General features: G+C 37.4%; 55 protein-coding genes and 1 riboswitch (1 of these 56 running past the window's edge). Of the genes, 44 read left to right on the forward strand and 11 right to left on the reverse strand.

Translation table 11 applies throughout. The features are described 5' to 3' along the window. Positions 1–172: 172 nt before the first annotated feature. From I0Q91_RS08685 to I0Q91_RS08720, 8 genes are all read left to right on the forward strand, one after another. Positions 173–589 carry a MaoC family dehydratase gene (locus I0Q91_RS08685; protein WP_270454093.1) on the forward strand — a complete coding sequence of 139 codons (417 nt, stop codon included), beginning with the start codon at positions 173–175 and terminating at the stop codon, positions 587–589. Between the two features lie 21 nt (positions 590–610). Further along, on the forward strand, positions 611–1,747 hold the full coding sequence (locus I0Q91_RS08690) for an acyl-CoA dehydrogenase (protein WP_270454094.1): 1,137 nt from the start codon (positions 611–613) through the stop codon (positions 1,745–1,747). Positions 1,748–1,766: 19 nt separating this feature from the next. Then, complete coding sequence (locus I0Q91_RS08695) at positions 1,767–2,552, forward strand: electron transfer flavoprotein subunit beta/FixA family protein (RefSeq protein ID WP_270454095.1); 786 nt, start codon at positions 1,767–1,769, stop codon at positions 2,550–2,552. Between the two features lie 12 nt (positions 2,553–2,564). Continuing rightward, entirely contained in the window at positions 2,565–3,746 is a 1,182-nt protein-coding gene (locus I0Q91_RS08700; RefSeq protein WP_270454096.1) for an electron transfer flavoprotein subunit alpha, read from the forward strand. A 195-nt stretch (positions 3,747–3,941) separates the two neighbouring features. Continuing rightward, complete coding sequence (locus tag I0Q91_RS08705; protein ID WP_270454097.1) at positions 3,942–4,532, forward strand: class I SAM-dependent methyltransferase; 591 nt, start codon at positions 3,942–3,944, stop codon at positions 4,530–4,532. Positions 4,533–4,660: 128 nt separating this feature from the next. Next, the gene (locus I0Q91_RS08710; RefSeq protein ID WP_270454099.1) at positions 4,661–4,804 is read left to right on the forward strand and encodes an AbrB/MazE/SpoVT family DNA-binding domain-containing protein; all 144 of its coding nucleotides are present in this window, start codon (positions 4,661–4,663) and stop codon (positions 4,802–4,804) included. Between the two features lie 19 nt (positions 4,805–4,823). Beyond that, positions 4,824–6,242, forward strand: coding sequence for an amidohydrolase family protein (locus tag I0Q91_RS08715; protein ID WP_270454100.1), 1,419 nt, complete (start codon positions 4,824–4,826; stop codon positions 6,240–6,242). After that, entirely contained in the window at positions 6,239–7,723 is a 1,485-nt protein-coding gene (locus I0Q91_RS08720) for a S8 family peptidase (protein WP_270454102.1), read from the forward strand. The genes I0Q91_RS08715 and I0Q91_RS08720 overlap by 4 nt, the downstream gene beginning before the upstream one ends. Before the next feature lie 56 nt (positions 7,724–7,779). Here I0Q91_RS08720 and I0Q91_RS08725 read toward each other — a convergent pair whose 3' ends face one another. Next, positions 7,780–8,274 carry a hypothetical protein gene (locus I0Q91_RS08725; protein WP_270454103.1) on the reverse strand — a complete coding sequence of 165 codons (495 nt, stop codon included), beginning with the start codon at positions 8,272–8,274 and terminating at the stop codon, positions 7,780–7,782. Positions 8,275–8,367: 93 nt separating this feature from the next. On the opposite strand from I0Q91_RS08725, the gene I0Q91_RS08730 reads away from it, so the two are divergent. Together I0Q91_RS08730 and I0Q91_RS08735 are read left to right on the forward strand one after the other, a co-directional pair. Continuing rightward, positions 8,368–10,362, forward strand: coding sequence for a peptidoglycan D,D-transpeptidase FtsI family protein (locus I0Q91_RS08730; RefSeq protein ID WP_270454105.1), 1,995 nt, complete (start codon positions 8,368–8,370; stop codon positions 10,360–10,362). A 24-nt stretch (positions 10,363–10,386) separates the two neighbouring features. Further along, the gene (locus tag I0Q91_RS08735) at positions 10,387–10,935 is read left to right on the forward strand and encodes a DJ-1 family glyoxalase III (RefSeq protein WP_270454106.1); all 549 of its coding nucleotides are present in this window, start codon (positions 10,387–10,389) and stop codon (positions 10,933–10,935) included. Between the two features lie 91 nt (positions 10,936–11,026). Here I0Q91_RS08735 and glgP read toward each other — a convergent pair whose 3' ends face one another. Next, a complete protein-coding gene (glgP, locus tag I0Q91_RS08740; RefSeq protein ID WP_270454107.1) occupies positions 11,027–12,661 on the reverse strand; it encodes an alpha-glucan family phosphorylase in 1,635 nt (544 codons plus the stop codon). Positions 12,662–12,836: 175 nt separating this feature from the next. On the opposite strand from glgP, the gene pulA reads away from it, so the two are divergent. Then, complete coding sequence (gene pulA / locus I0Q91_RS08745) at positions 12,837–14,720, forward strand: type I pullulanase (RefSeq protein WP_270454108.1); 1,884 nt, start codon at positions 12,837–12,839, stop codon at positions 14,718–14,720. 41 nt (positions 14,721–14,761) lie between these two features. Here pulA and glgD read toward each other — a convergent pair whose 3' ends face one another. From glgD to glgB, 3 genes are read right to left on the reverse strand one after another with little or no spacing between them, the layout of a single operon-like run. Further along, entirely contained in the window at positions 14,762–15,877 is a 1,116-nt protein-coding gene (gene glgD, locus I0Q91_RS08750; protein ID WP_270454109.1) for a glucose-1-phosphate adenylyltransferase subunit GlgD, read from the reverse strand. A gap of 31 nt (positions 15,878–15,908) precedes the next feature. Next, positions 15,909–17,087, reverse strand: coding sequence for a glucose-1-phosphate adenylyltransferase (locus I0Q91_RS08755; protein WP_270454111.1), 1,179 nt, complete (start codon positions 17,085–17,087; stop codon positions 15,909–15,911). Positions 17,088–17,105: 18 nt separating this feature from the next. Continuing rightward, complete coding sequence (gene glgB, locus I0Q91_RS08760; protein ID WP_270454112.1) at positions 17,106–19,019, reverse strand: 1,4-alpha-glucan branching protein GlgB; 1,914 nt, start codon at positions 19,017–19,019, stop codon at positions 17,106–17,108. Positions 19,020–19,219: 200 nt separating this feature from the next. Between glgB and glgA the strand changes: the two genes are divergently transcribed. The 9 genes from glgA (at position 19,220) to I0Q91_RS08805 (ending at position 28,261) form a co-directional block, all read left to right on the forward strand. Next, positions 19,220–20,977 carry a glycogen synthase GlgA gene (gene glgA / locus I0Q91_RS08765; protein ID WP_270454113.1) on the forward strand — a complete coding sequence of 586 codons (1,758 nt, stop codon included), beginning with the start codon at positions 19,220–19,222 and terminating at the stop codon, positions 20,975–20,977. A gap of 29 nt (positions 20,978–21,006) precedes the next feature. Further along, positions 21,007–21,459: an Asp23/Gls24 family envelope stress response protein gene (locus tag I0Q91_RS08770; protein WP_270454114.1), complete on the forward strand. Its 453-nt coding sequence runs from the start codon at positions 21,007–21,009 to the stop codon at positions 21,457–21,459. Beyond that, entirely contained in the window at positions 21,460–22,230 is a 771-nt protein-coding gene (locus I0Q91_RS08775) for an alpha/beta hydrolase (protein WP_270454115.1), read from the forward strand. Beyond that, positions 22,227–23,048 carry a PfkB family carbohydrate kinase gene (locus I0Q91_RS08780; protein ID WP_270454117.1) on the forward strand — a complete coding sequence of 274 codons (822 nt, stop codon included), beginning with the start codon at positions 22,227–22,229 and terminating at the stop codon, positions 23,046–23,048. The genes I0Q91_RS08775 and I0Q91_RS08780 overlap by 4 nt, the downstream gene beginning before the upstream one ends. An 85-nt stretch (positions 23,049–23,133) precedes the next feature. Next, the gene (locus tag I0Q91_RS08785; RefSeq protein ID WP_270454118.1) at positions 23,134–23,655 is read left to right on the forward strand and encodes an ECF transporter S component; all 522 of its coding nucleotides are present in this window, start codon (positions 23,134–23,136) and stop codon (positions 23,653–23,655) included. Positions 23,656–23,724: 69 nt separating this feature from the next. Then, positions 23,725–25,155, forward strand: a complete 1,431-nt coding sequence (lpdA, locus tag I0Q91_RS08790) for a dihydrolipoyl dehydrogenase (RefSeq protein WP_270454119.1) — start codon at positions 23,725–23,727, stop codon at positions 25,153–25,155. Positions 25,156–25,170: 15 nt separating this feature from the next. Then, positions 25,171–25,237: riboswitch (Fluoride riboswitch) on the forward strand. Between the two features lie 126 nt (positions 25,238–25,363). Further along, positions 25,364–26,992, forward strand: a complete 1,629-nt coding sequence (locus I0Q91_RS08795) for a cation:proton antiporter (protein ID WP_270454120.1) — start codon at positions 25,364–25,366, stop codon at positions 26,990–26,992. 87 nt (positions 26,993–27,079) lie between these two features. Continuing rightward, positions 27,080–27,463 (forward strand): encapsulin-associated ferritin-like protein, encoded by a 384-nt coding sequence (locus I0Q91_RS08800; protein ID WP_270454121.1) that lies wholly within the window; start codon positions 27,080–27,082, stop codon positions 27,461–27,463. Then, entirely contained in the window at positions 27,464–28,261 is a 798-nt protein-coding gene (locus tag I0Q91_RS08805) for a family 1 encapsulin nanocompartment shell protein (RefSeq protein ID WP_270454122.1), read from the forward strand. Between the two features lie 99 nt (positions 28,262–28,360). On the opposite strand, the gene I0Q91_RS08810 is transcribed toward I0Q91_RS08805, so the two are convergent. After that, entirely contained in the window at positions 28,361–30,145 is a 1,785-nt protein-coding gene (locus I0Q91_RS08810; RefSeq protein ID WP_270454123.1) for an ABC transporter ATP-binding protein, read from the reverse strand. Positions 30,146–30,340: 195 nt separating this feature from the next. Then, positions 30,341–30,475: a hypothetical protein gene (locus I0Q91_RS08815; protein WP_270454124.1), complete on the reverse strand. Its 135-nt coding sequence runs from the start codon at positions 30,473–30,475 to the stop codon at positions 30,341–30,343. A 367-nt stretch (positions 30,476–30,842) separates the two neighbouring features. Here I0Q91_RS08815 and I0Q91_RS08820 point away from each other — a divergent pair, with 367 nt between their 5' ends. The 20 genes from I0Q91_RS08820 (at position 30,843) to I0Q91_RS08915 (ending at position 50,003) form a co-directional block, all read left to right on the forward strand. Next, a complete protein-coding gene (locus tag I0Q91_RS08820; RefSeq protein WP_270454125.1) occupies positions 30,843–32,171 on the forward strand; it encodes an RtcB family protein in 1,329 nt (442 codons plus the stop codon). Between the two features lie 15 nt (positions 32,172–32,186). Beyond that, on the forward strand, positions 32,187–32,828 hold the full coding sequence (locus I0Q91_RS08825) for a protein-L-isoaspartate(D-aspartate) O-methyltransferase (protein ID WP_270454126.1): 642 nt from the start codon (positions 32,187–32,189) through the stop codon (positions 32,826–32,828). Between the two features lie 103 nt (positions 32,829–32,931). Next, a complete protein-coding gene (locus tag I0Q91_RS08830) occupies positions 32,932–35,076 on the forward strand; it encodes a heavy metal translocating P-type ATPase (RefSeq protein WP_270454127.1) in 2,145 nt (714 codons plus the stop codon). A gap of 34 nt (positions 35,077–35,110) precedes the next feature. Continuing rightward, the gene (locus I0Q91_RS08835) at positions 35,111–35,506 is read left to right on the forward strand and encodes an ArsR/SmtB family transcription factor (protein ID WP_270454128.1); all 396 of its coding nucleotides are present in this window, start codon (positions 35,111–35,113) and stop codon (positions 35,504–35,506) included. Positions 35,507–36,175: 669 nt separating this feature from the next. After that, entirely contained in the window at positions 36,176–36,484 is a 309-nt protein-coding gene (locus I0Q91_RS08840) for a (2Fe-2S)-binding protein (RefSeq protein ID WP_270454129.1), read from the forward strand. Beyond that, positions 36,477–37,607 carry an FAD-dependent oxidoreductase gene (locus I0Q91_RS08845; RefSeq protein ID WP_270454130.1) on the forward strand — a complete coding sequence of 377 codons (1,131 nt, stop codon included), beginning with the start codon at positions 36,477–36,479 and terminating at the stop codon, positions 37,605–37,607. Before I0Q91_RS08840 ends, I0Q91_RS08845 begins: the two co-directional genes overlap by 8 nt. Further along, positions 37,561–38,064 (forward strand): 4Fe-4S dicluster domain-containing protein, encoded by a 504-nt coding sequence (locus tag I0Q91_RS08850; RefSeq protein ID WP_270454131.1) that lies wholly within the window; start codon positions 37,561–37,563, stop codon positions 38,062–38,064. The genes I0Q91_RS08845 and I0Q91_RS08850 overlap by 47 nt, the downstream gene beginning before the upstream one ends. Beyond that, positions 38,057–38,335: a (2Fe-2S)-binding protein gene (locus tag I0Q91_RS08855; protein ID WP_270454132.1), complete on the forward strand. Its 279-nt coding sequence runs from the start codon at positions 38,057–38,059 to the stop codon at positions 38,333–38,335. The genes I0Q91_RS08850 and I0Q91_RS08855 overlap by 8 nt, the downstream gene beginning before the upstream one ends. Then, positions 38,325–39,470 (forward strand): NAD(P)/FAD-dependent oxidoreductase, encoded by a 1,146-nt coding sequence (locus tag I0Q91_RS08860; protein ID WP_270454133.1) that lies wholly within the window; start codon positions 38,325–38,327, stop codon positions 39,468–39,470. Before I0Q91_RS08855 ends, I0Q91_RS08860 begins: the two co-directional genes overlap by 11 nt. Positions 39,471–39,533: 63 nt before the next feature. Next, positions 39,534–41,165 (forward strand): L-glutamate gamma-semialdehyde dehydrogenase, encoded by a 1,632-nt coding sequence (gene pruA / locus I0Q91_RS08865; protein WP_270454134.1) that lies wholly within the window; start codon positions 39,534–39,536, stop codon positions 41,163–41,165. 65 nt (positions 41,166–41,230) lie between these two features. Then, positions 41,231–42,409 carry a helix-turn-helix domain-containing protein gene (locus tag I0Q91_RS08870; RefSeq protein ID WP_270454135.1) on the forward strand — a complete coding sequence of 393 codons (1,179 nt, stop codon included), beginning with the start codon at positions 41,231–41,233 and terminating at the stop codon, positions 42,407–42,409. A gap of 143 nt (positions 42,410–42,552) precedes the next feature. Continuing rightward, positions 42,553–42,756, forward strand: a complete 204-nt coding sequence (locus I0Q91_RS08875; protein WP_270454136.1) for a 4Fe-4S dicluster domain-containing protein — start codon at positions 42,553–42,555, stop codon at positions 42,754–42,756. Further along, positions 42,749–43,888 (forward strand): 2-oxoacid:acceptor oxidoreductase subunit alpha, encoded by a 1,140-nt coding sequence (locus I0Q91_RS08880; protein WP_270454137.1) that lies wholly within the window; start codon positions 42,749–42,751, stop codon positions 43,886–43,888. The genes I0Q91_RS08875 and I0Q91_RS08880 overlap by 8 nt, the downstream gene beginning before the upstream one ends. Then, positions 43,889–44,716, forward strand: coding sequence for a 2-oxoacid:ferredoxin oxidoreductase subunit beta (locus I0Q91_RS08885; RefSeq protein ID WP_270454138.1), 828 nt, complete (start codon positions 43,889–43,891; stop codon positions 44,714–44,716). Next, positions 44,709–45,260, forward strand: a complete 552-nt coding sequence (locus tag I0Q91_RS08890; protein WP_270454139.1) for a 2-oxoacid:acceptor oxidoreductase family protein — start codon at positions 44,709–44,711, stop codon at positions 45,258–45,260. The genes I0Q91_RS08885 and I0Q91_RS08890 overlap by 8 nt, the downstream gene beginning before the upstream one ends. A 35-nt stretch (positions 45,261–45,295) precedes the next feature. Then, entirely contained in the window at positions 45,296–46,954 is a 1,659-nt protein-coding gene (locus tag I0Q91_RS08895; RefSeq protein WP_270454141.1) for an acyl-CoA mutase large subunit family protein, read from the forward strand. 31 nt (positions 46,955–46,985) lie between these two features. Next, positions 46,986–47,384, forward strand: coding sequence for a cobalamin B12-binding domain-containing protein (locus I0Q91_RS08900; protein ID WP_270454142.1), 399 nt, complete (start codon positions 46,986–46,988; stop codon positions 47,382–47,384). Beyond that, on the forward strand, positions 47,384–48,334 hold the full coding sequence (gene meaB, locus I0Q91_RS08905; RefSeq protein WP_270454143.1) for a methylmalonyl Co-A mutase-associated GTPase MeaB: 951 nt from the start codon (positions 47,384–47,386) through the stop codon (positions 48,332–48,334). Before I0Q91_RS08900 ends, meaB begins: the two co-directional genes overlap by 1 nt. Beyond that, positions 48,334–48,738: a methylmalonyl-CoA epimerase gene (gene mce, locus I0Q91_RS08910; RefSeq protein WP_345790974.1), complete on the forward strand. Its 405-nt coding sequence runs from the start codon at positions 48,334–48,336 to the stop codon at positions 48,736–48,738. Before meaB ends, mce begins: the two co-directional genes overlap by 1 nt. Before the next feature lie 14 nt (positions 48,739–48,752). Beyond that, positions 48,753–50,003, forward strand: a complete 1,251-nt coding sequence (locus I0Q91_RS08915) for a Glu/Leu/Phe/Val family dehydrogenase (RefSeq protein WP_270454145.1) — start codon at positions 48,753–48,755, stop codon at positions 50,001–50,003. 64 nt (positions 50,004–50,067) lie between these two features. Here I0Q91_RS08915 and I0Q91_RS08920 read toward each other — a convergent pair whose 3' ends face one another. Next, positions 50,068–52,308, reverse strand: coding sequence for a vitamin B12-dependent ribonucleotide reductase (locus I0Q91_RS08920; protein ID WP_270454146.1), 2,241 nt, complete (start codon positions 52,306–52,308; stop codon positions 50,068–50,070). 221 nt (positions 52,309–52,529) lie between these two features. On the opposite strand from I0Q91_RS08920, the gene I0Q91_RS08925 reads away from it, so the two are divergent. Both I0Q91_RS08925 and I0Q91_RS08930 read left to right on the forward strand, forming a co-directional pair. Then, complete coding sequence (locus tag I0Q91_RS08925; protein WP_270454147.1) at positions 52,530–53,009, forward strand: ferritin family protein; 480 nt, start codon at positions 52,530–52,532, stop codon at positions 53,007–53,009. A gap of 6 nt (positions 53,010–53,015) precedes the next feature. Then, positions 53,016–53,267, forward strand: a complete 252-nt coding sequence (locus tag I0Q91_RS08930; protein WP_270454149.1) for a GIY-YIG nuclease family protein — start codon at positions 53,016–53,018, stop codon at positions 53,265–53,267. Positions 53,268–53,299: 32 nt separating this feature from the next. Here I0Q91_RS08930 and murB read toward each other — a convergent pair whose 3' ends face one another. The 3 genes from murB to I0Q91_RS08945 are packed head-to-tail and all read right to left on the reverse strand — an operon-like array spanning position 53,300 to position 56,594. Further along, a complete protein-coding gene (gene murB / locus I0Q91_RS08935) occupies positions 53,300–54,235 on the reverse strand; it encodes a UDP-N-acetylmuramate dehydrogenase (protein ID WP_270454150.1) in 936 nt (311 codons plus the stop codon). A gap of 3 nt (positions 54,236–54,238) precedes the next feature. Further along, positions 54,239–55,444: a tRNA uracil 4-sulfurtransferase ThiI gene (thiI, locus tag I0Q91_RS08940; protein ID WP_270454151.1), complete on the reverse strand. Its 1,206-nt coding sequence runs from the start codon at positions 55,442–55,444 to the stop codon at positions 54,239–54,241. Positions 55,445–55,460: 16 nt separating this feature from the next. After that, on the reverse strand, positions 55,461–56,594 hold the full coding sequence (locus tag I0Q91_RS08945; RefSeq protein WP_270454152.1) for a cysteine desulfurase family protein: 1,134 nt from the start codon (positions 56,592–56,594) through the stop codon (positions 55,461–55,463). A gap of 157 nt (positions 56,595–56,751) precedes the next feature. On the opposite strand from I0Q91_RS08945, the gene I0Q91_RS08950 reads away from it, so the two are divergent. Next, positions 56,752–57,519, forward strand: coding sequence for a TatD family hydrolase (locus I0Q91_RS08950; protein ID WP_270454153.1), 768 nt, complete (start codon positions 56,752–56,754; stop codon positions 57,517–57,519). A 20-nt stretch (positions 57,520–57,539) separates the two neighbouring features. Next, on the forward strand, positions 57,540–57,671 hold the 5' portion of the coding sequence (locus tag I0Q91_RS08955; RefSeq protein ID WP_270454154.1) for a DUF2905 domain-containing protein. Its footprint extends 99 nt past the window's final position; the window shows 132 of its 231 coding nt (coding positions 1–132); the start codon lies at positions 57,540–57,542; the stop codon falls past the right edge of the window.

A 57,671-nucleotide genomic window follows, 5' to 3' on the forward strand; every position in this document is an offset into this window, starting at 1 on the left:
TTAATATTACTAATTTATATAAACTGTTGAAATATATACCTGGATTGTGATATGATAAACATGGTAATTAAAGTTTTCACAAAAAAATTTAAGTTTAAGGTAATGGCGTTTTAATTTTTCCTATCAAAGTGAAGAAATTCACTTATTTTAATCTATTTAAGGGGTGAGGTTTGTGGAGAAAAAAAGTTATGATAGTTTTCAAATAGGTGAGACTGCTTCTTTTTCTAAAACTATTACAGAGTCTGATGTATCAAATTATGCAGGGATTACCGGAGATTTTAATCCGGTACATATTGATCAGGAATATGCTAAAGATTCATTTTTTAAAGATAGGATCGTTCATGGAATGCTTTCGGCAGGTTTAATTTCTGCTGTTCTAGGAACCAAATTGCCTGGTCCAGGAGCTATTTATCTTTCTCAGGATTTAAAATTTAAAAAGCCAGTTAAAATTAATGATACTCTTACAGCCAGAGTAGAGGTTATTGATAAAAAACCAGGAAAAAATATTCTTGAATTAAATACAAGCTGTTTTAATCAAAATGATATTGAAGTATTGACTGGTAATGCAGAAGTAATGATAAATACTTAAAAATTAATGGAGGAATCAAATATGGATTTTAATTTAACAGATACGCAGAAAATGATTCAAAAAGTGGTTAAAGATTTTGCAGAAAAAGAGGTTAAGCCAATAGCGGCAGAAATTGATAAGACTGGAGAATTCCCGACTGATAATTTAAAGAAAATGATCAAGTCTGATATGTTAGGCATTCCTTTTCCTGAGAAATTAGGAGGTGCAGGTGGGGATACTTTAAGTTATATTATAGCCGTTGAAGAACTATCAAAGGCCTGTGCAGTTCATGGGATAATATTATCAGCACATACATCATTAGGCTGTCAGCCTATTTATCAATATGGTAATGATAAACAGAAAGAAAAGTACTTAAAACCGATGTTAAAGGGAGAAAAATTAGGAGCATTTGCATTAACAGAAGCTGATGCTGGCTCAGATGCATCTAATATTCAGACTGTAGCTGAAAAAAAAGGCGATAAATATATCTTAAATGGTAACAAAATATTTATTACCAATGCAGGGGTTGCTGATACTTTTATAATCTTTGCAATGACAGATAAATCAAAAGGGACTAGAGGGATATCTGCCTTTATAGTCGAAAAAGATTATCCAGGCTTTACTTTAGGAAAAAAAGAAGAAAAAATGGGTATCAATGCTTCAGATACCAGGGAACTAATTTTTCAGGACTGTGAAGTCCCTGCAGAAAATCTATTAGGAAAAGAAGGCCAGGGCTTTGTAATTGCAATGAAGACACTGGATGGCGGTAGAATTGGTGTTGCTGCCCAGGCATTAGGCATAGCTGAAAGGGCTCTAGAAGAATCAGTAAAATATCTTGGAGAGCGTGAACAGTTTGGCAGACCAATAGGTAAATTTCAGGGTCTTCAGTGGATAGTTGCTGAAATGGCAACAAAAATAGAGGCTGCTAAAAATCTTGTCTACAAAGCTGCTAAAACTAAAGATGAAGGCAAGAAATTCTCTAAAGAAGCTGCTATGGCTAAATATTTTGCTTCAGAGACAGCTACCGATGTTGCCAATAAGGCCATACAGTTACATGGTGGTTATGGCTATATGAAAGAATATCCAATTGAAAGATTATTAAGAGATGCTAAAATTACTGAAATATATGAGGGAACAACTGAGGTTCAAAAAATGGTAATTGCAAATTCAGTTTTATAACAGGGAGGCATTAATTAAAATGAAGATAGTCGTTTGTATTAAACAGGTACCAGATACTGATGAGGTAAAAATAGATGAAGAAAAGGGTACCCTTATTAGAAAAGGTGTACCCAGCATTATAAATCCAGAAGATAGAAATGCTCTAGAGGAAGCTGTCAAAATAAAAGAGGAAAATGGAGCTGAGGTTATAGCTATTACCATGGGGCCACCACAGGCCAGAGAGGCTTTAAGGGAGGCCTATGCAATCGGGGCTGACCAGGTTATCCTATTATCAGATATAGTATTTGCCGGCTCTGATACCTGGGCAACAGCTTATACTTTATCCCAGGCTATCAAAGAGCTTGGAGATGTTGATTTAATATTATGTGGCCGTCAGGCAATTGATGGAGATACAGCCCAGGTAGGCCCGCAGATAGCTGAAAACTTAGATTTACCCCAGTTAACATATGTTAAATCACTGGAAATCAATAATACTAAAATATCTGTCAGTAGAGCTATAGAAGATGGCTCAATGGAATTAGAGACAGAGCTGCCGGCTTTAGTAACAATTTTAAATACAATAAATCAGCCAAGATATCCAAGTATTAAAAGGATTATTGAAATATATAATCAGGATAAAATAATAAATTGGACCAAAGATGATATTGAACTTGATGAAAATAAATTAGGACTTGATGCTTCTCCGACCCAGGTTGCCAATACCTTTGTGCCAACCCATGAAAAAAAGGGAGAAATATATGATTCAAAAACCCAGAGTGCTGTAAAATTATTAGTAAATAACCTGAAACAAGAGAAAGTAATATAGGAGGAATTTTGGATGCTTAAAATAATTGATAAAAATTGTGTTGGCTGTGAAGCCTGTATAGATAAATGTCCCTATGATGCCTTATATATGAGGGAAAATATTGCAATTGTTGATAAAGAAAAATGCACATTATGTGGTGTATGTGTTGATCACTGTAACTTTGAAGCAATCGAGTTAATTACTAATTCTCAAAAAGATAATTCATACTTAAATCAATATGAAGGTATATGGGTTTTAGCTGAACAGAGAGAGGGAGAGTTATTAAATGTATCGATTGAGTTAATAGGTGAAGCCAGGAAATTGGCTAAAAAGAAAGATGCCAATGTAACAGCTGTTTTAGTTGGAAATAATTTATCAGAGCAGGCTAAGACATTAATTAATAGAGGTGCTGATAAAGTATTCCTATTAGAAAATAAAGAACTTGAAAACTATAGAACTGAGCCATATACCCAGGTGATATCTGATTTAATTAAAGAAGAAAAACCTGAGATAGTCTTATTAGGGGCTACCAATAATGGTAGAGATCTTGGCCCGAGACTGGCAGCCAGGCTTGATACTGGATTAACAGCAGACTGTACAGAACTTGATATAGACTCTGAAGAAGAGATCCTCTTGCAGACCAGGCCAGCTTTTGGTGGCAATTTAATGGCTACAATTGTCTGTCCAGAACATCGGCCACAGATGGCTACTGTTAGGCCAGGAGTTATGATGGAGTTAGAAGAAGACAGCAATCGGACTGGAGAAATAATCAAAATTGAACCTGAGATTGAAGAAAAGAATATAATAACTAAGATTAAAGATATAATTAAAGAGCCTAAAGCTTCAATTAATTTAGAAAGTGCAAATATTATTGTTGCCGGCGGTAGAGGTGTTGGCTGTCCTGAAAACTTTAGTTTAATAGAAGAGCTTGCTCAAACTGTGGACGGCGAAGTCGGGGCATCACGGGCTGTAGTTGATGAAGGCTGGATACAAAAAGAACATCAGGTAGGCCAGACTGGCAAAACAGTAAAACCAACCTTATATATTGCCTGTGGTATCTCAGGGGCAATCCAGCATAAAGCTGGAATGCAGAACTCAGATTATATAATAGCGATTAATAAAGATCCAGAAGCCCCAATTTTTGATATATGTGATTATGGTATTGTTGGTGATTTAAAAGAAATCATCCCGGAATTAATAGATGAAATAGCTTAAATATAATATAAATTATACCCTGGATGAATATTTAATATCCAGGGTAAATTTAGTTTAATAGACTTTCTAATAGAATTAATGAGTAAATTATGTGGGCAAACTGAAAAAATTTTAATCTTTCATTTGTTTATAGTATAATAAAAACAATAAAATGTAATTATTCAGAAAATTTATAGAAAGTTAGAGGTGATAATAATGGCTCATATCTTTAATCCTGAAAATAAAGATAAACTTATATCAGATGAAAGAAGGAGGCTCTTTAAACCTGAAAGACTGCTTACTGCTGCTGGATTAAAAGAGGGGATGTCAGTTTTTGATGTTGGCTGTGGGAATGGTTTTTTTGCACTACCTGCTGCTAAAATTGTTGGAGATAATGGCAGAGTTTTTGGCTTTGATATTTATCAGGAAATGCTGGACTCATTAAATTCAAGGGCAGAGGAGTCTGATATTAATAATATTAAAACTTTAAAAGTTTCAGAAGAAGGGGCAAATCTTTCTGAAATAAATATGCTTAAAAATAAAGAAATTGATTTTATAATTATGGCTAATATACTCCATGAAGTTCCTGACATCAATAATTTTTTAAAAGATTATCTTAAATTTTTAAAAACTGGCGGGCGCCTGCTAGTTATAGAATGGAGAAAAAAAGAGACAGAAGAAGGCCCTGGTTTAGAGCATAGACTGAGCCCTAAAGAGGTAATTAATCTTATGAAAGAGCAGGGTTTAAAACCTATCTACAGCAGAGTTATTAATAACAATTATTACCTAAAGATATCAGAGAAATAATTAATAAAAAAATATTAACATTTTTTACAAAAATACTTGACAATGATTTTGACTTAGAATATAATGTAACAAGGATAAAAGTTTTTTATAAAAATATAAGTAAGTTTATCCTGGAAAGTAGGTGAAACATGGCTGAAATATATATTTCAGGAGACGGAGAAATCACTTTTGATAAAGAGGTAATGGATGCAATTGGTGTCAAACCAGGTGATGATGTTTTGATTCAAGAGACTGAAGAAGGTATAATTATTTCTAAGGCTAAGAAAAATTAATATCAGGGGGTTGGCTGAAATGATGATTGATTTAATCATTGATGGAGCAACCGTTCTGACAATGGAAAATGGCGTCGGTTATTATAACGACGCTTCTATTGGTATAAATAATGGTAAAATAACTTTCATTGCAGAACAAAATGATAGTATTACAGATAAATATAAAGCGAAAGAATATATTTCAGGTAAAGATAAATTAATTATGCCAGGATTTATTGATGCTCATATGCATACAGAAATATCTATATTTAGAGGGCTGGCTCAGGACTTAAATAACTGGATGGAATTAGGACTATGGCCCTTTAGCCAACACCTGGATCAGGAAGCCTCTGAGGCGGCTATTAGACTGAATATACTGGAAGCAATTAAGAATGGCACAACTACTATTGGAGATTTTGGCTCAGAAATAGATATTACTGCAAGTACCTGTCAGGAATTCGGTGTAAGAGGTGTTCTGGCTAAAACGATAAATGAGCTTGATAAAAAGAATCCAGCTGAACCTGGACAGTTATATAATTTTGATCACAAAAAAGGTGAAAAAGAATTAGATTCTGCATTGAAAATTATAGATAAATATAAAAATGATGATTTACTAGACTTTAATTTAGGGCCTCAGGCACTGGATATGGTTTCAATGGATTTATTAAAGGAGATCTATAAACAGGCAAGAAACCTTGATATTCAAATCCATATGCATGTAGCTCAGGGTGACAGAGAAGACTGGCAGATTGAAAAGAGATATGGAGATAGAACTATCCCAATTTTAAATAAAAACAAACTTTTAGGACCTGAATTAAGAGCAGTTCACTTAACTGAAGCGACACCAGAAGAAACGAAACTGCTGGCAGAATCAGGTGCAGCATTGACAATTTGCTCCGGGAGTATAGGAATAATTGATGGCCTTGTCCCACCTTTACAGGAATTTTTAGAAGTTTCTGATCGCATTTCTTTAGGGAGTGATCAGGCTCCAGGCAATAATTGCAATAATATGTTCAATGAAATAAAACTGACTTCGTTATTCAATAAAATTAAATCATCTGATCCCAGGGTTTTAAATGCCGGCCAGGTTTTACAGTTTGCAACAAGTAAAGCAGCAGAAGCTTTAAATATCTCAGATAAAGTTGGTTCAATAGCTCCTGGGAAAGAAGCGGACTTAATTTTTATTGATTTAAAATCACCTGCTCTAACACCAGTTATAAATTCGCCATTAAGAAACCTGGTTCCTAATTTAGTCTATTCAGCCTCAGGCCAGGAGGTAGAATCAGTCATGATTTCAGGTGAGTTTGTAGTTAAAGATCATAAATTTTTGCCTGCCAATGAAGAGCAGATTATCAATAAAGCAAATCAAGAGGCTAAAAGATTAATGGCAAAAGTTGATAGAGACTGGCTTAAAGAGAAATCACCACTTTATAAACTTCAGGAAAAAGGTTACTTATGAAAAAAATCCTAATATTGTTATTAGCTTTAGCATTAATTTTTGGATCTTTAGCATTATATTATGAGCTGCAGCGAGGAGAAGAGAAGCCAGTAATTGTTTATATAATAGATGCAAGTTTTAACCCAATGTTTGGACCGACCAATAGAATTCAAAGACCTGACGATTACAGATTAAGGCCAGGTCACGGACAGCTGGTTAGAGAAATAATTGAGAGCAGCGCTGGAACCAGCAATTTAATAATTCGGGAAAGAGAAATTCAGCCTATCAGCCAGGCAGAAAGACGTCAGCAATTTGAAGAATTTCTCCAGGAAATTTATTTTGAGCAGATAGTAAATCAGAATAAGCGAGTATTAATTAATATAAGTCTGGCATTTATGGATGGCAACCAGGTTGAAGAAGAACTTTTTCAAAACTTAAAAGATATGGGAATTACAACGATTGCAGCTGCAGGCAATAGTGGCGATGATTATTTGTATTATCCGGCATCCTATGAGGGGACTTTTTCAATAACCAGCGGCAGCAGACGAGGATTGGCTGATTATGCCACCTATAATAATAGAGTCGATTTAGCTGCTTCTGGTGATGTAGTCCGTTATCTTCCAGGAAGAATGAGTTCATTTCAGACAATAACCTATAGGCAAGCAGGAACCTCCTTTGCAGCCCCCAGGGTAACTGGTCTCTTAGCTGGTATATTATCAAGAAGTTCTAAAGATTATTCCGGCGAGGAATTAATTGAAATAGCTAAAGATAATGCCAGAATAATTAATGATTCTATTAGTTTAATTTCTCCAAACCGCTTATTATATAATACAGATAATAAGTTTTTTTGGAGACAATTATATTTAAGGGGAGTGCTAATATTATTTGCTATTTCAATATTCCCGAGCTGGTATTTAATTAAGTATAAGAGGTTATTAATTAGATACAGGAATATAAATAGTCCTGAAAAATACTTTGTATATTTTAATAAGCTGAATATAAAAGAAGCAAAGAAAGTAAAAGAAACAATAAAAGAAAGTTTTGAAGATAAATTTGATTTTAATCAGTTTTTAGATTTTCTGAGATACTGGTTATTAAAAAAGAAAGAAGACCCTGAAAAATTAGCAGATAAACTCCTTAAACATGCTCCTGATTATACTGATAATCTAACAAATGACTGTACTTTCTTTAAGTTTACAAATGAAATCGAAAGTACTGCCAGCAGAAATAAGATCGACCAATTTTCAAGATTCTGGCTTGAAATTTTAAAGCAGAAAGAAGAATGGAATCGAGTTAAAAGGTTTACTATTGACAATCTTGAAACTGCTAGAGATCCCTGGTTAATATATTATTTTTTAGTAACTTTAATAGATTTAAGAGAACAGTCTTATCTTTCAGCTGATGAAGTTGAAAATATCAATAATAAATTAGAGCGTATTAAAAAGAAAGATGACCCATTGATTAAAGAATCATTAATATTATGGTATAATAAAATAGAATAAAATAATAAAATCCCCGCCGACAAGCGGGGATAGTATATTTTTATAATTATTTTTTATTAGAAAGAGTAGCCAAATCCAAGCTTGAACCTATTTGTATCAGAAGTAATACCATTAACAGAAGCTCTAATATCAATATTTTGCTGGAGGTCATAGATAACCCCGGCCTGATACATTAGTGCTAAATCACTATCTGGTGCTACCAGTCCTAATTCTCCTGCTATTCTTAAATTATCAGCAGCTGGAATAGAGGTATTCAAACCTAGAAAGACTGAGTTGTCAACAACATAGCCACCTGTTACTGCAAATTCAGGGCTTAACTGGTATTTTAAGCCAAGACGGGAATAGGGATCTCCTATTTCACCAAATATCCCTGCAGTATTGGTAATGCCAAAGTCTCCACCAATGGAAAAGCCAGTGTCTCCTCCTGGAACAAGACTAACTGTGAAATAGCCCTGGCCTTCATTGACAGTCGGTTCGACTAAGGCTTGAGTTGAGGTTGTAAAAGTTAAAAGAAATGCAAGAACTAAGACTAAAGTTAAATATTTTTTCATTTTTATAGATACCTCCTTTTGGGTTTCGTTATATTATTCTATAAAAAAATCTTTTTTCCTTTATTTTTAATAAATTTTCTAGGAGGCTCTAATATGAGGTTAGCGATTATAATAATTATTGTGGCAGGCTTAATGTTAGGTGCAGGATATTTTTTAGCTGAATTTATTTACCCTTTGCCAGCAGATGTTGCAGAAGAGTATTTAAATACCTTTGTAACTGAAGATTTTGAAAACATGGTTAAATTTCATCATTCAGGATTTGAAAGACCATCAGCTGAGCGATTAACTGACTCTTTTAATGATTTCAGTAATAATTTCAGTTTATTTGAGATTGAATTAGTGGAATTTGATTCTTTAGAAGAGTCTCTCTTTGAAGCTGAGTACCAGGTTGAGATTAATTATATCAGTGAATTTTTTGAAGATATAAATATTGACTTTGTAATGGAGTTATCTAGAGATGGTATCCTGGATTGGAAAGTTCACTGGAATGACTATCTTCCATTACCTGAATATGGCCTGGAAGCTTCTTATGATAGAAGACGGCTTTATCCTGAAAGAGGGAGTATTTATGATAGAAATGGAGAATTATTAGCTGGCGGTGGATCAGTAATAAATATTGGAATTCAGCCAGGTCGAGTTGAAGATCCAGAGTTATTGCACGAAACACTTTATGAAGAACTTGTTCTTTCAGAAGAATATTTAACAGGAGAATACCAGGCAGAGGGTGTACAGGATCACTGGTTTGTCCCTGTAGCTACTGTATCTGAATCAGAATTTGCTGAATTAGACCCAATTCTTCGCCCAATTCCAGGTATTTTTTTTAGGAGACAGGATAGTAGAGTTTATCCATATGATACGACAGTTGGCCATATTACAGGTTATTTAGGCGAAGTAACAGCAGAGATGATTGATTATTATCCTGAAAGGGATTATCAGGCTGGAGAAAGAGTAGGAAGAAGTGGTCTGGAGATTGGTCAGGAAGAAATTCTTAGAGGAAAGCCAGGTTATGAATTTTATATAGAAACAGAAGGTGACCGGGAATTATTCAGGCAATTAACAGCAGTTGATGGAGAGGATATCAATATCTCGCTGGATATTTCATTACAGAATGAAGCTGTAGATATACTGGCAGGGGAGAGGGCTTCATTAGTTTTATTAGATGCAAATTCCGGGGAAATAATTGTTCTTGCCTCTACACCAGGTTTTGATCCTAATGAGTTTGTACAGGGGATTAGTGGCTCCAGATGGTCACAATTAACGACTGATCCAGATAGGCCATTATTTAATCGGGCAACTCAGGGCCGTTACCCTCCAGGTTCTACCTTTAAAATATTAACTGCTGCTGCAGCTTTAAATGAAGGAATTTACGAGCTGGATAGCGAATTTAATGATCAAGGAGAACTGACAGTTGAAGGTAATATTATTAGAAATTTTGAGAGAGAAGTTTTTAATCAACATACTTTAGAGGATGCAGTTGTCCGTTCAATCAATACTACAATGGCTAAAGTTGGACTGGAATTAGGTGCTGAAGAGCTGGAAAATTATTTTAATAGTTTTAGCCTGTCATCAGCTCCAGACCTTGGCTTACCTTTACAGGCAGGTCAAATCGGAAATCCAGGCAGAAGTCAGGTCGGTTTGGCCTGGTCAGCAATTGGACAGGATCAGGTATTGATCTCACCACTCCATATGGCAAAACTATTTATTCCCTTTGCTAATAATGGGTATGCTCCAGAAGTTACATTAATGATAGATGACTATGGTTATGAGATGGATCAGGTGATATCTGAAGAGACAGCTGAGAGTTTACAGGGAGCATTAAGAAAAGTTGTAACTGATGGCACAGGCCGCCAGGTGGATCTTGATGGCATTAATATTTACGGGAAGACCGGCACAGCTGAAATAACAGGAAGAGACCCTCATGCCTGGTTTGCCGGTTTTATTGAAGACTTTCAGGATAGAGATTTAGCATTTGCATTATTAGTTGAAGAAGGTGGGGTGGGGGGACGTGTTGCCGCTCCGCTGGTTAGGGAATTTTTTGAAAGAGTTATTGAAACTGGCTTAATAGAAGAATTGGATGAACTGGATTAAAATTCTAATAAGGAGAGTGAAAAAATGGCAAAGATAATCGTTCCATTAGCCCGAGGATTTGAAGAGGTTGAAGCGGTGACTGTAATTGATCTTTTGAGAAGAGCAGATATTGAAGTTGTTGTTGCAGGTTTAACAGAGACAGATGTAATGGGAGCCCATGGCCTAATAATTCAAGCAGATCAGCGGTTTAAAAATATCAACTGGCGGGTATTTGATGGGATTGTCTTGCCAGGTGGAATGCCAGGTGCTGAAAATTTGAGGCAGGATAAAAATATTATCTCTTTAGTTCAGGAATTTGATGCCAGAGATAAACTTGTTGCTGCAATCTGTGCAGCTCCAATTGTACTCAAGGGTGCAGGAATTTTAGACGGTAAGAAATTAACTTCTTATCCTGAATTTGCAGATGAATTTGTTAGATATGATTACCTTGAAGACCCGGTTGTAATTGATGATAATATAATAACCTCAAGAGGGCCTGGAACAGCCATGAATTTTGCTCTGTCAATTATTGAATACTTAAAAGGAGAAGAAGAAAGAGTTAAACATGAAGAAAACCTATTATATAAACTCTAAATATAATTAAGATCTAAACTTGAATAATATATTAAAGATAAACGGCCTCTATCCCCGAAATTCGAGAATAGAGGCCGTTTGATTTCTATTTTTAGATTTGATATAAGAGTTCATAATAATCAGTGAGCATTCTTTCAGCAGAAAAACGATCATGGGTCATCTTTATACTATATTGCATCATCATTAACCATCTTTCTCTATCTTCATAATAGGTTGGAATAATTTGATCTAAGAGAACATGATATAGCCCAAAGAGATCATGTTCATCCTGGCCATTACCAACATAGGCATCTCCAAATTGCCAGCCATTAATACCATGCTGACAGCTTTCATTCCACCAGCCATCTAAAGTACTGAAATTAAGAACACCATTCATGGCGGCTTTCATTCCAGAAGTACCTGAAGCTTCCATAGGACGACGAGGATTATTTAGCCAGACATCGGCGCCTCTGGTCATCATTCGACCAGTTTTAATATTATAATCTTCAAGATAAGTTACACTCTGTGGGTATTCCTTTGAGATTTCAACTATTTTTGTAATGATATCTTTCCCCTTATTGTCTTCAGGATGGGCCTTGCCAGAAAATACTAACTGTAATCTTTGATCTTCTAGGAGATGTTTGATTCTGTCAATGTCCCAGAAGATCATATCAGGTCTCTTGTAGGTTGCTGCTCTTCTGGCAAAACCAATCAATAATCTATCTTCTCTGAATTTTTGACCATTTTCCTCTTCAATAAAATCAATTAAAGCTTTTTTATTTTCTTTATGCAGTTTAGAGATTTCTTCTTTATCAAAAAGGCTGTCAAACATCCTTTCATCAACCCAGGAAGGCAAATGCACACCATTAGTTATTGAGATAATAGGGGCTCTATCTTCTACATGCTGCCACATTTCTCTGGCTGTTACTCCATGAAGTTTAGCAACACCATTTGCCCTTGAAGATAATCTTAATCCAGCCACAGTCATGTTAAAAGGATTGCCTCCAATCTCTTCCATTTCTTCTTTCTCCAGACCATTGAAGGCCCCAACTTTTTCTAAATTTTCAATTGGATGTGATTCATTGCCCTCTTTAACAGGAGTATGGGTTGTAAATACTATTTCTGATCTAACTTCTTCCCAGGCCTGATTAAATTCATAACCTTTTTTGATTTTTTCCTGGATTAATTCAGTTCCAGCAAGGGCAGCATGGCCTTCATTAAAATGATAAATATCGACATCGATATCTAATTTTCTTAAAGCTCTTACACCACCAATTCCTAGAACAATTTCCTGGGCAATTCTCTCTTCAGATGAACCTACATATAATCTTTCAGTAATCCATTTATACTTTCCATTTTCTTCAAGATTGGTATCAAGTAAGTAGATTGTGTTATTCCCAAATTTATCAACTTTCCAGACTTTACATTTAACATCAGTTTCTTCAACCTCTACAGTAACTGTAATTCCAGTATCCTCAACATGTTTATAATTTTGTCCCTCAGGAGGGAAGTTGTCATAAGGTCTTCCATAGTCATCAATTAATTGTTTGGTATAGCCTTTATTCCACATAATACCTATTCCAATAACAGGTAGATTTAAGTCTTTAGCAGCTTTCATAGTATCACCAGCTAAAACTCCTAAACCTCCAGAATAAATTCTAAAATCTTCATTTAGACCATATTCCATACAGAAATAAGCTACTCTGGCCGGGTCTTTTTTAATACCTTTAGTGATTTTTTCATTCATATTTCATTATTGCCTCCTCATATACTTAAAATCAAAAAATATTATCATATGATATGCTTATTATTATACATCAATAGCTTAAAATAGTAAAATTAAATTTTTTAAATCACTAATTTATGTTATAATTATAAGTGGATAGTTTATTATTAATGTTGTCCTGGGGAGGCCTGGTCATTTGAAGTCTTTTAAAGGTTATAATACATATGATCAATTTAGTTATGGTATAAAAGTAGGTTTAAATGGCACTGATATAAAGCTCTGGATTAAAGATGCCGATGAAGTTATTGTTAACTTATCATATAATGATAATGATCAAGTATTTGCTCAACTGGAATTAGAGGAAAAAGAAAAAAATATCTGGTATAAAAGCATTCCAGAGAGTTTGCATGGCGTTTATTATTGGTTAGAGATTGAGCGTGATGGGGAAAGGGTTGAGACTGTTGATCCCTGGGTAAAAGCAGTAGGAGTAAATAGTGAGAGAGGAATTATTGTTGATTTAGAGAAGACTAATCCTCCTGATTGGAATAAAGATAAAAGGATTAGTATAAATTCTCCGGTGGATGCAGTGATTTATGAATTGCATGTAAAGGATTTCAGTATCCATCCTGAATCTGGAATTAAAAACAAAGGTAAATATCTTGGATTTACTGAAACTGGTACAGTTAATAGTGAAGGACTGAAAACTGGTTTGGATCATCTAAAAGAATTAGGGATTACCCATGTTCAATTAATGCCAGTATTTGATTTTGCCACAGTAGATGATCAGGATATTGAAGATTATAATTGGGGTTATGATCCATTATATTATAATGTTCCTGAAGGTTCTTATGCAACTAATCCATCTAATTTTTCTAGAATTAAAGAATTAAAAAAACTAATTCAGGCTCTTCATAGAAATAATATTGGTGTTATAATGGATGTGGTTTATAATCATACATATTATACTGAGAAATCTGCATTTAATAAAATAGCTCCAGAATATTTTTATCGCTGGTATAATGAGGATGAGCTGGCTAATGGTTCAGGTGTAGGCAACGAGATTGCCACAGAAAAGGATAAAGTCCAGGAATTCATCGTGGAATCAGTCTTATACTGGGCCAGAGAATATCATATAGATGGTTTTCGGTTTGATTTAATGGCTTTAATTGATGAAGAGACAATGTTAAAAATACGAAAAGGATTATATGAAATTGATCCGGATATATTAGTATATGGCGAACCCTGGTATGCATTGCCTCCACAGTTATCAGAAAAAGAGATTATATTAAAGGGTGATCAAAAAGGCAAAGGTATTGGAGTTTTTAATGATAGTTTTAGAAATGCAATCAAAGGTGAGAATGATTTGAGAACTCAAGGATTTATTGGTGGTCATAATAATTTAGAGAGGGCAATCGAGCGAGGTATTGTTGGTGAAATAAACTATAATAAAGAAATTAAAGGTTTTGCTCTTGTACCGGAGGAGACAATTAATTATGTGAGCTGCCATGATAATCATACACTCTGGGACAAAATTCAGGGTGTTTTTCCAGCCGTAGATGAGAAAGAGAGAATTGTTTTAGATAGGTTTGCCCAGGCAATAATAATGACTTCTCAAGGGGTTCCTTTTTTATTAGGAGGAGAAGAATTTTTAAGAACTAAATATGGAAATAGTAACTCCTATAATGCTGGCAATAAAATAAATGCTTTAAAATGGGGTAGAAAAAGCAAATACAATGATACTTTTAAATATTATCAGGGTTTAATAACTTTAAGAAGAGAACATCCAGCCTTCAGGCTAAAATCTGAAGAGGAAATTCGTAAATACTTAAAGTTTTTAGAGACACCACCTGGGATAATAGCATTCAAATTAGGTCCTTATGCTGGTGGAGATAGTTGGAAGGAGATAATAGTTATCTATAATAGCTGGTGGGACTGGGCAAATGTAAACCTTGTGAATAAGAAAAATTGGAATATTATTGTTGATGACAGGCATTCTGGCACTGAAACCTTCAATACTTTTAAGGCGGATGAAGTAGATGTCCCCCCCCATTCAGTAATGGTTCTTTATTCCAATGATTAAAGCAATTAAAAATGTCCCAGGACTACCTGGGACATTTTCGATTATATAATTGAGTTTTTATCGATAATTAATGGGAATGAAGGGTCACCCTTTAATTTTTTGCCAGGGGTTATTGTAACATTTTTATCTAAAATAACATTTTCAAGTTCAGCCCCTTGGCCAACCTGGCTCTTTTGCATTACAATTGAATTTTTGACAGATGCGTTTTCACCAATCTTAACTCCTCTAAATAACACAGATTTTTCTACTTCTCCATTGATTAAGCAACCATTTGCTGCAATAATATTATGAACCCTTGCTTTACTGGTATACTTTGTAGCAGCCTCATCTTTTGGCTTTGTGAATACCGGGCCATTTGTACTAAAGAAATCATTGAATATTTTAGGCTGGAGGAGTTCCATATTTCTACGATAATATTCACTTAAAGAGCTAATTATAGCTATATAATTATGAATTTCATAACCCTGTACATTATAATTTTGAAGATTAGCTGAGACTCCATTTTTTTCAAAATCCCACTGGCCTGTAGATACACACTGATCAATTATCTCAAGAAGAATATCTTTTCTCATAATATATCTTTTTAAAGAAACCTGGGTATTTTTTCTAGTATCAGGGTTAATTTTCATATCAGTTATCCGATTATCGTCATTAATATTAATAGTTGTGTAGTGAGAATCTTTATATAGTGTTTCTAAATCCTTATATACAACTGTAATATCAGCCCTGGAATCAATATGTTGCTTTACAATCGGAACATAGTCTATATTACATACGATTGATGGATATGAGACTATAACATATTCCTGGCTGGAACGGTGTATATAATCTAAATTTGCCTGGAAGTTTTCTATATCCCCTTTATAGACATGGCCAGTTTTGTTAATGTGAGCTGGTGGTAATAAAAAGAGACCGTCATTTTTTGTATCCAAACCCCAGGCTTTACCAGGTCCTATATGATCAAGCAGTGATCTGAATCTGGACTCTAATAAAATCCCGACATTATCAATACCTGAATTGACAAGGTTAGATAATGGAAAGTCAATTAATCTATATCTACTGGCAATAGGTACTGAAGCCAGTGAACGATGGCCAGTTAATTCTTTTAAAGAAATCCCTTGAGGGTTATTATTTAGTATTGCCATAACATTATTCATTATAATATTACCTCCTTTTGTATTTTATTGATTATCCGACTATGCTTCCATGTTCGATTTTGGCACCGTTTGTAATTATTTCACCCTCTCCTATTACAGTTACATCATATTTTAAGACATCTCCTATACCGATTCTTGCACTATCTTTGATTAATGAATCCTGACCGATTATTGCTTTATTTATATAGGCACCATCTTCAATTTTTACATTAGGCATTATTACAGAGTCTTTAATTACAGCATTTCTTCCTATTTCTACTCCATAGAAAATTACTGAATTTTCTACCTCGCCCTGGATTTTTGTACCTTTATTTATCATTGAATTTCTAACTTTTGCTTCACTGCTTAAATATTGTGGCGGCCTATTTGGATTAACACTGTAGATTACCCAGTCTCTGTCATATAGGTTAAGCCCCATATTATCGGTTTTTAATAAATCCATATGAGCCTGCCAGTAACTCTTTATAGTTCCAACATCTTTCCAGTAGCCAGAGAATGTATAGGCATTTAAATGTAATTGATCATCCAGCATGGCTGGTATTATATCATTACCAAAATCACCTGAAGAGTCAGGGTTTTCAGCATCTTCCTGGAGATAATCTCGAAGCATTGGCCAGTTAAAGATATATATACCCATTGAAGCTAGATTACTTCTGGCATCATCAGGTTTCTCCTGGAAATCTACTATTCTCTTTTTATCATCAGTAATCATGACACCGAATCTGTTTGTGTCTTCCCAGGGAACTTCCATTACAGCAATGCTGGCATCAGCATTAGTTGCTTTATGATCCTCTAACATAACTGAATAATCCATCTTGTAGATATGGTCACCGGAAAGAACAAGAACATAATCTGGATCATAGAGATCAATATATTTTATGTTTTCAAAAATTGCATGGGCTGTGCCTTTATACCAGCTCCCGCCTCCTTCTCGAATATATGGGGGTAATACAGTAACTCCACCATCTCGACGGTCTAGATCCCATGAGCTTCCATTACCTATATAAGAATTTAATACAAGTGGTTCATACTGGGTTAGAACTCCAACTGTATCAATATTAGAATTTGAACAGTTACTGAGGGGGAAGTCGATCAAACGATATTCAGCACCAAAAGGAACAGCAGGCTTGGCTATTTCTTTTGTTAAAACTCCAAGTCTGGTACCCTTTCCTCCAGCCAATAACATTGCAACCATTTCTTTTTTAGACATAATATCCCTCCTGATTTATTATGGTCTAGATATTTTTCGTTTATCTTTTGCTGGCTTTAAATATATCCCTGCCAGTGGAGGCAGAGTTAATTCTATTGAATAGGGAAATCCATGGTATTCACGGGCATCAGTCTGATATTTAGTCTTTCCTGAATATTCCGAGCCCCCATAGATATCTTCATCACTATTAAGAATAACTTCATAAACCCCTTCCTTTGGAACTCCTATTCTATAATTATCTCTAGGAACAGGAGTGAAATTTAAAGCGATTATTACTGGTTGGTCATTAGTATTATAGCGGATTAAACTTAATACACTCTGACTATTATCATTTGGCTCAATCCATGCAAACCCCTTTGGACTATAATCAAGTTCCCAGAGGGGAGACTCATTTAGATAAGTTTGATTTAAATCTCTAACAAAGTTCTGGATTTCCTGATGTTTTGTATAATCCAGAAGAAACCAGTCTAATTCCTGTTTATAGTTCCATTCTATAAATTGTCCGAACTCTCCACCCATGAATAATAACTTTTTGCCTGGGTGGGCCATCATATAGGCATAAAGCAGTCTTAAATTAGCAAATTTCTGCCAGTAATCTCCAGGCATTTTATCAAGTAGAGATCTTTTGCCATGAACAACTTCATCATGGGATAAAGGCAGTACAAAGTTCTCAGAATAGGTATACATTAATGAAAAAGTTAATTTATTATGCTCCCATTTTCTAAATACAGGATCAGACTTCATGTATTCAAGGGTATCATTCATCCAGCCCATATTCCATTTCATATTAAACCCGAGTCCACCAATATAGCCTGGAGAAGTGACCTGGGGCCAGGAAGTAGATTCTTCAGCTATCATCATGACACCTGGATATTGGGAAAATACTACTTCATTCATCTTTCTTAAAAATTTAATTGCATCAATATTTTCTCGGCCACCATATTCATTGGGGACCCAGTTTGAATTTTCTTTGCCATAATCGAGATATAGCATGTTACTTACAGCATCAGCTCTTATACCATCAATATGGTATTCTTCAAACCAGAAGATGGCATTGGAAATTAAAAAGCTCCATACCTCCGGTTGTCCGAAATCAAAGTTTAGAGTGTCCCATTGTGGATTTTCAGCTCTTAACTTAATATTGCTTTCATATAATTCAGTTCCATCAAATAATCTAAGACCATGATCATCTTTACAGAAATGGCTAGGAACCCAGTCAATAATAACTCCAATTCTGGCTTGATGGCATTTGTCAACAAAATATTTGAAGTCTTCAGGGCTGCCATATCTACTTGTTAGAGCAAAATATCCTGTTGTCTGATATCCCCAGGACCCATCAAAGGGATGTTCTGCGATTGGCAGGAGTTCAACATGGGTATAATTCATTTCCTGTAGATAAGGAATTAAGAGATCTGCAATCTCTTTATAATTATAAACTTCATTTTTAGAATTTCTTTTCCAGGAACCTAAATGGACTTCATAGATTGAAACAGGTTCTTTAAGAATATCTGTGTTTTCTCTCGTTTTTAACCATTTACTATCATTCCACTGGTATTTGTCCATATCAGTAACGATTGAGGCGGTTTTAGGTTTTTTTTCTGCTTTAAATGCATAGGGGTCTGCTTTAACCCGTTCCTGTCCGTTATAGCCAGTAATCCAGTATTTATATTTATCTCCTGGTCTGGCTTCAGGTATAAAACCAACCCACAAACCACTATCTTCAATCTTTTTTAACTGGTTCTTATTTTTTTGCCAGTCATTAAAGTCACCAACAACTGAAATTTTTTCTGCATTAGGTGCCCAGACAGTAAATTTAGTTCCAGATTCGCCGTTATACTCTCCAGGATGTGCTCCCATAAAATCATATGCCTGATAATGTTTACCACTGTGGAATAGATATTGATCATAATTTGTAGGCTTAATACTTTTCATTTAAAAAACCCCCTGCCAAAAAAATACTTTTCTCACTTAATTAATTCTCGATAAAAGTAATAATACCTGCTTTTATAAGTTAAAGTTTATAAGAAATTATAAGTAATCTGGAATAATAAAAAGTTTGACAGAGTTATTTTATTTTATTAAAATATAACTATCCTGGCAATACTATAAGTTTATAAGTGGGAGTGATAAAAATGGCTAAGAAAAAAGTTTTATTTGTGACATCTGAGGCGGCTCCATTTGTTAAAACTGGAGGTTTAGGTGATGTTGCCGGTTCCCTTCCAGAAGCGATGAGAGAAAAAGGTCATGATGTTAGAGTTGTATTACCTGAATATAGCCAGTTAAATTCGACTTACAAAAGTCAACTTGAGCATGTAACACATTTTAGAACAAATATAACCTGGAGAAATGAGTATGTAGGAGTAAATAAATTAGAACATAACGGTGTTCCTTTTTATTTCATTGATAATAAAAAATATTTTGACCGGAGTAATCTCTATGATAACCCGGATCGCCATTTACAGTTTATTTTATTTATGCGGGGAGCTCTTGAGATGCTTTCTGAGATAGATTTTAAACCAGATATAATTCATTGTAATGACTGGCAGACTGGTCTTATTCCACTTTTATTAAAGGATAATTATAAAAGATATAATTTTTATAGAGATATGAAAACTGTTTTTACTATTCATAATTTAAGGTATCAGGGGATTTTTGGACCTGAAATAGTTTCTGACTCTTTAGGAGTAGACCCTGCTCACTTTTATGACGGAAATATTCGCCATGATGGTCTTGTTAATTTTATGAAAGCAGGAATAATGTATGGCGATAAAATAACAACTGTAAGTAATACCTATGCCAGTGAAATAAAGACACCATATTTTGGCGAGGGTTTAGATTATGCCTTGAGGATGAGAGGCGATGATCTTGAGGGAATAGTAAATGGTATCAGCTTTGATGAGAATGATCCTGCTAGCGATAAAGAAATATTTGCGAATTTTGATGCAAGTAATTTTCAGGGTAAAGCAAAAAACAGGAGAGCTTTACAATCCTTTTTAGGATTGGAGATTAATCCAGATAAAAGGATTTTAAGTATAATTACTAGACTGGTTGAACAAAAAGGTATAGATTTAATTAAGCATGTCTCTGAAGAAATAGTAAATACAGGTTTGCAATTTGTGGTTTTAGGAACTGGCAACCCTGAGTATGAAGACTTCTTTAGAGATCTATCTAACCGTTATCCTGATCAGGTTGCAGCTGAAATCAAATATGATTTCACCCTGGCCAAAAGAATTTATGCCAGTTCTGATTTCTTTTTAATGCCCTCTCAATTTGAGCCCTGTGGTCTGGGACAACTATTTGCGATGAGATATGGAACTGTTCCAATTGTAAGAGAAACTGGAGGTTTAAAGGATACAGTTGAACCATATCAAGACGGAGAAGGTTCCGGGTTTACATTTAAAGAATATAATGCCCATAAGATGCTAAATGCTATTGAAGCTGCTGCAGATCTGGCGTCTAAGCCGAAGGAATTGGAAACTCTTCAAAAAAATATAATGAAAAGAGATTTTAGCTGGGATAAGTCAGCAGAAAAATATTTAGACTTATATGATGATATAATTGTTGATGAAAAACCGGAGATTTCAATTGTAGATAAAAAAGAAACTAAAGAAATCAAAAAAGCTAAAGAAATCAAAAAAGCTAAAGAAATTAAAGAAGAAAAGAAAGCTAAAACAACAAGCAGAGATGATTCTGATTTAGAAAAAGTAAATATTAATCTAGCAGATAGCACAGAACTGGAAAAGGTTAAAGGTATTGGCCCTGCCTATGCCAGAAGAATTATAGCTTACCGAGATGAAAATGGTGATTTTTCTGAATTAGATGAGTTGTTAAATGTTGATGGTATTGGTCCAGCCAGACTTGAATCTATTAAACCAGGTATAGATCTTTAATTTAAAAATGATGAGGAGGAGATTTAATAATGGTAGAAACCAATAAGTCAGAACTAGGCGGTATGAATATAGCCAGTGAGGTTTTAGGTATTGTTGCCGGGATTGCAGCCACCGAGGTTGATGGTGTTGCAGCAATGAGTGGCGGCTTAGTTCGTGGAATTGCTGAAATGCTAGGAAGAAAAAACCTGTCCAAAGGCGTAAAATTAGAAGAAACAGATGAAGGTGTTATTGTTGAATTAAACTTAATTGTAGAATTTGAAGTTAATATTCCCAAGGTGACAGAAGAGGTTCAGAGAAATGTTAAAAAATCACTGGAAAAAATGACTGGGGTAGATGTTAAAGCTGTAAATATTAATGTATTGGGAATAGATATTCCTGAATTTGTCTCTGAAGATGAGTCTGTAATGGAAGAAGATGAAGAGGATATAGGGGATATAAATGATACTGAAGAAAAAGCAGATTCGGAAGAAGATAAAGATTAAATGAAAGTAAAAAGTATAATCAAAAAAATATTCAGGCCTATAATTATTATTCCTCTTCTGATTTTTTTACTGGTGATCGGAGGTGCTGTTTTAAGCTGGGCACTTCAGAGTTATAATGCTGAAGATATTGCTTTAGATTTCTTAGAGAGTACCGAGTCTGTGAATATTATAGAAGAAGGCAATTATTTGTTATTTGAACCAGAAGATTTTACTGATAATAAACCTGGATTGATTTTATATCCAGGTGCTCAGGTAGAGCATAAAGCCTATAGTCGTCTGGCTTATAAGTTTGCAGAGGATGGTTACTCGACAATAATAGTTAATATGCCTTTAGAACTAGCTATTTTAGGCTGGAGAAGAGCTGATGGAGCTAGAGAATTAATTCCAGAGCAAAATAGCTGGTATCTAATCGGCCATTCATTAGGAGGAGCAATGGCTTCAAGATTTATAAGTAGAGAAGAACCAGACTGGGTAAATGGCTTGATTTTATTGTCTGCATACCCGGCCAGCTCTGATTCCCTTGGGGATCATGATATTGATGTATTATCTATATATGGAGATAAAGACGAAATAGTTGATCTTGAGTTATTACAGGAGAGAAGAAATATATTGCCAGATTCAGCTATTTTTACTGAAATAATAGGTGCAAATCATTCAGGATTTGCTGATTATGGTGAACAGGATGGTGATGGTGAGGCCATGATAACTACAGAAGAGCAGATTAATCAGACAGTAAAATATATCAGTGAATTTATAGAAGAAAGAAGATGAGAAAAATTAAGGTGCTTGTTATAGGCGATATTGTCATTGACCATTATCCTGACAGTAGAAATAGTTATATAGGTGGCAGTGCTGCCAATGTTGCTCTAGCCTTTAAGAGAAATAGCCTGAAATCAGATGTGGATCTCATCGGAATAATTGGCGATGATTTTGCAGGTGAGCAATTATATACTAAATTAAGGGCTAAAGGTATTAATCTGGATAAAATAATGAAATTATCAGGTAAAACGGCCAGGGCTAACTGGAGGAGGAAAGACTCTGGGACTGAGTTAATTAGTATAGATAAAGGAGTTGACCAGGGGATTCCTTTAGATTATTTAACAGGTATTAATATAGGAAAGTATGATTTAGTTCATGCAACTCCATATAGCCTGGGGTTGAAGGAAATAAAATATTTAAAAGCCAATTCAAAAAGCTTTTCATTTGATGCCTCTTTTATCTTTGGGACAGATGATATAGTTGAATTAATGCCTGAAACTGACTGGTTTTTTATCTCCGGGGGGCTTGCCAGGGAGCATCAGTGGATTAGTAAATTGGTTTTTTTACCAGCAGAAGGATTGATTTTATTAAATGGAGAAGAGGGAGTCAAATTTTTTAACTCTAATCTTGAGATGGATGAAATTTCAACTAAGAATAGAGATGAAATCTATGATGATCTAGGAGCTGGAGATATTTTTATTGGTAAGCTACTATCTGATTATTATAGGAATAGCAGGGATAAAAATATGAAAAATTTATTGGGAAAAGCTATAAAAGCAGCAGGCAAGGCCTGCCAGAATGAAGGAGCCAGTAATTTAAGCCTTGTCTGAGCTTGAAATATATTATATAATATATATGCAAAAAAATTAAATCACCTGGATCCAGAAATGGACCGGGATGATAGGAGGAAATGAATTGCAATTATCAACAAAGGAAATAGTGGTAGCAGGAATGTTAGGAGCAATTTCGATTGTCTTAGGAGTTACTCGGCTTGGTTTTATTCCAGTACCGACCCCGGCAGGTAATGCAACAATCATGCATATACCGGCAATTCTAGGGGCTGTTCTGGAAGGACCGGTAGTTGGTGCGCTGATTGGTTTAATATTTGGTATTTTTAGTTTTTTACAGCCAGGTGCGCCGATGTTTACTGATCCTTTAATAGCTATAGTTCCAAGGATCTTTATTGGTATTTTTGCTTATTTTGCTTACAGGTCTCTGGTAAAGAGAAATGAAAGTCTGGCATTAATAACAGCCGGTATTGTTGGAACTCTGGTAAATACAATATTTGTTTTAGGACTGGCCGTGATCCGTGATTTTTTACCATTATCTGCAGCTATTGGAGCTGCCTGGTTACATGGATTGCCAGAAGTTGTGCTGGCAGCTGTATTAGTCAGTCTTGTAGGCAAAGGTGTATTAAAATATCGCCGAAGCAATTAAATTTTAGCCCGGGCTAACCGGGCTTTTGATTTATTTTATCTATCATTTTATTATTCAGGAGGAGATTAGATGAGTAAGAAAGATAATAATTTAAATTATGATCTTGTTGTAATTGGAGGAGGCCCTGGTGGATATGTGGCAGCTATTAGAGCATCCAGACAGGGAGCCAGAGTGGCACTGGTTGAGAAGGAATCTATTGGTGGTGTCTGCTTAAACTGGGGTTGTATTCCAACTAAAGCGATGATCCGTTCAGCTGAGATTTATCATGAAGTGCAGGATGCCCGCAAATTTGGGATTAATATAGAGGGAGAGGCTACAATTGATCTGCCTTCAGTGATAAAGAGGAAAGATAGAATTGTTAGACGGCTGGTTAAAGGGATTGAAGTTCTTTTGAAAAATGAAGATGTTGATACATATAATGGTATCGGTTTATTAAGTAAGCCAGACCAGGTTCAGGTAGAATTAGATGATGGTAAAGAACAGATCTTAAATGCTGAGAATATTATTATTGCAACAGGCTCAAAGACTGCCGACCTGCCTATTCCAGGTATGGATCTTCCAGGTGTTATTACAAGTCGAGATGCCCTTGATCTAGAAGAAATGCCAGATAAGCTGGTTGTGATTGGAGGCGGAGTTATTGGTATGGAATTTGCCTTTCTCTATGCCAATATGGGTGTTGAAGTCACAGTAATTGAATTTGAGGATTCAATAGTACCAGATGCTGATAATGATATCACTGATGAATTGACTAAACTGGCCAGAAATAAGAAAATTAATATACATACTTCAAGTCAGGCCAAAAAGATTGCAGAGACAGAGGGCCGGAATAATAATATGCTGGTTGCTTTTGAAAAAGAGGGAGAAGAGAAATATATAATTACAGATAAGGTCCTGGTTGCTGTTGGACGTCTGCCAAATCTACCAGGAATTGATACAGAATCTTTAGGACTGGAATTAAATGAGAGAAGAGGTGGCATCAAGGTTGATGATCATATGAGAACATCTGTTGATGGAATTTATGCTATCGGCGATGTTACTGATAAGGTGATGCTGGCCCATGTTGCCTCCCATCAGGGGATTGTGGCTGCTGATAATATTACAGGAACTGAGCATAAAATGGATTATAAAGCTGTTCCAAGTGCAATCTTTACAGATCCTGAAGTAGCTACAGTTGGTATGAGTGAAAAGGATGCTAAAGAAGCCGGGATTAATTATGTTGTTGGCCGCTTTCCATTCAGCGCCAACGGCAAGGTTATGGCTATGGGAGAACGCCGTGGTTTTGTTAAGATCATTAAAGAAGAGGAGACCGGTCAGGTGATTGGAGCAGGTATTATTGGGTTACATGCCACCGACCTGATTGCATCTTTAACTCTGGCTGTTAACAGGAATCTGACTGCCCATGAGATAGCAGAGACGATCCATGCCCATCCAACAACTGCTGAAGTTATTCATGAGGCTGCTTTAGATACTGAAGGTGGCGCGATTCATTACAGTAAGTAATTTAAAAAGATATATAATTATATAGGTGATGGAGCTCACCATTAACCGCTAAGGTCTTTTAGCTGATGGCTCCTGGCAGGATATTTTATTTTTAATAGGATATCCCTGTCAGGGGCTATTTTTATTTATATAGTGTTAACATAAATGGAGATTTATATTTATAGCTTGATTTTGAAATAATAATGTAAATTAAGAAAGGGGAATGTTTATGATTTTAGGGATATTTATGATATTGATAACAGGCTATCTGGCAGGGAGGCTGGCTGCTAAATTAAAGCTACCGCCTCTGATTGGTATGTTATTTGCGGGAATCTTAATCGGTCCATTTGGTCTGGATATATTGCCAGAAGTAATCTTAAATATATCAGATGAGATAAGATTACTGGTATTATTAATAATTCTATTTAAAGCTGGTTTAGGACTTGACCGGAGAAAGCTGGAGCAGGAAGGCTCTGTGGCTTTAAGACTCGGGTTTTTGCCTGCAACTTTAGAGACTATTGTTGTTGCAGTTGCTGCCAGGTATTTCTTAGGCTGGGACTGGATTACGGCAGGTCTTTTAGGCTGGATAATCTGTGCAGCATCTCCGGCAGTTATTGTGCCGATGATGTTAAAGCTTAAGGCAAAGGGTTTTGGAGCAGAAAAGGGAATTCCTGATCTGGTTCTGGCTGGAGGAACTTTAAGTGATGTTATTGCTGTGACAATGTTTGGGATTTTTCTGACGATTTCAGTGGAAGGAGGACTGGCCAATGGCCTCTTGATGGAGTTAAGTCAGATTCCGATTCAGATCATTTTAGGACTGTTGATCGGTTATCTTGCTGGCCGGCTGGTTAAGGCTTTATTTGATAGGACAGAACTGGCCAGTACAGATATGGGGGAGATTATTATTTCCCTGGCAGTTGCCTTATTATTATTGATCGGTGAAGATTTCCTCCCCTATTCAGAATTTCTGGCAATTATGACCTATGGCTTTATATTATTAGAAATTGATACAGTTCTGGCCAGAAGAATAAGATCTGAGGTTGATAAGCTCTGGAATGCCGGTGAGATCTTCTTATTTGTTTTAATTGGTTCAGCAGTTAATTTAGAAATCATGTTTGAATCAGGCTTAGTTGGTCTGGCTATTATATTCCTGGGATTAATAGTTGGAAGAACAGCTGGTATTTATCTGTCTGCCTGGGGTTCCAGATTGAATTTTAAGGAGAGAAACTTTATGATGGTTGGCCAGATGGCCAAGGCGACTGTTCAGGCTGCAATTGGTGGGATCCCTTTAGCTGCCGGGCTGCCAGAGGGAGAGTATATTCTGGCTATCTCTGTTCTGGCAATACTTGTGACTGCACCTTTAGGGGCATTCGGGATTGACTTTTTTGCTCCCAGATTACTTAAAAAAGGTGAGATAGACCCGACCAAAATCAGTGTCCATGAGGATTACCGTTTTTTAGTTGCAATTGATCAGACCAGGCTAGCCAGGGAGGCATTAAAGGAGGCGGCAAGGCTGGCCCGACAGGTAGATGGTGAATTAATAATATTAAATATTGAGCAGCCTGATAAACCGAATATTTCTCAAAAGGAACTAGAAGAAGAGTTACAGGCGGCAAAGGATATCGAGCATGAAATTATCTTTAAAGTATCCGCTGACCCGGCCAGGACAATTATCGATATAGCAGAAAAGTATAATATTGATTATATTTATTTAGGCAAATATGGTGACACCGGCGAGAGGCATAAAGTTGCTGGGGTTGATAATGTTGTTGGCGGTGTAGCCAGGTTGGTTGGAAGTATGGCTGAAATACCGGTTATTTTAGTTGAAAAATCAGAGACTGATGCTGGTAATAGTTAAGTAATCACTTGACATATTTCTATTAAAGCAATAAAATATTAGTTAGTAGTGTAAAGAAAAATTACACAAATATAAGGAGGGAAATTCATGAGCGGAGAGTACCATGAGAGATATGAAGATTTGCCACAGGAAGCAATTGAATATCATCGGATTATTAAGAGTGTGATTGAAGAAATGGAGGCTGTTGACTGGTATAATCAGAGAGCAGCAGTGACTAAAGATGAAGATGTTCGGAAGATTGTTTCTCATAATAGGGATGAGGAGATTGAACATGCCTGTATGGGTTTAGAATGGTTACGGAGAAATAGTGAGACCTGGGATGAATACTTACGGGAATTTCTATTTAGAGATGGAGATATAACCGAGCATGGCCATGAGCATGATGAGGAAGATGATCACGATGATCATGATGATCATGATTCAGGTTCAGATGGCTCACTAGGTATTGGCAGTTTAAAGGAGGGAAAATAAATGGTTGATATTCTAAATCGTTCACTTGCTCCGATTCCAGTAGAAGCCTGGGAATTTCTTGATGAAGAGGCTAAAGAAGTATTAGAGTTAAGACTGACAGCCAGGAAAGTTGTTGAATTTGAAGGGCCTTTAGGTCTTGATGTCTCATCAATTAATACTGGACGGATGAAGAAAATTTCTGGTGATGGTGCTGAATTCAGGAGCAGAGAAGCTTTGAATTTAGTGGAAGTTGAACTGCCTGTTAAGATTGATAGAGCAGAGATAGATGCATTTGCCAGGGGAGCAGAAGATGCTGATTCAGATCCTGTTAGAGATGCTGCTAAGAAATTAGCTGAGATTGAAAATAAGGCTATCTTCTTTGGTATGCCTGAGGCAGGAATTGAAGGAATTATTCCTCTATCAAAAGAGGAACATGATCCGATTAAGATTGAAGAGGATCGCTCATCTTTCTTCTCGGCAATCTTTACTGCCAGAGAAAAACTATTAGAAGAGGGAATTGAAGGCCCTTATAATATTCTAATGGGTACCAAACATTATAATTTAATGAATAAATTAGAATCAGCCTGTTATCCACTCTTTAAGAAGATAGAGGATCTAGTCGGTTCAGAGATTATTTATGTTCCTGAATTAGAGGATAATAGTGTAATGCTGGCAGCTGGCGATGATTTTGAACTATTTGTTGGCCAGGATGTCTCTTTAGGCTTTAAAAATTATGATGCTGATTCACTGGACCTATTTCTCTTTGAAACATTTACCTTTAGAGTTAATGGGCCTGAAGCAGCTATTACCTTTGAATAAGACATTAATTAAATAATATATACAAAATCCCAGGCAATTCTGCCTGGGATTTTGCTATTGAGTAATAATTTTAGAATTAATGGTTTTGCATGTTTTAATTTAGCTTGCAGCCGGGCTATCGAATTGCATCTTATAGAAACGGGCATATTCGCCGTCAAGATCCATTAGTTCGTTATGGTTGCCCTGTTCTTTAACCTGGCCATCTTCGATAAAGATGATCTTATCGGCATTGACAATAGTTGATAGCCTGTGGGCTATTACAAATGTTGTTCTGCTTGATGTCAGGCGTTCAACGGCATCCTGGATCAGTTTTTCTGTCTCCAGGTCGACAGCTGATGTGGCTTCATCTAAAATTAAGATACCTGGATCTTTTAAGAATGCCCTGGCCAGAGCTACCCGCTGGCGCTGTCCACCGGAAAGCATTAAACCACGCTGGCCAACCTGCTGGTCATAGCCATGTTTGAACTCAGTTATGAACTCATGGGCATTGGCTGCTTTAGCAGCTTCAATTATTTCTTCTTCAGATGCCCCGGGCTTACCATATGAAATATTCTGTCTGACAGAATCAGAGAAGAGATAATCATCCTGCATGACCATTGCGATTGAGTTTCTCAGTTCTCTGACAGAATAATCTTTGACATCTTTGCCATCGATTAAGACCCCGCCATCTTCTACTTCATAGAGCCTTGGAATTAAGCGGACTATGCTGGTCTTGCCTGCACCACTGGGACCGACAAGAGCAATAGTCTCCTTTGGCTCGGATTTTAGGCTGATATTATTTAAAACAACCTCATCATCATTATATGAAAAGTGGACGTCTTTAAATTCAACACGACCTTTAATTGGTTCTTTACCTGGTTTGCCGCCGATGGTTTTGGTGATATCAGGCGAAAGATCGCTGTGGTCGAAATATCTTTCTGTATTGGCAAAAAAGTCACTTAAACCCTCTGACATTGTAACAAGTCTTAACAATGGCTCTCTAAACTGCTGGAGATAACCATAAAAGGCAACAATTGTACCGACTGTCATGGCTCCAGTTGCTGATAGATAACCACCGTAACTTAAGACTGCCAGGACTCCCATGGCATTAAATAGTCTTGAGCCCGGGAATAAAATGCTGATATAACGGATAGCTGTTAATCTATAATCTGTATGTTGCTGGGTCTTCATTCTGAACCTTTCAAGCTCACTATCTTCGCTGGCAAAGGCTTTTATAACTTTAATGCCTGCCAGGTTATCTTCCAGACGATCATTTAGATCTGCCTTGGCCTCTCTGGTCTTTCTGAAGGCCTTATGCATCTTATCGATTAATTTTTTGGCAAATATAAATAGAAAAGGTACAAAGGTTAAGGTTACAAGGGTTAATCTTACATCCAGGGTCAGCATAATAATAACTGTACCACCAAGGAGTACGACTGAGCCAATCATGGCTTCAGGGCCATGGTGGATAAATTCCTGGAGTTTATTTAAGTCATCTACGATTCTTGACATCAATTCCCCGGTTTTTTTATTATCATGGAATTTCATTGATAATCGTTGATACTGCTGATAGAGGTCGTCTCGCATATCCCGGACTATCTCCTGGGCGATGCGATGGCCATGAAAAATAGTAATATTTTTGACAATGGCATCAACTAAAAAGACTGCCAGGGCTATACCGACCAGGCCAAAGATTCTATTGACATTGCCTGCCGGGATTGCATCATCAATTATTTCTCTCATAATAAGAGGGGGTATTAAAACGAGGACAGCACCAACTATATGGAGGAACTGAACTCCAAAAAACTCCTTCTTATAACGAGATAAATAATGGGCATAAAACTTTTTTAGTAATTGACTGTAGGTGTAACTATATTCTCTTTCTTTATCATCTTTATTTGACATTTATCTCCCCCCTAATACTGTCAGATAATTATATCATGGTTATATTTTGATAACAAACTTATTTAATAACTTTTAAACAACAAGAAACCCCTTTAACGGTTTTTAGGCCGGTAAAGGGGCTTAATTATCAGAATTACTCTGCTCAGCTACTCGCACTTCTGATTCCTCCTGTATTTATTATTTTTTCTTATTATTCTAATTATAGAAGCCTTCAACTGAGTATTGATTTTCCTTTAATCTGGAGTCATACTCGTCAAATCGGTTTACTCCACTCCTTGTTAGAGCTGCATCACTCATTGAGGCCATATTATCGATTGTTTCTTTGATCATTTTTTACCCTCCTCATATTTAGAGGCCGAAAATTGTCTGACTTTCTCGACGAATCTCTGCATCTCTTTCTTCTTTGATATATTTCTTGACATTTCTATCTTCTATTCTTAGGAATTCCTGGAGACCTGTAAGTTTCATAATTACCCCTCCTTTTCTTGTTTTCTAGGACAAGTATAACATGGTTAAAATTAGTGTCAACAGCTAATACAAAAGTTGTAATAGCAAGACTTTAAAGATTCATTTTTATTTTCTGACAATAATCGTTGTAAGCTCAAGGAGCTTGATATTTCAAGCTATTTCTCCAATTAGACATTTATTATATTAATGATATAATGAAGTAAAGAGACATCAATGGAGGTGAATATTAATGACTTTTTATAAGTTTCCAGTTGAAGAAAATATGAATTGTCCGGTCTATTTATTTGCCTCAAAGGAAATTTATGCTGAGATAGAGAAGACAGCCTTAAATCAGCTATTAAATGCTTCAACATTGCCAGGAGTTGAAGTTGTTGTTGGTATGCCAGACTTGCATCAGGGTTATGGACTTCCGATCGGTGGTGTAATGGCTGCAGCCAGGAATGGACCTATTTCTCCTGGAGCTGTTGGATTTGATATAAACTGCGGGGTCAGATTATTAAAGACTGGTTTAAAGGCCTCTGATCTCAAGGATAAAAATATAATTTTGAGAAGATTACAGCAGGCGATACCGGCAGGAGTTGGTGAGGGTTCTAATCTAAATTTTAGTGAGCGAGAATTTAAAGAGATTCTGGCTAATGGAGTCAGCAAATTAATAGAAGCAGGTTATGTATCCAGAAAAGCAGCTGCAAATTGCGAAGATAATGGGAATTTTAAAGAGGCTGATCCTGATACTGTTTCCAGTCAGGCTATCAGCCGGGGAATTGAGCAGTTAAATACCCTGGGTTCTGGCAATCACTTTGTTGAACTGCAGGAGGTTGCCAGTGTTTCAGATAGTGATGAATTAGAAGAGGGAGATTTAATGGTGATGGTCCATACAGGTTCCAGAGGCTTTGGCCATCAGGTGGCTACAGATTATATAGATCTGGCTAAAAAGACTAGGGATAAGTATGGTTTGAGTTTTCCAACCAATAATTTAGCCTTTTTTCCCTGGGATAGTAAAGAAGGAAGAAATTATTTGGGAGCTATGGGTGCTGCAGCTAATTTTGCCTATGCCAACAGAACCTTTTTGACAGAGAGTATTAAAAGGGTATTTACTGAGCTTTATCCTGATAGTTATATCGAACTTTTTTATGATCATACCCATAATATTGCCAGGGAAGAAAAGCATGTTGTTAATGGTAAGGAGATGGATCTATTAGTCCATAGAAAGGGAGCAACCAGGCTTGCTTCAGGTGGCAAGGCATTAATACCAGGCTCAATGGGTACTGGCAGTTATGTTGTAAAATCAGCTGATTCTGAAAACACCAGGCTTTCTTTGAATTCAACAGCCCATGGCGCTGGTCGGAAGATGAGCAGAACCCAGGCTAAGAAATCTATCAGTAGACAGGATCATATGCGGAGTTTAGGAGATGTTGAGGTTGTATCTGCTGGCAAGAATATTCTTGATGAATCACCTCTTGCCTATAAAGATATCACAGAAGTGATTAGTTCTTTACAGATTAGTGACCTGGCCTATCCAGTTGCCCAGTTAAAGCCTCTATTATGTATAAAAGGCTAAATGAGGGGGATTCCTATGACTGATGATTTTTATGAAGCTAGAATTAATATGATAGATAGGCAGATTAAGAATAGAAAAATTGATGATAGTGAGATTTTAGAAGCTTTTAAAGCGGTACCCCGGCATGAGTTTGTACCTGAAGAATATCAGAATCTGGCCTATGCAGATAGACCATTACCGATTGGTAATAATCAAACTATCAGTCAACCATATATTATAGCTGCTATGTTAGTTAGACTAGACTTAGATGATGATGCTAAGGTCCTTGAAGTTGGGAGTGGCTGTGGCTATGTGCTGGCTATTTTAAGCCAGATTGTTGCTCAGGTCTATGGGATTGAGCGACAGTCTGCTTTAGTTGAGAGAAGCCAGAGGAGAGTAAATCAATTGGGTTATGATAATGTTGAGATTAAATATGGAGATGGTAAATTAGGCTGGGCTGAAAAGAGTCCTTTTGATGCTATTATTGTTAGTGCAGCTACCAGTGATGTTCCAGAAAAGTTGCTGGATCAATTAAGGCTAGATGGCAGGATGATTTTGCCTCTAGGAAATAGTTTTTCACAGCAGCTGGTTTTATATCATAAAAAAGCAGATGATAAATTTGATAGGGAAAAGTTAGAGCCGGTAAGGTTTGTGCCGCTGGTTGACGGTAAGTCCTGATAGTTTTGTTCTGATAGGGCTTGACAATAATTCTCCTGGAGTATATACTAAACTTGAACAGTTGCTCAAGTATTATAACAAGTATATTGCCGGGGGAATATTTATGATATTAAATTACAGGATAAATGGATATTATTGTTCAAGCTGTATGGATAAGGTTATTGATTCTATCAATAGTCTTCCAGGGGTTATTCAAGCTGAGCTTAATTTTAGTCTGGATAGAATTAAGATAGAATTAAAAAATGATAAAATCGATAATGTTGAATCCTTTGATAACCAGGTTAAGGATTTAGTTGATAGATATGAACCCTCTGCTACTGTTGAGAAGGTCGATGATAGTAAGAGTTCTAAAAATCTGAATAAGTTTAACGAAAATGAAAAATGGTACAGGGATAAAAAGATCCATCGATTATTGCTCGGTGTAACTTTTGGCCTTTTTGGATTTCTTGCTACCAGGAATAATATAGATATTTATAATATTAATATTGGTTTTTATTTGATCGGTTACTGGCTGGCAGGTGGCTCTGTCGTTAAGCAGGCTGCCAGGAATCTGGTTTCTGGCAAGGTTTTTGATGAGAACTTCTTAATGTCGATTGCTACTATCGGGGCGATGTTGATTGGAGAATGGCCTGAGGCTATTGCAGTTATGGCTTTTTATAAGGTTGGGGCTTATCTTCAAAATAGAGCAGTCTCGTCATCTAAAAGCTCTATTAGAGAATTACTGGAGTTAAAGACTGATGCTGTCAAGGTTAAAACTGATAATGGAGAGATCATTAAAAAATCTGCAGAGGAGATAGAGCCTGGCGATCGACTGGTGATCGGAGCTGGCGATAAGATTCCTGTAGATGGCAGGATAATTGAAGGCCAGTCAGCTTTAAATACATCGGCTTTAACCGGGGAGTCTGAGCTGAGAAATGTTGGTCCTGGTGATGCTGTGCAATCCGGGATGGTTAATAGCAGTGGTTCTTTAATTGTCGAGGCTGAGAAATTATATAAGGATTCGGCAGTGGCCAGGATTATCAAGCTGGTTGAAGAGGCCACTGGCAGGAAGTCGAAGACTGAAAAGTTTATCACTAAATTTGCCAGGTATTATACACCTGTTGTTGTTCTGCTGGCCTTGCTGGTTGCCATTGTGCCTCCGCTTTTAGGGGTTGGAACCTTTAGCACCTGGGTTTACAGGGCTTTGATCTTCCTTGTGATTTCATGTCCCTGTGCGCTGGTTATTTCAATTCCATTGAGCTTCTTTGCCGGAATAGGTGTTTCTGCCCGTCAGGGAATTTTAGTTCAGGGCAGTAATTTCCTTGAGGCTCTGGCAGATATTAAATCTGTGATTTATGATAAGACAGGTACTCTGACTGAGGGAAAATTTAAGCTTGCTAATGTTGAATTATATAATGATTTTTCGGAGAAAGAGGTTTTAAGGGCTGCAATTTCAGCTGAACAGTATTCCAATCATGCCCTGGCTGAAGCCCTCCAGAATGAGAAGGAGCGCTTGGATAGGCTTTATGATGTCCAGGAGACTACTGAATTTCCTGGCAAGGGGCTTGAGGCTGTAATCGATGATCAACTTATCTGGATTGGCAGTAGAGGCTGGCTTGAAGAGGAGAAAGGTTTGAGTTTTTCAGAGAATGATAATGGTGGTGCCGAGGTTTTACTGGCTATTGATGAAAAACCGGCGGCTTTATTTAATTTTAAGGATCGGCTAAAGCCTGGTATTAAAGAAATTGTTAGAAATTTAAAGGCTAAAGGTCTTGAACAGGCTATTTTAAGTGGTGATAGACAGCAGGAGGTTGCTGAAGTTGCCGGGCAGCTAGGGATATCCTATTATTCTGAATTATTACCAGAGGATAAGTTATCGATTTTAGAGGATATTAAATCCGGCCAGTCTAAAAAGGAGAAGCTGGCCTATCTTGGAGATGGGATTAATGATGCCCCTGCCCTGGCCAGATCTGATATAGGAATTGCCATGGGTGCTTTAGGAACTGATGTTGCTATTGATTCAGCAGATGTTGTGATTATGGACGATAGCTTAAGTAAGTTGCTTTCTGCTATCGATATTGCAGATAGAACCAGGCGGCTTGTCTGGCAGAATATTATTATGGCTCTAGGGGTTAAGGTCGTATTTATGGTGCTGGGCTCGCTGGGACTGGCCGGTCTCTGGGCGGCAGTCTTTGCAGATGTTGGTGTGGCACTGCTGGCAGTTTTTAATTCATTGAGGATTTTATGGGATTATCGCCTGGCTGAGTAATTGGCCTTATTATAATGATTGGAGGATATTAATTATGGCTTCAGATTTAAAGGAAAAATCAGAGAGTTGTCTGACATGTGAGGTTTTTAATCCCCATGAGATGATTATTGAGCTGTTAAAGAAAAAGGAGCTGGATGAGGATGTCTACCAGCGGCTTTCAGATATTTTTAAGGCCCTTTCTGACCCGACCAGGCTAAAAATAATTAATGCCTTAAGGGTTAAGGAGCTCTGTGTATGTGATATTCAGGAGGCTGTTGGTCTTAGCACCTCGGCAGTATCCCATCAGCTCAGAATTTTGCGGAACCTTGATCTGGTTAAATACAGGAAGGAAGGTCGCCAGGCTATTTATTCCCTGGCTGATGAGCATGTGCTGGCCCTTTTCAGTCAGGGGCTTGAGCATGTACTTGAATCGATTCCTGAGAAAAAATAAATTTATTTTCTTCAATGCACCAGGCGGTTATAGACATTTATAACTGCTTATGATACTATTAAAGTTTGAATATTAAATTCAGCTTTGAATTAGAATTTATGGGGATAGAATATTTTTGTTAATCTGGTGAAGGTTTTGGATAGAATATGGTGCCGGGATGGGTCTGAGCCGGAGCAATTCCGGAGGATTCCCGGAGCAATCCCGGAGGAGTCCCGGAGCAGACCTGGAGCACTCCTGGAGAATAACTGGAATACTTCTATGAAAAAGCTGAGAAGTTCTATACCGTATCTATACCGTAAATGAACCGAATCTATATCGAATCTATACCGAATCTAAACCGAATCTAAACCGAAGCCAGACCGAAGAACGAGCGTATTTAGACCGAATTTAAGTTATATGAGATCTGGATTAATTTAATAGAATTTATGGTCCTGATTGGTATTAAAATGCCAGTCAGGATTTTTTTATTCTGCAGATAGTAATTCTGCTAACTGATTTATAGTTCTAATATACCAGGTTCAGGCCAGGTTTAGGGTAAATAGTTGATTTTATCTAAAAAAAAGGGGAGAGGTATAAATATTCAAAGCATTTTTGGAGGAGATAGAGTAAAAAACTAGAATAGTATTATCAGGGCATATTATTTTCAATTAGTTGCTGAGGAGGTAGTTTATGAGAATAAAAGATCATCCTGTCCTGGAGTTTGACCGGGGTCAAGAGATTAAGTTTACTTTTAATGGAGAAGAAATTAGGGCGTATGAAGGTGAGACGATTGCTGCAGCTCTTCATGCTGCAGGGGTTAAGGAGTTATCTAAAAGTCTCCGCCATGATCGACCGAGAGGTTTATTCTGTGCCATCGGTAATTGTTCTTCCTGCTTTATGGAGGTTGATGGCAGGGCTAATGTTAAGACCTGTGTAACTGAGGTTGAAGAGGGTATGGAAGTTAATACCCAGCAGGGAAAGGGGGAACTCAGTGGATAGGATTGAACTGGCTGTTGTTGGAGGAGGTCCCGCTGGTCTGGCAGCTGCTAATAAAGCAGCAGAATTAGGTTTAGAGAAAATAGTTTTATTTGAGAGAGATAATTTTTTAGGGGGTCAATTAGTTAAACAGACCCATCAATTTTTTGGTTCAAAGGACCAATATGCAGGTACCAGAGGAGTAGATATTGCAGATGAACTGACAGAAAAGGTTCACAGTGAGGCTGGAATTGAGGTTAAGACTGGAGCTGTTGTTCAGGCTTATTATGAAGATGGTGTTATTGGCTATTTAGAAAATGAGAGGTTCCAGAAGGTAAAGCCTGAAAAGACGATAATTGCGACTGGAGCTGCTGAGAAGATGCTTTCATTTCCTAATAATGATCTGCCTGGTATTTATGGGGCAGGGGCAGTTCAGACTCTGATGAATCAGTATGGAATCTTGCCTGGCCAGGAGATTTTAATGATCGGGGCAGGAAATATTGGCCTGATTGTTACCTATCAGTTATTGCAGGCCGGTGTTAAGGTTAAGGCTGTTGTTGAGGCTACAGATAGGATTGGTGGCTATGCTGTCCATGCTACTAAGATCAGGCGGGCAGGGATTCCTATTTTGACAAAACATACGATTAAAGAGGCCAGAGGAGATTCAAAGGTTGAGGAGGCTGTTATCTGCCAGCTTGATGAAAACTGGAACATAATAGACGGAACAGAGGAGATTTTAGAAGTTGATACTATCTGCCTGGCTGTGGGACTTACGCCAAAGGTTGATCTGGCCCTGCAGGCTGGCTGTCAGATGGCCTATGTGCCTGAATTAGGCGGTGATGTTCCTGTCAGAGATGAAGACCTGGAGCTAACCGAGAGGAATATTTATATTGCCGGTGATGCCGGAGGAATTGAAGAGGCGACTGCTGCTATTTTAGAGGGCGAGCTGGCTGCTGTTAATGCTGTTAAGGCAATTGCTGGCAAGAGCTCTAAATTAGATGCTGCCTATGCAGATGTTAGCGAAAAGCTGGCTGATTTGCGGAGAGGACCGGTTGGAGAAGAGATCAGGTCTGGCTTAAAGAAAGCAAGAGGTGATGAAAATGCTGGAAGAGACAGGTATTCCCGACAGAGAAGATATTCAAAATAATCTGCCTGACGAGGAACGCTTAAAAGAGGGGCCGGTGGCTATCTTTGAATGCTATCAGGAGATTCCCTGTGATCCCTGTTATTATAGCTGCCCGTTAGGGGCGATTAAAGAGTTTGAAGATATTAATAATCTGCCAGAGCTTGATTCAGATAAATGTACTGGCTGTGCCCAGTGCGTGGCTAACTGCCCTGGCCTGGCTATCTTTGTTATTGATTATACCTATAGTGAAGATGAGGGTGTTATCAGGCTGCCCTATGAGTTCTCGCCGCTACCAGCTGTTGATGAGCAGGTGATTGCTCTGGATCATTCTGGAGAAGAGGTTGGAACTGGCAGGATTGTCAGGGTTGTGAATAATGAGAATCAGGATAAGACAGCTATTGTCTGGCTGGCAGTTGATAAGGATAAACTCTTAACTGTCAGGCATTTTAAGAGGATGGAGGAGTCTGCTGATGGATGAGAATAATATTATTATCTGCCGTTGTGAAGATCTTTCCCTGGCTGAACTCAGGGATGTAATTGAGGATGGCTATGAGACAATTGATGAGATCAAGCGGGTTATTAGACTTGGCATGGGGCCCTGCCGGGGAGGAACCTGTCTTCAGCTGATTGATCGGGTTCTGGCTGAATATCAGGGGACTGGTAGAGATGCAATCCAGCAGCCGACTAACAGGCCTCCTGTTGAGGGTATGAAGCTTAAGGAGATTGCAGGTGGTCTTGATGAAATCTAAAGCTGATGCTGTTATAATCGGTGGTGGAGTGATTGGGCTAGCAATAGCTTATAATCTTGCAAAAAAGGGCATGGACGATATTGTTGTTTTAGAACGGGAATATTTAGGCAGTGGAGCCACCGGCCGTTGTGGTGCCGGGATTCGCCAGCAATGGGGAACAGAGATGAACTGCCGGCTGGCCAGAAAGAGTATGGATATTTTTGAGAATATGAATGAACTTTTAGAGACCAAGATGGATATTGAGCTAAAACAGCAGGGTTATCTGCTGCTGGCTTTTTCTGATAAGGAGATGGAACAGTTTAGAAAGAACCTGGAATTGCAGGCAAGGGAGAATATTCCTTCCAGGGAGGTTACACCTGAAGAGGCTAAGGAGATTGTTCCTCATTTAAATATTGATGATGTTGCTGGCGGTACTTTCTGTCCGACTGATGGCCATGCCAATCCCTTTTTAGTTGTGAAGGCCTATGAAGATGCGGCCAGGAGGCTGGGAGTTGAGATAAATACTTTTACTGAAGCGATAGATATTACTAAAGAGGCTGGCAGAATTACAGGGGTCCAGACAGACAAGGGCTTTATTGCCACAGATAAGGTTGTTAATGCTGCCGGCGGGTATTCCTGTCAGATAGGTGAGATGGTGGGTCTTGATCTGCCTGTGAAGCCTGAACGCCATGAGATCCTTGTTACTGAGAGGGTTGAGCCCTTTCAGGGGCCGATGGTGATGTCTTTCTCTTATAATATTTACTGTCAGCAGACACCTGGAGGACCATTTTTAATGGGCTTTGGCGACCCTGATGAGCCGGCCAGTTTTAATCGTAAAAGCAGCTGGCATTTTTTAGAGGAGATGGCTAGAAAGACATATAAGCTTCTGCCACCATTAGGTGAGCTGAGGGTTGTCAGGCAGTGGGCAGGTTTATATAATATTACCCCTGACAGACAGCCAATAATAACTGAGTCTAAGGAGGTTCCAGGTTTCTATATGGCGATTGGATTTTCTGGCCATGGTTTTATGATAGCTCCAATGACAGGGATCTTAATGGCTGAGATGATCCTCGGTGAAGATTTGAGTCTGGATATTAATTTAGATCTTGAAAGGTTTGAGAAAGGTGATTTAATCTTAGAACCGTCTGTAGTTTAATTGCTGATTTATTTAGTTTTAAGGAGTTAGTTTATTTATTATTTTTTAAAAGGGGTGGAAATTATGAGCAATAGAATTCTTGGTTTAGAGAGGCCAGATAATGAGCCGATATATAATTATGAACCAGGTAGCAAGAGGAGAAAAGAGGTTAAGCGGCAGCTAAAGAAGATGAAGGAAGAGTTTTTAGAGATCCCTGTTGTAATTGGCGGGAAAGAGATAAAGACTGATAATACAGCTGAGATTAAATGTCCCCATGATCATAGCACTGTTTTAGGGCAGTATCATAAAGCAGATGAGGAGCTTGTTCAGCAGGCGATTGAAAATTCCATGGAAGCTAAGGCTGAATGGGCCAGTATGGACTGGGAGGATAGAGTTGCTATCTTTGATCGGGCGGCAGCTTTACTGGCTGGACCCTGGAGGGCAAAGATTAATGCAGCCACTATGTTAGCCCAGAGCAAGAATATTTTCCAGGCTGAGATTGATGCTGCCTGTGAGTTGATCGACTTTTTCCGGTTTAATAATTATTACTTAAGCCAGATCTATCAGGACCAGCCAGCTTCATCTGAGACTGAGATTAACAAGATGGAATACAGGCCTCTAGAGGGCTTTGTCTTTGCTGTTCCTCCATTTAACTTTACATCGATCGGCGGCAATCTTCCGTCGGCACCTGCAGTCTGTGGGAATACTGTTCTCTGGAAGCCGGCGTCTACTGCGGTTTATTCTAATTACCTGATTTTCAAGCTTTTAGAAGAGGCAGGGCTGCCAGCTGGTGTTATTAACTTTATTCCTGGTTCAGGTAGAGAGATCGGGCCAGAAGTTATTGCTGATTCCCGCCTGGCAGGCATTCACTTTACTGGCTCTACAGCTACTTTCCAGTATATGTGGGAAGAGGTTGGCAGAAATATTAAGAATTATGATAGCTATCCAAGAATTGTTGGCGAGACTGGAGGCAAGGACTTTGTCTTTGCCCATAAATCTGCTGATCCTGAAGCCTTAATCACAGCTTTAGTTAGAGGTGCCTTTGAGTATCAGGGCCAGAAATGTTCTGCAGCTTCAAGGGCTTATATTCCTCATGAACTCTGGGATGAGATCTCTGAAGACTTGATTCAGCAGGTTGAAGATTTAAAAGTTGGACCGGTGGAAGATTTCACTAACTTTATTAATGCAGTGATTGATCATAAAGCCTTTAAAGATATTACTGAATATATCGATCATGCCAGGGAATCGGCTGATGCCAAGATTCTGGCCGGTGGCGAGTATGATGATTCTAATGGGTTTTATATTGATCCGACGATTGTCCTGGCTGAAGAGCCTGATTATAAGACGATGGTAGAAGAGATATTTGGTCCTGTTTTAACAATTTATCTTTATGATTCTGAAGAATATGAAGAGACTTTAAAATTATGTGATAATACCTCTCCATATGGCCTGACTGGGGCTATCTTCAGTAAAGATAGAGAGGCTACTGTTAAGGCCAGAGAGACTCTGGTTCAGGCTGCCGGTAATTTCTATATCAATGATAAGCCGACTGGTGCAGTTGTTGGCAGGCAGCCATTTGGCGGAGCCAGGGCTTCTGGTACCAATGATAAAGCTGGAAGTAAATTGAACTTATATCGCTGGATTTCTCCAAGGACGATTAAAGAGAATTTAGTGCCACCAAAGGATTATAGCTATCCATTTATGGAAGATAAATAGGAATAATTGACTGGCCGGCCGGTGTGGCCGGCCAGATTTATACGTAAGGGGGGAGAGTCAGGATAATGGTTAATAATTTTGAAGGTAGAGAGTTAAATATTATTGAGGAGATTATCTTTTCTGAAAACCAGAGGCTCTCGTCTTTTAATTTTGATGATCCTGCCTATATTAAAGATTTAAAACTTGATGAGAGTCAGGCACTTGTTATTGAACTAAGGGACCCAGGTTCACTTGATTCTTTATCTGCAATTGGCCGGGAGGAATATTTGCGGCGCTGGCAGAGTGAGCTGAAGAAAAAATTAAATCAATTAATCCCAAATTATATCATGATTGCAGTTGATATTTTTAAGCTGGCGATATTTTTTGACCATAGAGCTGTAACTGAAAGTGATTTAATTAAAGGGATAGAGGCAATTGATGTAGCTGATAATTTTAGTGAGATAGATCTTATAGCTGGACTTGGCCAGAATTATAAGTCTGTTGAGGGGCTTTCAATCTCATATCAGGAGGCTGTTCAGGCTATAGATTATGCCAGGTTCTTTGCATTTAAGGTGGTCAGTTATCGCTCGATAATAACTGAAAAGATTGCCAGGTCTTTATATAATAATGAGAATGAGAGACTGATTTTGTCTTTAATTAGATCAGATAATTATCAGCAGGCCAAAAATGAGTTTTTTGCCTTAAAGGATAATTTATACCAGGAATGCTGGCCGGCAGAGATAAAGCTCAGAATTTATAATTTAATGAGCAGGATTAAATTGGAGATTTTAAAAGGGATTAATCTGGAAGAAAGGGATAAAGAAGAGCCAATTGAGTTAAGTTCACTCTTGAGGGTTTTAAATGGGAAGGAAGTTGACGAAATTATTGATGAATTCTGGCACTGGATCTTCCAGACTTTTAAGGAGCAGCTGGCATATCCATCCCTCAGGGAAGAGATTCAATCAGCCCTTGATTATATTAGAAAGAACTATCACAGGGAGATAAGTCTTGAGGAGATTGCCAGGCAGGTAGGGTTATCTAAATATTATTTTAGCCACTTATTTAGCAATGAGATTGGAGAAAATTTTTCAACTTACTTAAGTCAATACAGACTAAATAGGGCAAGTCAGTTATTACTGGAAAACAGAAGGGAAAATATATCTGAGATTGCCTATCAGGTCGGGTTTAATGACCCGAATTATTTTGCCAGGGCATTTAAAGAAAGGTTTAATATTTCTCCATCAAAATATAGAAGTAGCAATTAAATACTGCCAATCACAACATAATTAAGTTAATAACAAGATAGTCCTGAAGGTTATTTGTAATAATTGTGGAAATAGTCTAATAATAAAATAGAGATTTTTTGGTTACTAATTATAACATAAGCTTAAAAAAGGAGCTGATTTCGGTGGCCCGAAAGGGAAAGGTTAAAATTGCCAGGCCAGATTGGTGCAAAACCTGTGGAATCTGTATTGAAGTCTGTCCAGTGGAGGTTTTGGAATTAGGGAATACTAGAATTCAGATAGCTCATTTAGAGAACTGTATAGGTTGCGAAAACTGTGAATTAAGTTGTCCTGATTTTGTCTTAAAGGTGGTGGAAGATAATGAGTAAATCTATAACTTTATTGCTCCAGGGAGATGAAGCTGTTGTTGAAGGTGGAATGGCAGCAGGTGCTGATTTTTTTGCCGGATATCCGATTACTCCTGCCTCTGAAATTGCAGAGGGCTTTGCAGAGCAATTGCCTGAAAAAGGCGGTAAGTTTATTCAAATGGAAGATGAGATAGCTGGAATGGGTTGTATTGTTGGGGCTTCACTGGCTGGAGCCAAGGCAATAACAGCGACCAGTGGACCAGGATTTTCGTTGAAACAGGAGAATCTAGGATTTGCGATTATGGTTGAAGCTCCCTGTGTTGTTGTTAATGTTCAGAGGGTTGGTCCCTCAACCGGTCTGCCGACCTCGCCTTCACAGGGTGATATTATGCAGGCTAAATGGGGAACCCATGGAGACCATCCGATTATTGCATTATCGCCATCTTCGGTTTCGGAGACCTTTGATCTGACTGTGACCGCTTTTAATTTAGCTGAAAAATATAGAATACCTGTTATTTTGCTTTTAGATGAGATAGTTGGCCATATGCGGGAAAAGATTACTATTCCTCCTGCTGATGAACTTGAGATTGTCAATAGAAAGAAGCCTAAGCCAGAGGATAATGATAATTTTTATCCCTATGAAGAAACTGAGGATTTAATACCTCCGATGCCTGATTATGGGACAGGTTTTAAGTATCATTCAACCGGTCTTTTTCATGATAAAACAGGATTTCCAAGGGGTAAGACTGAAGATGCCAGGAAATTGATGGATAGATTGATGGGTAAAATCAATAATAATTTAGATGATATTATTCATCTTGAAGAGGATTTAAATGGCGATGAAGATGTTGTTGTTCTAGCCTATGGTTCAACTGTCCGTTCGGCAATCAGTGCAGTTAACCAGGTTAGAGAGGATGGAGTAAAAGCAGGCTGGGTTAAATTGAAGACTATCTGGCCATTTGCTGATGATTATGTTCGAGAACTGGCAGAAAAGGTGGATAGAATTATTGTGCCTGAATTAAATATGGGACAATTGATTGGAGAAGTTAAAAGAGTGGCAGCTGGCAAAGCTGAGGTTACCGGTATTAACCGCTATGACGGTACACTGATTACACCGGCCGATGTAGTTGCTGAAATAAAGGGGGCTCTCTAAATGGATGTAAATATAGATAAATATTTAAGACAGGATAAGTTGCCCCATATCTGGTGTCCAGGTTGCGGGCATGGCACAGTTTTAGGTAGTTTTGTCAGGGCTTTTGACCAGTCAGGTCTGGACCAGGATAAGACTGTTGTTATTTCAGGTATTGGCTGTTCTGGTAGAGCTTCCGGATATTTGAATTTTGATACTCTACATGTTACCCATGGCCGGGCTTTAACCTTTGCTACTGGTGTTAAAATGGCCAATCCAGAGCTAAATGTTATTGTTATGACCGGTGATGGCGATGGGGCTGCTATTGGTGGTAATCATTTAATTCATAGTTCAAGGAGAAACATTGATATTACAGTGGTTCTCTTTAATAATAATATTTATGGAATGACTGGAGGACAGTTTTCTCCAATGACACCGACTGGCGATACAGCTACCACTTCGCCATATGGAAATATAGATCAGAACTTTGACCTTTGCGAGCTGGCAAAGAGTTCAGGAGCAACCTTTGTCGGTAGAGGAGCATCCTATCAGCCAAGAAAGATGATCAAATTGATGAAAGAGGGTTTATTGCATAAAGGCTTTGCCTTTGTTGAAACCCTGACCCAGTGTCCTGTTAATTATGGTAAGAGAAATAAGATTGGCGGGGCCAGAGATATGTTGAAATGGCAGGATGAAAATCTTGTACCTGCAAAGAAGTATGAAAAGATGGATCCAGCAGAGAGAGAAGGTTTAATATCTACTGGAATTCTTCATCAGGTTGTTAAAGAGGAATATACAGATAAATATAAAAATGTTATTAATACAGTAATGGCAGGTGAATCTAATGAGTAGATATGAGGTTAGATTAAGTGGTGCCGGTGGCCAGGGTATGATCCTGGCTGGGATAATTCTTGCCGAGTCGACTCTGGATAATGATGAATTAAATGTTGTCCAGACCCAATCCTATGGACCTGAATCCCGGGGAGGTGCCAGTCGAGCGGAAGTTGTCTTTAGCAAAGAGGCAATCGATTATCCTAAAGTTATTCAGGCTGATTTGCTGGTAGCATTAACAACTGAAGCTTTAGATAAATATGGGGATGATATTAAGAAAACTGCAGTTGTAATTGCTGATTCTGATTATATAGATTTAGATTATAATCCTGGTGATGGTGTTGAATATTACTCAATTCCAATTATTAATACTGCTATTGAGGAAATAGGATTAAAATTGACAGCTAATATGGTTGCTCTAGGAGCAGCAAGTCATTTTATTCCTGACCTTTCAGAAGAGGAGATCTTAAAGACGATAGCTTCCAGGGTTCCTGCCGGGACTGAGGAGAAAAATAAAGAAGCATTTAAGGCAGGCAAGAAACTTGTCTCAGAGATGAAATCTTAAAATTGATGGTTTGTTGATTACGAGGAGGTAGAAAAATGGCTGATTTAGAAAAAGGATATCAAGAATGGAAAGAAAATAAATTAGATAAGACTGTAAATAATTATGGAGAAAGAAAGGATCAGTTTTCAACAGGCTCAAATAGGCCTGTGAAGGCATTGTATTCGCCTTTAGATGTAGAAGATATAGATTACCTTGAAGAGATAAATTTTCCTGGTCAGTTTCCTTATACCAGGGGGGTTTATCCTACTATGTATCGGAGTCGGCTCTGGACTATGCGTCAGTATGCTGGTTTTGGTACAGCTAAAGAAACAAATGAGAGGTTTAGATATTTATTAGATCATGGCCAGACTGGATTAAGTGTTGCCTTTGATCTGCCGACTCAGATCGGTTATGATTCTGATCATGAAATGTCAAAGGGAGAGGTTGGTAGAGTTGGGGTTGCCATTGATACTTTAGCTGATATGGAAACTCTCTTTGATCAAATTCCCCTTGATAAAGTCAGTACCTCAATGACTATTAATGCCCCGGCTTCAGTACTTCTGGCCATGTATATTGCAGTTGCTGAAAAACAGGGGGTTGAAAAGGAGAAACTATCTGGTACTATTCAGAATGATATTTTAAAAGAATATATTGCTAGAGGAACATATATTTTTCCTCCTGAGCCTTCATTAAGATTGATAACAGATATCTTTGATTACTGTTCTAAAGAACTTCCAAGCTGGAATACAATTAGTATCAGTGGCTATCATATTCGTGAAGCCGGTTCTGATGCTGTTCAGGAGCTGGCATTTACTATTGCGGATGGTATTGAATATGTAGAATCTGCATTAAGTATTGGCATGGATGTTGATAGCTTTGCCCCGAGGTTATCCTTCTTCTTTAATGGCCAGATGGACTTTTTAGAAGAGGTTGCTAAATTTAGGGCAGCCAGAAGGTTATGGGCAGAGATAATGAAGGATAGGTTTGGAGCTGAAAAGGCTAAATCCTGTATGCTCCGGTTCCATACTCAGACTGCCGGTGCAGCTTTAACTGCTCAGCAGCCACAGAATAATATTGTCAGGGTGGCTATTCAGGCTCTGGCGGCTGTATTAGGTGGAACTCAATCTCTCCATACTAATTCATTTGATGAAGCTTTAGGTTTACCGACTGAAGAGGCAGCTAAAATAGCTTTAAGAACACAGCAGATAATTGCTGAAGAGAGCGGTGTTGCAGATACTATTGATCCTTTGGCTGGTTCCTATTATATTGAAAGTATGACTGATAAATTGGTCGAGGAAGCCAGAGAATATTTAGATGAGATTGAAGAACTTGGTGGAATGGCTGAAGCTATTAAGGCAGGCTATGTCCAGCGAGAGATTCAGGAATCTGCCTATCAGGAACAGAAAGCCGTTGAAAGTGGCGAAAAAGCTGTGATAGGTGTCAATAAGCATAAAGAGGATTCTGAAGAGATTGGCGATATCTTAAAAGTTGATCCAAATCTTGAAAAAGATCAATGTCAGCAGTTAAGTGAAATCAGGGCTGACAGGGATTCTGATATAACTGAAAAGCATTTAGAGGATATCAGGAATGCAGCAATTAATGATAAAAATTTGATGTATCCAATTTTAGATGCTGTGAGAGATTATGTTAGTATTGGAGAGATCTGTGGTGTTTTAAGAGAAGAATTTGGTGAGTATGAGGCAAAGATTTTTTAATAGCTTTGATAAGTAATCAGGAGGGATATAGATGAGTGAGAATATAAAGGTTCTGATTGCAAAACCAGGCCTTGATGGTCATGATCGCGGTGCAAAGGTAATAGCCAGAGGTCTTAAAGAAGCCGGCATGGAGGTAGTTTATACAGGCTTAAGGCAGACCACTGATCAGATAGTTAGAGCGGCAGTTCAGGAAGATGTAGATGTAATCGGATTAAGTATTTTATCTGGAGCTCATAGCCATCTTTTTCCAGAGATAATGAAAAAATTAAAGGATAATGGTAAAGATGATGTGCTTGTGATTGCAGGTGGAATAATTCCTGATGATGATCATGGAGAATTAAAAGAACTTGGAATTAAGGGAATATTTAAGCCAGGGACCCCGATTAATGAGATTGTAGAATTTATTCATCAGGAATTAGATGTGGCATAATGAAGATTGATGCTGAAAAGATTATTGCTGGTGATGAGAAGACTGTTGCAAAGGCAATTAGTCTTGTAGAAAATTCCCGGGGAGAGGCTTTTGATTTATTGCGAGAGCTTTATCTTAAAACAGAGCTAGCTTATTTACTGGGGGTTACTGGTCCGCCTGGAGGAGGAAAAAGTACACTTGTAGAAAAAATTGTTAGTAGATGGGTTGATTCTGGGGAAAGGGTAGCTGTGATTGCCATTGACCCTAGTAGTGAGTTTTCTGGTGGGGCTTTACTTGGCGATAGAATTAGAATGGGCAGGATTGCTACCCATCCTGATGTATTTATTCGGAGTATGGCTACCAGAGGTTATTTAGGTGGTTTAAACCCGGCTATCTTTGACACAGTTTTGGTCTTATCTGCTGCAGGGTATAATCGTATTGTAATAGAAACTGTTGGGGTTGGCCAGAATGAGATTGATATTGTTAGTCTGGCTGATACAACTTTAGTTGTGACTGTGCCTGAGGCTGGTGATGAAATTCAATCCTTTAAAGCTGGTCTGATGGAGGCAGGCGATCTATTTGTCTTAAATAAGTCAGATCATGCAACTGCCCATAAGATGGAATTGATCTTAAAGCAGATGATTGATCTGGCAAGGTCAGATGATTCAGGCTGGAAGATTCCTCTGATCAAAACAGTTGCCACTGAAGAGGATGGCATTGGAGAGTTAATTGAAAAAATTGCTGAGCATAAGGGTTATTTGAAAGAATCCAATCAGGAATTAGATAATAAAAAGAAAGTGATGAAAAATCATTTGATTCATTTATTAGAGGAGGGTTTAAGAAATAAATATATTGAGCCACTTTTAAAAGATGAAGATTTTTCAACTTCTTTAGATGATGTAATTGAAAGAAAGAAAGATCCATATACCAGGGTTTCTGAATGGCTTAGTGATTTTGGAGAGGGGGTATAATATATATGAAGATAGATCATATTGGCATAGCTGTTGAGGATTTAGAGGCAGGGCTGGAGTTTTATCGCGATGCATTAGGTCTGGAATATAAAGGCCAGGAGGAAGTTGAAGAACAGGGTGTTAAAGTTGCTTTCTTGAAAATAGGAGAAAGTAAAATTGAATTATTAGAACCTCTGCATGAAGATAGTCCTATTGCTAAATTTTTAAGTAAAAGAGGAGAGGGAATTCATCATATTGCTTATTTAGTTGACAATATTGATGAAAAGGTTTCTGTAATGGATGCTAAAGGTGTAAGGTTTATAGGTGATGAACCGACAGAAGGTGCAGGCAATAAGAAAATTATCTTTATTCATCCCAAAAGTACCAAAGGTGTTCTAACAGAATTATGCCAACCTAAAAACTAAGGGGGAAAAATTAAATGTCTAAAGAATTTAAGATTTATGAGGTTGTTCTTAAACAGCTGGATGATGCAGCAACTGAATTGAATCTGGATCCTCAGGTTAAAGCATTATTAAAAGAACCTGTTAGGTCTCTGTCAGTAGCAGTACCTGTGAGAATGGATAATGGCAGTGTTAGAGTATTTAAAGGGTTCCGCTGTCAGCATAATGACGCTCTGGGGCCAACAAAGGGAGGAATTCGTTTCCATCCGCAGGTTGAACAAGCCGAGGTACAGGCACTGGCAGCCTGGATGACTTTTAAATGTTCTCTTGTTGGAATTCCATATGGAGGAGCTAAAGGTGGGGTTTTATGTAATCCTAAAGAGATGAGTAAAGGAGAATTAGAAAGGTTATCAAGGGGATTTATTCAGGCTATTTCACCTATTATTGGTCCAGATAAGGATATTCCTGCCCCTGATGTATATACAGATGCCCAGGTAATGTCCTGGTTTATGGATGAATTCTCGAAGATAAAAGGTGTAAATACTCCAGGTCTTGTAACAGGTAAGCCTCTTGTTATCGGTGGCTCTTATGGACGTGATTCAGCGACTGCTCGCGGGCTTATGTATACTGTTAGAGAAGCTGCTAAAGAACTGGATATGGATTTAAATGATGCTACTGTCGTTGTTCAGGGTTATGGAAACGCTGGTAACTTTAGTGCGAAGTTTTTGCAGGAATTAGGAGCAAAATTAATAGCTGCCAATGATTCCAGTGGTGGGATTTATAATCCAGATGGAATGGATGCCTTTGAATTAAAAAAATATAAAGATGAGCATGGAGAGCTTCATGGTTTCCCGGGTTCAAAGGATATTAGCAATGAAGAGTTGTTAACCTTAGAATGTGATATACTGGTTCCAGCTGCTATGGAAAATCAAATTAATGAAAAAAATGCTCATAATATTAAAGCTAAGATGATTGCAGAAGCAGCCAATGGGCCAACAACTCCAGAGGCAGATAAGATTTTAAATGAAAAAGGTGTTATTGTATTACCTGATGTTCTAGCCAATGCAGGTGGAGTTACAGTTTCTTATTTTGAGTGGGTCCAGAATATGTATAATTATTACTGGGATAAAGAAGAAATTGATAATAAGTTAGAGAAGATAATGGTGAATGCATTCAAGCGAACCCATGAAAAACACAAGACAGCTGGGGTGCCTTATCGGGTAGCAGCATATATGGTTTCTATTGAAAGATTAACTGAAGCAATGAGAGCTAGAGGCTGGGTAGAATAATTTCTGTAATTGATGTAATATAAAGGGCAGCCCTTGATGGGCTGCCTCTTTTTATGGGTTCATATTAACCACATTTTGACCAGCCACAACTATTACAGACGACACATCCGCCGTCGCTGGCTAGTTCACTCTCACATTCCGGACATTTTCTTTTTTCTTCAGGATTATTTTTGAAATTAAAACCTCTAACTGCTTCTGCAGCTTTTTCTTTAACTGCTTCAGAATTGAAGTTTTTGTCTTTAATGCTTATTTCACCGTTTTCATTTGAAATTTCTAGGGCCCGGCCAATGGCATCAGGACAGGAGAGATTTCTAACTTCAGTACGTATCATTGCAGCTTCACAGCGGATCCCTTTAAGCTGATCTGTTATCTCTTCAACAGGCATGCCACTTCTTAATGCCAGAGAAGTTAATCGACTGATAGCTTCTGATTGGGCATGGCAACCTCCACCTTTTCCTGTGGTTGTAAATAATTCACAGATGCCTTCTTCATCAGAATTAATTGTTATATATAGTTTACCGCAACCAATAAGAGTTTTTTCTGTTGTACCAACTGTTACTTTTGGTCGATTTCTTTTGCTTTTGTTATCTTTTTCGTCTTTATCACTGGATTTAGTTGTTAAAACCTGGCCTGAACGGCTGCCATCTCTATAAATAGTAATGCCTTTACAATCTAGCTTATAAGCTAATTCGTAAGCTTCTTTGACATCATTTTTAGACGCATTATTTTTAAAATTGATAGTTTTGCTGACAGCATTGTCTACATATTTTTGGAAGGCTGCCTGAGTTTTTATATGCCATTCAGGAGTAATATCATGGGAAGTAACGAATATTTCTTTTAAGTCATCAGGGATTTCATCTATTTTCTGGATTGAACTCTGACTGGCAAGTTTTTCTTTTAACTCGTCGTTCATGATGCCTCTTTCTTCAGCTATTTGAGCAAATATTGGATGGAGCTCAACTAATGTTTCATCGATTACATGTCTTTCATATGCCAGAGCAAATAATGGCTCAATACCACTGCTTGTGCCGGCAATTATACTAATTGAACCTGTTGGGGCAATTGTAGTAGTTGTTGCATTTCTATATTCTTTTTCGTATATGCTTTTTTCAAAATTCGGGAATGGGCCACGTCTTTTAGCCAGTTTATGGGAAGCTTCTCTGGCTTTTTTGTTGATGAAGCCCATTATATTTTCAGCTGTTTCTACTGCTTCCTGACTGTTATAGGCCAGGCCTAATTTTAATAACATGTCGCTATAACCCATGACTCCAAGACCAATTTTTCTATTTCCCTGTACCATTTCAGTTATTTTATCAAGTGGGAACTCGCTCATATCTATAACATTATCCAGGAAGTGGACTGCTTTTTTGACTGTTTCTGCTAATTTATCATAATTAATCTCAGCTTCGCCAATAGGACCTTCGGTCATTTTAGATAGGTTGATAGAGCCTAAATTACAGGCCTCAAAAGGGAGTAATGGTTGTTCGCCACAGGGGTTGGTGCTTTCTATTTCTCCGATTTCAGGGGTCGGGTTTTCTTCATTAATTTTATCCAGAAAAATTATTCCTGGCTCTCCGTTTTTATGCGCCATTTCAACTATCAGGTTAAAGATTTCGCTGGCATCTTCAAGACCAGTAATTTTTCCAGTTCTAGGATTAATTAATTCATATTTTTCGTTATTCTGATAGGCTTCCATAAAATCTTCAGTTATAGCGACAGAAATATTGAAATTATTTAGCTGATCCTCGTCTTCTTTAGAGGTAATAAAATCTCTAATATCAGGGTGATCAACTCGCATTACCCCCATATTTGCTCCCCGTCTTTTGCCTCCCTGCTTAACGGTGTTGGTAGCTTCATCAAAAATTCGCATAAATGAGATAGGACCACTGGCAACTCCACCAGTAGTTTTTACTATATCATTTTTGGGTCGGATCCGGGAAAAGCTAAAACCAGTGCCTCCACCACTCTTATGTATCAATGCAGAATTTTTTATTGCATCAAAAATTCCATCCATGCTATCTTCAACTGGAAGGACAAAACATGCACTTAATTGTTGCAGGTCATTATCTGCATTCATAAGAGTTGGAGAGTTCGGGAGGAATTCTAACTTTGCCATCATTTCATAAAATTCTTCTGCTGTTTTATCCACAGGTTCATCATATATTGCATTAGCTTCAGCAATATTATTTGCAACTCGTAAAAACATATCTTTAGGAGTTTCAATAAGATTTCCATCTGGATCTTTTTTAAGATATCTTGCCTCTAAAATCCGAATACTATTTTCTGAAAGATCTGGTTCAATCATTTTTTATTACCACCTTTTCTTTTAGTTTCTTTTTATATTATATCAGATATTGGTCTTAAAATAAATGGTATTTTTCTATATATAGTGCTTTTTTTATGAGTCGACCACAATATATCGTGCCTGCAGGATTACTAAAAGATATTTATTGATATCTATTCCTCAATAATGTAAGATAATATATAGTAATAATAAACTAAAATAGCTTTTTAGGAGGACAAATAATGTTAAATCAACAGTTTAGTAAAATGGAAGTTATAGAGATGGCCAAGGATATTGAAAAAAGAGGTTTGAACTTTTATAGGTCCCAGGCTGATAAGACAGACAATCAGGAAATCAGGGAATTGTTTTTAAGGTTAGCAGGGGATGAAAAGGATCATTTTCAGAGATTCGATAATTTAGGGAAGTCTATAAAGGAGAATTCAGATTATAAGGAAGATCATGTTTATAATGAACAGGTTAGTACTTATCTAAATGCTTTAGTTGAGTTTGCAGTTTTTCCTGGTGATGAGCTGATTGATAAGGAATTTGACTCAATGGAAGAAGTCTTAAAACTAGCAATTCAGGCGGAAAAAGATTCTATCCTGCTTTATACCGAGATGCTTGACAATCATTCCGGAGATACTGTAGATATTATAAAAAAATTAATCGACGAAGAGAAACAACATCTATTAGACCTGGTTAAATTAGATGCGAAATTATAATTAAAAATGGATTATGTTTATATTCTAAAGTGCAGTGATAACACTCTTTATACTGGCTATACTACAGACCCGGAAAGAAGAATAGAAGAACATAATGCTGGCATAGGCGCTAAATATACCCGGGGTAGAGGGCCGGTGGAATTAGTTTATTTAGAGGAATTTTCTGATAAAAGCAGAGCTATGCAGAGAGAATACGAAATCAAACAATTTTCTAAAAATGAAAAATTGGAATTAATAAGAAAAGGGACAGTTAATTAACTGTCCTTTTTCTCGTTTATTAAGCTATAAAACTAATTATCGAGCTCAGGTAATTTATCAAACTGGCCTAAAAACCTGGGTTCAGGATATAACTGGATATTAAATTTCTTTTTGACTGTCTTCTGTACAACTATCATTAAATCAATAATATCAGCAGCCTTTGCATTATTAGCATTTATTATAAAACCTGCATGTTTTTTTGAGACCATTGCTCCACCTACTTTTTCACCTTTTAAACCGGCTTTTTCGATTAGTGAGCCGGCATAATTGTCTGGAGGTCTCTTGAAAGCACTACCAGCACTCGGGTATTCCATTGGCTGTTTTGCCCAGCGTTTTTCGTTTAATTCTTCCATTTCATTTTTAATAGTTGTTTTAGGCGCAGGGTTTAATTCCAGGACGGCTTCTAATGCTATTAAATCATTTTCCTGGAGGATACTATAACGATAATCTAAATTTAATTTATCTTTGTCGTATTCGATGATACCATGATTATTTGAAAATAGTCTGGCCTTCTTAATTACCTGTTTGATTTCACCGCCGTATGCCCCGGCATTCATAAAGATAGCTCCTCCTAAACTCCCAGGAATGCCACAGGCAAACTCCATTCCTGTAAGATTATTTTCAGCAATCACATCACATAACTTTTCTAAGGATACACCTGTTTCGGCAATCACCTGATTTTCGTTAAATTCAATATTATTTAATTTAGAGGTGGTGATTATTGCCCCTTGATAACCTTTATCAGAAACTATTATATTGCTGCCTCCACCTAGAACAAAGTATTTAATATTAAATTCATTTACAAGTTCTAGAGATTTAATTAAATTGGTTTTGTTTGCTGGCTCAATAAAGATGCTGGCAGGGCCACCAACTTTAAAAGAAGTATGATTTGATAAAGACTCATTTTCTTTAAAGTTTATATTTGATTTTTTTAGTTTATTTTTAAACAGTTTTATTTTATCTGACATTAATTAATTCTCTCCCTGGATTCTTTCGATTTCAATATTTTCAATTGCTTCCTCAATTAGTGGTTGGAAATCTAGATTACTTTCAGTTTGCTCTGTTCTTTTTAACCTGGGCCTGGTGATTGGGCTATCAGGCAGGAATAGTGAACAGCAATCTTCAAAGGGTAAAGTTGAGGTTTCATAGCTGCCGATTTCCTTAGCTTCTTTAATTATATCATCTTTATCTCTTGTTATTAATGGCCTGAGCAATGGTAGTTTAGCTACATCGCCAATTGTTCTGAGGCTGGCAAGGGTCTGACTGGCAACCTGTCCGACACAATCACCGGTGACTAATGCCTGGGCATTAATTTCTAATCCTAATCTGGAAGCAATCCTGAGCATCATTCTCCTTAAAATAGTAATTGAATAATCGTCATGACAATTTTTATTAATTTCTTTCTGCAGATTGGTTACATTTACTATATAGAGATTTGCGTCTCCATTATATTTTGCCAGGGTTCTGGCAAGGTCTCTAACCTTTTCAAGATTTCTTTCTCCTGTATAAGGAGGTGTGTGGAAATGAATAAAGTTTAACTTTACGCCACGACGGATCATTTCCCAGCCTGCTACAGGGCTATCGATTCCACCTGAAAGTAATAATAGAGCAGACTCAGCACTGCCAACAGGTAAACCGCCTGTTCCTGCATAGGTATCAATAAATAGATAGATTCCACTTTTGCGGATATCTAGCTCTATTGTTGTATCAGGATTATCCAGATCTACTGATAGGAGTTCATTATCGTTTTGATTGATTTTTTCATAAATATATCCACCAACTTTTCTACTGACCTGAGGGCTCTCTAAAGGAAAACCCTTATTTGCCCGATTGGTTCTAACTCGAAAGGTTGAAGGGAGTTGCGGGTCTTTTTTTTGAAATAACTTAAATGCTGTTCTGCTCAGGTCTTCAACATCGCTTTCAGGCTCCAGTTTAACTGCTGGACTAAATGAAACAATCCCTGGCACAGTTTTTAAGGTCTCTATGACTTCTTTGCTTATATCTGATTTTTCTTCTTCAAAATATAAAAAGAATCTTCCGAAAGTCCGGTCCAGATTGAAATCTAATTTATTTTTAAGTCGTCTATTCAGGTCATCAGCCAGTGCATCGGCAAACTTTGAAAAGTTATGGCCTTTAAGCCCCATTTCTCCATATCTAATAATAATTAATTTATACATTTAATCACCTCTGGGATTATAATAAAAAGTTTAACTCTTCTTTTAAAGTATTTATTAGTCGGTTGGCTTCCTGTTCAGTATTATTTTTTGATATGCTAATTCTTATTGAACTAGAGGCTATCTTATCATCTCTTCCCATTGCCTCAAGTACATGGTCAGTTTTAATATTAGTTCCTGCACAGGCAGAACCACTTGAAATATATATATCGTTATGATTGAGAGCATTTACTATTACTTCTCCTGGCAAACCTGGTATAGATGCATTAATAATATGGGGAGCAGATTTATCTGGAGTATTTATAATTATTTCTGGAATTTCACTCTCTATTCTATTGATAATATGATTTTTTATTTTATTAATAGAATTATTAAATTCATTAGATTTATTTAGATCCTTAATGGCTTCAGCCATTCCAGCTATTCCTGGAAGATTCTCTGTTCCACTTCTTAATTCTCGTTCCTGGCCACCGCCATATAGGATAGGCTCTATATAATGATCTTCTCTTAAATATAAAAAACCTGTCCCCTTTGGTCCATGAAATTTATGGCCACTGAAGCTGGCCAGATCAACTTCTAATTTTTCTGGGACTGTTTCTACCTTTCCTGGTGCCTGAATCATATCGCTATGAAAAATAATATCACTATTTAATTTTTTGGCTTTTTTACTAATTTCAGCTATAGGTTGAATAGCACCTGTTATATTGTTGACATACATGATAGATATTAATATTGTATCATCTCTGATTTCAGTTATTACATCTTCAGGGTTTATAAATCCTGAGGAGTCAGGGCTGACCAGGGTTATGTCATAGCCTGAATCCCTTAATTTATCGAACTGCTCATAAATGGAGGGATGCTCTATCTGACTGGAAATAATATGGTTTCCCCTTCCAGACCGGATGCCTGCAGCTCCCTGGATTGCAAGATTGTTTGCTTCTGTGCCTCCTGATGTAAAAAGGATCTGCTCTGGCTTTGTTCTTAAATAATCTGCAATAGTTCTGCGACTATTTTTTAGAATTTTGTCAGCATCAATCCCTTTATTATGGATTGATGAGGGGTTACCGTAATTTTCTAGCATTGTTTGATATGCTACCTTTGCAGCTTTTTCTGATACCCTTGTTGTAGCTGCATTATCAAAATATATCTCCATAAATTAATCAACTCCGTATTTAACTAACTGATTTTCTCGTTTATTATACCATATAGTTGAATACATTTAAATTCTTTGGCCCCAGCATCTTGCATAGACCTTCGTAGCAGGATATAATAGGAACAAAGAATTATAGAAATAGAAAGGTGATAATTAAATGGAGTTATTCGACAGTCATGCCCATATAGATTTTCCAAGATACAATAAAGATAGAGACAAAGTTATCGAGAGAGCTCGAGCAGAAGGAGTTAAATATATTTTAAACTGTGGAGCAGATCTGGAGTCCAGCCAGAGAGCTGTAAAACTGGCTGAAGATTATGATGATATTTTCGCTGCCGTTGGTATCCATCCCCATGAAGGATCAATGTATAGCATTGAAATTGCTAAAAAACTTAGAGAACTTGCGGAAAACAAAAATGTTGTTGCCTTTGGTGAAATTGGACTGGATTATCATTATGATAATTCTCCCAGGGATGAGCAGCGTCAGGCTTTTAGGGCTCAATTAAGGCTGGCATCGACTCTAGATTTGCCAGTGATAATTCATAGCCGGGAAGCTGAAAAAGATACAATTAATATATTGGAGGAAGAATGGGATTCAAAAAATGGAGGAGTTGTGCACTGTTATTCCAGTAGTGCAGAAATGGCTAAAAAGTTACTTGAGCTGGATTTCCATATAGGATTTACTGGATTAATAACTTTTAAAAACCTTGAATGGTTAAGGAGAATAGTCAGTAATACGCCAATTAATAAGATTTTAATTGAAACAGATTCACCATATATGTCTCCAGAACCTTATAGAGGCCGGAGAAATGAGCCTGCCAGGGTTAAAGAGGTTGCCAGGCAGGTTGCAAAGTGTCATAATCTTACACTGGAGAAAGTAGCCGAAATAACTACTGAAAATGGCTTGAACCTCTTTAAAATATAGATTGAGTAAGGTGATCGAATGTGCTAGATCTTGAAAGTTTGGGCAGATTAATAATTGGTATAGGGTTTTTGCTTATTATAATTGGCCTGGTTATATTGTCAGATATAGAGTTATTTAGCTGGTTTGGTAATCTGCCAGGAGATATCAGGATC

Origin of the sequence: Halonatronomonas betaini (genome assembly GCF_015666175.1) — a bacterium.
Lineage (GTDB): Bacteria > Bacillota > Halanaerobiia > Halanaerobiales > Halarsenatibacteraceae > Halonatronomonas > Halonatronomonas betaini.

Bases quoted from the DNA above. Each gene is read 5' to 3' on its own strand.
- I0Q91_RS08690 (WP_270454094.1), top strand. From the start codon at position 611: ATGGATTTTAATTTAACAGATACGCAGAAAATGATTCAAAAAGTGGTT.
- I0Q91_RS08695 (WP_270454095.1), top strand. From the start codon at position 1,767: ATGAAGATAGTCGTTTGTATTAAACAGGTACCAGATACTGATGAGGTA.
- I0Q91_RS08700 (WP_270454096.1), top strand. From the start codon at position 2,565: ATGCTTAAAATAATTGATAAAAATTGTGTTGGCTGTGAAGCCTGTATA.
- I0Q91_RS08705 (WP_270454097.1), top strand. From the start codon at position 3,942: ATGGCTCATATCTTTAATCCTGAAAATAAAGATAAACTTATATCAGAT.
- I0Q91_RS08710 (WP_270454099.1), top strand. From the start codon at position 4,661: ATGGCTGAAATATATATTTCAGGAGACGGAGAAATCACTTTTGATAAA.
- I0Q91_RS08715 (WP_270454100.1), top strand. From the start codon at position 4,824: ATGATGATTGATTTAATCATTGATGGAGCAACCGTTCTGACAATGGAA.
- I0Q91_RS08720 (WP_270454102.1), top strand. From the start codon at position 6,239: ATGAAAAAAATCCTAATATTGTTATTAGCTTTAGCATTAATTTTTGGA.
- I0Q91_RS08725 (WP_270454103.1), bottom strand. From the start codon at position 8,274: ATGAAAAAATATTTAACTTTAGTCTTAGTTCTTGCATTTCTTTTAACT.
- I0Q91_RS08730 (WP_270454105.1), top strand. From the start codon at position 8,368: ATGAGGTTAGCGATTATAATAATTATTGTGGCAGGCTTAATGTTAGGT.
- I0Q91_RS08735 (WP_270454106.1), top strand. From the start codon at position 10,387: ATGGCAAAGATAATCGTTCCATTAGCCCGAGGATTTGAAGAGGTTGAA.
- glgP (WP_270454107.1), bottom strand. From the start codon at position 12,661: ATGAATGAAAAAATCACTAAAGGTATTAAAAAAGACCCGGCCAGAGTA.
- glgD (WP_270454109.1), bottom strand. From the start codon at position 15,877: ATGAATAATGTTATGGCAATACTAAATAATAACCCTCAAGGGATTTCT.
- I0Q91_RS08755 (WP_270454111.1), bottom strand. From the start codon at position 17,087: ATGTCTAAAAAAGAAATGGTTGCAATGTTATTGGCTGGAGGAAAGGGT.
- glgB (WP_270454112.1), bottom strand. From the start codon at position 19,019: ATGAAAAGTATTAAGCCTACAAATTATGATCAATATCTATTCCACAGT.
- glgA (WP_270454113.1), top strand. From the start codon at position 19,220: ATGGCTAAGAAAAAAGTTTTATTTGTGACATCTGAGGCGGCTCCATTT.
- I0Q91_RS08770 (WP_270454114.1), top strand. From the start codon at position 21,007: ATGGTAGAAACCAATAAGTCAGAACTAGGCGGTATGAATATAGCCAGT.
- I0Q91_RS08775 (WP_270454115.1), top strand. From the start codon at position 21,460: ATGAAAGTAAAAAGTATAATCAAAAAAATATTCAGGCCTATAATTATT.
- I0Q91_RS08780 (WP_270454117.1), top strand. From the start codon at position 22,227: ATGAGAAAAATTAAGGTGCTTGTTATAGGCGATATTGTCATTGACCAT.
- lpdA (WP_270454119.1), top strand. From the start codon at position 23,725: ATGAGTAAGAAAGATAATAATTTAAATTATGATCTTGTTGTAATTGGA.
- I0Q91_RS08795 (WP_270454120.1), top strand. From the start codon at position 25,364: ATGATTTTAGGGATATTTATGATATTGATAACAGGCTATCTGGCAGGG.
- I0Q91_RS08800 (WP_270454121.1), top strand. From the start codon at position 27,080: ATGAGCGGAGAGTACCATGAGAGATATGAAGATTTGCCACAGGAAGCA.
- I0Q91_RS08805 (WP_270454122.1), top strand. From the start codon at position 27,464: ATGGTTGATATTCTAAATCGTTCACTTGCTCCGATTCCAGTAGAAGCC.
- I0Q91_RS08810 (WP_270454123.1), bottom strand. From the start codon at position 30,145: ATGTCAAATAAAGATGATAAAGAAAGAGAATATAGTTACACCTACAGT.
- I0Q91_RS08815 (WP_270454124.1), bottom strand. From the start codon at position 30,475: ATGATCAAAGAAACAATCGATAATATGGCCTCAATGAGTGATGCAGCT.
- I0Q91_RS08820 (WP_270454125.1), top strand. From the start codon at position 30,843: ATGACTTTTTATAAGTTTCCAGTTGAAGAAAATATGAATTGTCCGGTC.
- I0Q91_RS08825 (WP_270454126.1), top strand. From the start codon at position 32,187: ATGACTGATGATTTTTATGAAGCTAGAATTAATATGATAGATAGGCAG.
- I0Q91_RS08830 (WP_270454127.1), top strand. From the start codon at position 32,932: ATGATATTAAATTACAGGATAAATGGATATTATTGTTCAAGCTGTATG.
- I0Q91_RS08835 (WP_270454128.1), top strand. From the start codon at position 35,111: ATGGCTTCAGATTTAAAGGAAAAATCAGAGAGTTGTCTGACATGTGAG.
- I0Q91_RS08840 (WP_270454129.1), top strand. From the start codon at position 36,176: ATGAGAATAAAAGATCATCCTGTCCTGGAGTTTGACCGGGGTCAAGAG.
- I0Q91_RS08850 (WP_270454131.1), top strand. From the start codon at position 37,561: ATGCTGGAAGAGACAGGTATTCCCGACAGAGAAGATATTCAAAATAAT.
- I0Q91_RS08855 (WP_270454132.1), top strand. From the start codon at position 38,057: ATGGATGAGAATAATATTATTATCTGCCGTTGTGAAGATCTTTCCCTG.
- I0Q91_RS08860 (WP_270454133.1), top strand. From the start codon at position 38,325: ATGAAATCTAAAGCTGATGCTGTTATAATCGGTGGTGGAGTGATTGGG.
- pruA (WP_270454134.1), top strand. From the start codon at position 39,534: ATGAGCAATAGAATTCTTGGTTTAGAGAGGCCAGATAATGAGCCGATA.
- I0Q91_RS08870 (WP_270454135.1), top strand. From the start codon at position 41,231: ATGGTTAATAATTTTGAAGGTAGAGAGTTAAATATTATTGAGGAGATT.
- I0Q91_RS08880 (WP_270454137.1), top strand. From the start codon at position 42,749: ATGAGTAAATCTATAACTTTATTGCTCCAGGGAGATGAAGCTGTTGTT.
- I0Q91_RS08885 (WP_270454138.1), top strand. From the start codon at position 43,889: ATGGATGTAAATATAGATAAATATTTAAGACAGGATAAGTTGCCCCAT.
- I0Q91_RS08890 (WP_270454139.1), top strand. From the start codon at position 44,709: ATGAGTAGATATGAGGTTAGATTAAGTGGTGCCGGTGGCCAGGGTATG.
- I0Q91_RS08895 (WP_270454141.1), top strand. From the start codon at position 45,296: ATGGCTGATTTAGAAAAAGGATATCAAGAATGGAAAGAAAATAAATTA.
- I0Q91_RS08900 (WP_270454142.1), top strand. From the start codon at position 46,986: ATGAGTGAGAATATAAAGGTTCTGATTGCAAAACCAGGCCTTGATGGT.
- meaB (WP_270454143.1), top strand. From the start codon at position 47,384: ATGAAGATTGATGCTGAAAAGATTATTGCTGGTGATGAGAAGACTGTT.
- I0Q91_RS08915 (WP_270454145.1), top strand. From the start codon at position 48,753: ATGTCTAAAGAATTTAAGATTTATGAGGTTGTTCTTAAACAGCTGGAT.
- I0Q91_RS08920 (WP_270454146.1), bottom strand. From the start codon at position 52,308: ATGATTGAACCAGATCTTTCAGAAAATAGTATTCGGATTTTAGAGGCA.
- I0Q91_RS08925 (WP_270454147.1), top strand. From the start codon at position 52,530: ATGTTAAATCAACAGTTTAGTAAAATGGAAGTTATAGAGATGGCCAAG.
- I0Q91_RS08930 (WP_270454149.1), top strand. From the start codon at position 53,016: ATGGATTATGTTTATATTCTAAAGTGCAGTGATAACACTCTTTATACT.
- murB (WP_270454150.1), bottom strand. From the start codon at position 54,235: ATGTCAGATAAAATAAAACTGTTTAAAAATAAACTAAAAAAATCAAAT.
- thiI (WP_270454151.1), bottom strand. From the start codon at position 55,444: ATGTATAAATTAATTATTATTAGATATGGAGAAATGGGGCTTAAAGGC.
- I0Q91_RS08945 (WP_270454152.1), bottom strand. From the start codon at position 56,594: ATGGAGATATATTTTGATAATGCAGCTACAACAAGGGTATCAGAAAAA.
- I0Q91_RS08950 (WP_270454153.1), top strand. From the start codon at position 56,752: ATGGAGTTATTCGACAGTCATGCCCATATAGATTTTCCAAGATACAAT.